Genomic DNA, 55,862 nt, shown 5'->3' with positions numbered 1-55,862 from the left:
CACCACCTCCCCCAGGACCGGGTGCGCGGCATCATCGGCCCCTGGTCCCACCAGTACCCGGACCGCGGTCTGCCGCCGGGGCCCGCCATCGGCTTCCTCCAGGAGACCCTGCGCTGGTGGGACCACCACCTCAAGGGCGCCGACAACGACGTGATGGCCGAACCGCTGCTCCGCTCCTGGATCAGCGACTCGCACCTGCCCGCGACCGTCTACGAGGAGCTGCCCGGCCGCTGGGTCACCGACCCCTCCTGGCCCTCCCCGAACGTCACCCCCGTCACGTACGCCTTCCAGGGCGCGCCCGTGGTCGTCGACTCGCCGCAGCAGACCGGGCTCGACGCCGGGCGCTTCTTCCCCTTCGGCAACGACGCCGACCTGCCGCCCGACCAGCGCGACGAGGACGCCCACTCGGCCTGCTTCGACTTCCCCGTGCCGGAGGACGGCGGTCCGGTCGAGATCCTGGGCCGTCCGTCGGTCAGCCTGGCGCTGCGCACGGCCGCGCCCACCGGGCAGGTCATCGCCCGGCTCTGCGACATCGCCCCGGACGGTTCCTCCACCCTGGTCACCCGGGGCGCGCTGAACTTCTCCGCCCGGTACGGCCGTGACCGGGCCGTGGAGGCACAGATCGGCGAGACGGAGAGCTTCGACTTCGAGCTGAACGGCATCGGGCACGCCTTCGCACCCGGCCACCGGGTGCGGCTCGCGGTCTCCTCGACGTACTGGCCGTGGATCTGGCCGCAGCCGGACGCGGCGGGCTTCACGCTCGACCCGGCGGGCTCCTCCCTGACCCTGCCCGTGCGCCGTCCCACCCAGGACGCCGTCACCTGGGAGGAGCCGGAGCAGTCCGAGCCGCTCGGGGTGGTCTACCCGCGCACGCTGGAGGAGCCGCGGCCCGAGCGGCTGGTGGTCAGGGACGTGGCGAAGGGCGAATGGACCCTGGAGGTCGACCCGAAGTACGGCGGTACGCGGGTGTACCCGGACGGCCTGGAGTTCACCGAGGACGCGGTGGAGACGTACACGATCGACGAGAGCGGCCCGCTGTCCGCCCGGACCCGCTCGGAGTGGTCGGTCCGGCTGCACCGGCCCGAGCTGGCCTGGGACGTCACCGTGGACACCCGCTCGGAGATCTCCTGCGACGCGGACGAGTTCCTCACCACGAACGAGGTGGTGTGCAAGGAGGGCGGCGAGGTCGTCTTCCACCGGACGTGGGAGAAGCGGATCCCCCGTACGGCGGGCTGAAGCTCGCTCGTACGGGGGATCCGGGGCCGGGTTACGCGCCGGCGCCGGCCTTGCGGCGGCGGGCGACGACCAGCGCGCCGGCGCCGAGGGCGACGGCCGCGGCGGCGGCGAAGCCGAGCGGGAGGGTGTCGTTCGCACCGGTGGCGGCGAGGGCGCCGTTGACCGGGGTGTTCGAGCTGCCGCCCTGGCCGGTGGTGTTGGTGTTGCCACCGGTGCTGCCGGTGCCGGTGGGCGCCGGCGTGGTGGTCGACGGGGACGGCTCCGGAGTGGGCTTGGTGCCCTTGGCCGCGAGGATGTCGAATTCGACGGTCGCGTACTCCTTGCTGCTGCCGCAGGTGCCGTCGTTCTTCTCGTACGCGCCGACGGCGAAGGCGACGCCCTTGCCGGCCGGGGTCTCGGCGTCGACGGTGAGGCGCAGCTTCACGTCGGCCTTGCCACCCTTGGCCAGTTCACCGATGGTGATGGCCTCCTCGGTCTCCGCGGAGAGCTTCGTCCACGCGGGGTGGGCGGCGGAGGACCACTCGAAGGTGAGGAGTTCGTCGAAGAACTCCCCCTCCTCCTCGTCGCTCTCGTCGTCGACACCCGTGATGTTCAGGGCGGCGGCGTAGGCCTGGACGGCCTTGAGGGTGTGGTCGGTGGTGTTGCTGACGCGCAGGGAGAACTGCGCGCTGGTGCCGGCGGTGACCGTCTTGGGGCCGGTCATGGAGACCTTGACGGAGCCGTCCTCGGGGCACTCGTCCGGGCCGCCCTGCTCGAACTCCTCCAGGGCGTCCTCGGCGTCGGAGAGCTCCGTCTCGGCCATCTTGATGGCGACGTCGAGCTTGCTGATCTTCCGGGCCAGCGCGACCCTCGCGTCGTCGTGGGCGGTGTCGGCCTTCTTCTCCCGGAGTTCGGCGGCGACCGTGGCGGCGACCGCTTCGTCGACCGCCGTCTTCGCGGCGGTGACGGCGGCGTCGGCGGCCGTCTTCTGCTCCTCGGTGGCGTCCTCGGGCAGGTCCTTCACGGCCTGCTCGGCCGTGGCCAGCGTCTCGTCGGCGGCGGTCTTCGCGGCCTTCGCGGCCTTGACGGCCTCCTGCGCGGCGGCCAGCTCGGTCTTCAGAGCCGGGTCGACGTTGTCGTCCTCGAGGTCCTTCACGACGGCCGTGCGCTCGGCCTTCAGCGCCTTGACCTTCGCCTCCGCCTTCTCGACGGCGGCGACCAGCTTCTCGTACTCGGCGAAGTCGTCGCCGTCGGGGTCGTCCTGCGTGGTGCCCTGGGTGTGGCCGGGCACGGCCGGGCCGGCCGCGAACGCGGGCGCGGCGGAGAGGAATACGACCGGGGTGGTGACCGCGGCTGCCACGGCGGTCGCGAGAATGCGGCGAATCTTCACAGTGCGGGACCTTTTTCCTGGTCAGGGAGGGGTGAGAGCAATGCGGGGCGCGCACTCGCGGTAGCTTCACGCGGCGCGACGCCACCCTGATCGTATGGCGGGGAACGCCCTTGCGGCAGGCCTGTCTTCCCAGTTCGGGACGGGGTCCGAGGACTACCGGGACCGAATACCGGATCAAGTCGGACAGTTGCCCACGGAGGCCGCACTTTCTGTGTGATCCATGTCATCCGCGCCCGGCGGCCCGCCCCGTAACGTGTCCCCCACACCCGTGGAAAGCGAGGCAAGCACCGATGTCCGAGCACAGCCCGCTCGACCTGGCCGAGGGCGATCCCTTCGGCCCGCACAACCTCCCGTACGGCGTCTTCTCCACCGCCGACGAGCCCGGCCGGCGCCGGCTCGGCGTCCGGATCGGCGGGCACGTGCTGGACGCGGGTGCCGCGGCGCACGCGCTCGGCTCCCCGTACGCGGCGCTGCTCGACCGGCCGAGCCTCAACCCGCTGCTCGCGGCCGGGCGGACCGCCTGGCGCGATGTGCGCAGGGCGCTCACGGCCTGGGTGACGGTGCCGGCCCACCGTGCGGACATCGAGCCGCTGCTGCACCCGCTGGACGCGGTGACGCTGCACCTGCCGTACGAGGTCGCGGACTACGTCGACTTCTACGCGAGCGAGCACCACGCGACGAACGTGGGGAAGATCTTCCGCCCCGACGGGGACGCGCTCACCCCCAACTGGAAGCACCTGCCGATCGGTTACCACGGTCGCGCGGGCACGGTCGTGGTCTCCGGCACCGATGTCGTACGGCCCTCGGGGCAGCGCAAGGCGCCCGCCGACGCGGCCCCGGTCTTCGGCCCCTCGGTCAAGCTGGACATCGAGGCGGAGGTCGGCTTCCTGGTCGGCGCCCCGTCGGAGCTGGGCGCGTCCGTGCCCCTCGCGGACTTCCGGGAGCACGTCTTCGGTCTGACGCTGCTCAACGACTGGTCGGCGCGTGATGTGCAGGCCTGGGAGTACGTGCCGCTCGGCCCGTTCCTCGGGAAGTCGTTCCAGACCTCGGTGTCGGCGTGGGTGACGCCCCTGGAGGCGCTGGACGCCGCCAGGACCGCGCCGCCCGCGCGGGACTTCCCGCTGCTTCCGTATCTGGACGACGCGGCCGAGGAGGAGCCGGGCGGCTTCGACCTGCGGATCACGGTGGAGATCAACGGCGAGGTGGTGGCGGAGCCGCCGTTCTCCACCATGTACTGGACGGCCGCGCAGCAGCTCGCGCACATGACGGTGAACGGCGCCTCGCTGCGCACCGGCGACCTCTACGGCTCCGGGACGGTGTCCGGGCCCGAGGTGGACCAGCGCGGTTCGCTGCTGGAGCTCACCTGGAACGGCCGGGACGCCCTCGACCTGGCCGGTGGCAAGCGGACGTTCCTGGAGGACGGCGACGAGGTCGTCCTGACGGCCTGGGCTCCGGGCCCGGACGGCACCCGGGTGGCGCTGGGCGAGGTCCGGGGCCGGATCGTTCCCCGCGCCTAGTTACAGCGCCCGCCAGAGGGCGGGTACGTGGGGCGGCTCCCAGCCGGTCTGGCCCGTGTGTGCCTGGAGGCACACATAGGCCGGGCCGCCGTAGGTGACCTGGTCGCCCGCCCGGTAGGCGGTCCCGGCGGCCCAGCTGCCGCCGGGCGGCTGGGTGGTCGTGGTGGCCGTGGGGGTGGGGCTGGGCCCGGGGTCCTGCGGCACGTTCAGGACGAAGTCGAAGGCCGCCTCCTTCGCGGCGCCCGCGTCCCGCACGTTCATGAGGAGCCGGGCGTCGAAGAGGCTGTCGGTGTTGTTGCGGGGTTCGCCGGGGAAGTACAGCTGGGTGGTGAGCACCGGGCGGCCGGGGGCCTGGATCTTGACGTGGAGATGCCGGGTGCGGCCGGGGTAGAGGCCGGGCACGATCGTGGTGAGCTTGAACGCTCCCTGCGCGTCGGTGAACTGGTGCCCGCGGAAACGGAATCCGGTGTTGTCGTAGCCGCCGTTGGTGTCGGCCTGCCAGAAGTCGAGCAGGACGCCGGATATCGGCCGGCAGGCGAGCCCGAAGACATAGCCGCTGAACGTCAGCCGGACGCCGGCCGTGCCGGACTCCAGCAGGCTGGTGCGCAGGGGTGAGTCGGGCTTGAAGTAGGGGCCCTCCATCTGCGGCGGGGTGGGGTCGTCGCCGTCGTCGCACTCGGGGGTGAGCGCGGGCGCCGCCTCGCCGGCGCTGAGGGTACGGGCGAGTGCCGGTACGCCCATGAGTACGACGGGGGCCGCCATGCCGGCCGCGAGGGCGGCCCGCAGCACCGCCTTGCGGCTGACGTGCCCGGTACTGGTCTCGCTGTCCATGCCTGCTCCTCGTATGGGGGTTGAGGGGGATCGGCAACGAACCTAGGCGGGCGGGGCGGCGGGTTCGAGGGACGGAGCGCGGCGGTCGTGGTGTTTCCGGAAGGCTCCGGGGCTGGTGCCGGTCTCGCGGCGGAAGAAGCGGCAGAAGTACGCGGGGTCGCTGAATCCGGTCCGGGCGGCGATCTGACGGATGGACAGTTCGGTACGGGCCAGCAGGCGTTGGGCCTCGCGGGTGCGGGCCTCGCGGAGCAGGGCGCCCGGGGTGCGGCCGGTGGCGGCGCGGACGGCCTCGGTGAGGTAGCCGGGGCTGACGCCGAGCCGGTCGGCGTACGCGCGGACGGGCAGGCCGTCGCTCCCGGTGCGGGCGAGGAGCCGGGCGAACTCCGCGGCGACGGCGTCCGCGGCGGTCCGGCCGGGCGGCGGCGCACCGGGGGCGGGAGCCGTGTCCGGGCCGGGCAGCCGGGCCGCCCGGACCAGGAGGACGTGCAGCAGGGAGCGCAGGACGGTCTCGAAGCCGTCGGCGCCGTGCCCGTACTCCTCGACGAGTTCGGCCATCAGACGGCCGGTGCGGGCGTGCGCGGGTCCGTCGAGGCTGAGCCAGGGGCGTTCGCCGAGGCGGCGCAGGAGGTCCCGGTCTCCGGGGTGGTCGAGGAGGAAGGCGTCGGTGAAGAGGACGACGCTGCCGTCGAGGCCGCGGGCGTCCTCCCAGTGGTGCAGCTGTCCGGGGAGGACGAGGCCGAGGTGGGGCGGGCGGATCTCCCAGCGGGCGAGGTCGACGACATGGGTGCCGGTGCCCGCGGTGACGTGGACGATCTCGTGGAAGGTGTGCCGGTGGGGGAAGGAGGCCCTGGCCAGCGGGCCGATGGTGTCGAAGGTCCCGGCGGCGAACGGCGTCCGGTCGGACACCCGGACCTCCAGCCGGTGCATGGGCGGGTCGCCCGCTCTCGGGACGGCGCAGGGGGTCCCCGGTAACGCGGTGCTGTCGCGCATCGTGCCGTTCTCCCTCGTGGGCGGACGGGCCAGGTGGTACAGACCATTGAGGCCCTTCCCACCATGGCACGGGCACCTCCCATGGGTCACCCCCGCGTGCGGTACCTCGGCCGGGCGGACCAGGCTCCTCACGCGGGCTCGGCCCCCCGGGCTCAGGGGAGGAGCGGGCACGCGGAAGGGCCCGGCTCGCCCCCGAGCCGGGCCCTTCGCGCGTGGCGTCTACCGGACGAAGACGCTCGCCTGGTTGGCCAGGTCCAGGAAGTACTGCGGCGCGAGGCCGAGCACCAGGGTGACCGCCACACCCGCCGTGATGGTGATCGTCGTCAGCGCCGACGGCACGGCGACCGTGGGGCCGTCCGCCTTCGGCTCGCTGAAGAACATCAGCACGATCACCCGGATGTAGAAGAACGCGGCGATGGCCGAGGAGATCACACCGACCACGACCAGCGCGCCGGCGCCGCCCTCCGCCGCCGCCTTGAAGACCGCGAACTTCCCGGCGAAGCCGGAGGTCAGCGGGATGCCGGCGAAGGCGAGCAGGAAGACCGCGAAGACCGCCGCGACGAGCGGCGAACGGCGCCCGAGCCCGGCCCACTTGGAGAGGTGGGTGGCCTCGCCGCCCGCGTCCCTGACCAGCGTGACGACGGCGAACGCGCCGATGGTCACGAAGGAGTAGGCGCCCAGGTAGAACAGGACCGACGAGATGCCGCTCGGGGTGGCCGCGATGACACCCGCGAGCAGGAAGCCCGCGTGCGCGATCGAGGAGTACGCGAGGAGCCGCTTGATGTCGGTCTGGGTGATGGCGACGATCGCGCCGCCCAGCATGGTGACGATCGCGACGCCCCACATGACCGGCCGCCAGTCCCAGGTGAGGCCGGGCAGCACCACGTACAGCAGGCGGAGCAGCGCGCCGAACGCGGCGACCTTGGTCGCGGCGGCCATGAAGCCGGTGACCGGGGTCGGGGCGCCCTGGTAGACGTCCGGGGTCCACATGTGGAACGGCACGGCGCCGACCTTGAAGAGGAGCCCCATGAGGACCATCGCGAAGCCGATGAGCAGCAGCACGTCGTTGCCCATGGTGTCGGCGAGCGCCGGGTTCACGGAGGCGATCGAGCCGTCGACGACCTGGGCGATGGTGGCGTACGAGACGGAGCCCGCGTAGCCGTAGAGCAGGGCGATCCCGAAGAGCAGGAAGGCCGAGGAGAAGGCGCCGAGCAGGAAGTACTTGACGGCCGCCTCCTGTGACATCAGCCGCCTGCGGCGGGCGACGGCGCAGAGCAGGTACAGCGGGAGGGAGAAGACCTCCAGGGCGACGAAGAGCGTCAGGAGGTCGTTGGCGGCCGGGAAGACCAGCATGCCGGCGATGGCGAAGAGGGCGAGCGGGAAGACCTCGGTGGTGGTGAACCCGGCCTCGGTCGCGGCCCGTTCGTGGTCGCTGCCGGGGACGGCGGCGGCATCGGCGGCGAAGGAGTCGATCCGGTGGCCGTGGTCGGCCGGGTCGAGCCTGCGCTCGGCGAAGGTGAAGATCGCGACGATCGAGGCGAGGAGAATGGTGCCCTGGAGGAAGAGGGCGGGCCCGTCGACGGCGATGGCGCCCATGGCCGCGATGTGGGCCTTGGTGGAGCCGTAGCCGCCGGCGGCCAGGGCGACGATCGCGGCGAACGCGGCGACGAGCGCCACGACGCTGAGGAAGACCTGGCTGTGATAGCGGCCCTTGCGGGGCACGAAGGCCTCGACGAGGACGCTGATGAGCGCGGCGCCGAGCACGATGAGTACGGGTGAGAGCTGGGTGTACTCGATGTGGGGTGCCGGGATCTTGTCCAGCGGCTCGGCTGCGGTCGTCCACAGGCTGTGGACAGAGGATGCGACGGCGGATGTGCTCACTTGGCCGCCTCCACCTTCTGAATAGGCACAGAAGGCTGGGGATCCTTCTGCTGGACGTCGGACATGGTGTGCTGCACGGCCGGGTTGACGACGTCCGTCAGCGGCTTCGGGAAGACCCCGAGGAAGATCAGGACGGCGATCAGCGGGACGACCACCGCCAGTTCACGCACCCGCAGGTCGGGCAGCTCCCGGACCTCCTCCTTCACCGGCCCGGTCATCGTCCGCTGGTAGAGGACGAGGGTGTAGAGGGCGGCCAGGACGATGCCGGTGGTGGCGATGACACCGGCCACCGGGTATCGGGCATATGTGCCGACCAGCACCAGGAACTCGCTGACGAACGGCGCGAGTCCGGGCAGCGACAGGGTCGCGAGCCCGCCGATCAGGAAGGTGCCGGCGAGCACCGGGGCGACCTTCTGCACCCCGCCGTAGTCGGCGATGAGCCGCGAGCCGCGCCGGGAGATCAGGAAGCCGGCGACGAGCATCAGGGCGGCGGTCGAGATGCCGTGGTTGACCATGTAGAGCGTGGCACCGGACTGGCCCTGGGTGGTCATCGCGAAGATGCCCAGGATGATGAAGCCGAAGTGCGAGATCGACGCGTAGGCGACCAGCCGCTTGATGTCCCGCTGGCCGACCGCGACCAGTGCCCCGTAGACGATGCTGATGAGGGCGAGGACGACGATCGCGGGCGTGGCCCACTTCGACGCCTCGGGGAAGAGCCCGAGGCAGAAGCGGAGCATCGCGAAGGTGCCGACCTTGTCGACGACGGCGGTGATGAGGACGGCGACCGGGGCGGTGGCCTCCCCCATCGCGTTCGGCAGCCAGGTGTGCAGCGGCCAGAGCGGCGCCTTCACCGCGAAGGCGAAGAAGAAGCCGAGGAACAGCCACCGCTCGGTGCTGGTCGCCATGTCGAGCGTGCCGTTGGCGCGGGCCTCGGCGATCTCGGTGAGCGAGAAGTTCCCCGCGACCACGTAGAGCCCGATGACGGCGGCCAGCATGATCAGGCCGCCGACCAGGTTGTAGAGGAGGAACTTGACGGCCGCGTAGGAGCGCTGGGCCGCCGCGTTCTCGTCGGAGCCCGTGTGGGCGCGGTCGCCGAAGCCGCCGATGAGGAAGTACATCGGGATGAGCATGGCTTCGAACAGGATGTAGAAGAGGAAGACGTCGGTGGCCTCGAAGGAGAGGATCACCATCGCCTCGACCATGAGGATCAGGGCGAAGAAGCCCTGCGTCGGCCGCCACCTCTTCGAGGAGGTCTCCAGGGGGTCGGCGTCGTGCCAGCCGGCCAGCACGATGAACGGGATCAGCAGCGCGGTGAGCGCGATGAGCGCCACCCCGATGCCGTCGACCCCGAGTTCGTACCGGACGCCGAAGTCCTTGATCCAGGAGTGCGACTCGACGAGCTGGTAGCGGTCGCCGCCGGGCTCGAACCGTACGAAGACGACGGCGGCGAGCACGAGCGTGGCGAGCGAGACCAGCAGCGCCAGCCACTTGGCGGCGGTGCGGCGGGCGGCGGGGACGGCGGCGGTGAGGATCGCACCGACCGCCGGAACCGCAGCCGTCACCGTCAGGAGCGGGAAGGACATCTGGGTTACACCGCCCTCATCAGCAGGGTCGCGGCGATCAGCACCGCCGTACCTCCGAACATGGAGACCGCGTACGAGCGGGCGTAGCCGTTCTGGAGCTTGCGCAGCCGGCCGGAGAGTCCGCCGACGCCGGCCGCGGTGCCGTTGACCACGCCGTCGACCAGGGAGTGGTCGACGTAGACCAGCGAGCGGGTCAGGTGGGTGCCGCCGGTGACGAAGACGGCGTGGTTGAAGTCGTCCTGGAGGAGGTCGCGGCGGGCGGCCCTGGTGAGGAGCGAGCCGCGCGGGGCGACCACCGGGACGGGCTTGCGTCCGTACTGGAGGTAGGCGAGGCCGACGCCGATCACCATGACGGCGACGGTGGCGGTGGTGACGGCGGCGGCGCTGAGCGGCGAGTGGCCGTGCGCGAAGCCGGTGACCGGCTCCAGCCATTCGACGAACCCGGCGAACTCGAAGAACGCGCCTCCGGCGACCGAGCCGACGGCCAGCAGGACCATCGGGATGACCATGGACCTGGGCGACTCGTGCGGGTGCGGCGGGTTGCCGTCGGCGTCCGGCTGCCAGCGCTTCTCGCCGAAGAAGGTCATCAGCATCACGCGGGTCATGTAGTACGCGGTGATGGCCGCGCCCAGCAGGGTGACCGAGCCGAGGATCCAGCCCTCGGCGCCGCCCTTGGCGAAGGCCGCCTCGATGATCTTGTCCTTGGAGAAGAAGCCGGACAGGCCGGGGAAGCCGATGATCGCGAGGTAGCCGAGGCCGAAGGTGACGAAGGTGACCGGCATGTACTTCCGCAGGCCGCCGTACTTCCGCATGTCGACCTCGTCGTTCATGCCGTGCATGACCGAACCGGCACCGAGGAAGAGCCCGGCCTTGAAGAAACCGTGGGTCACCAGGTGCATGATCGCGAAGACGTAGCCGATGGGGCCGAGGCCGGCCGCCAGGATCATGTAGCCGATCTGCGACATCGTCGAGCCGGCGAGGGCCTTCTTGATGTCGTCCTTCGCGCAACCGACGATCGCACCGAAGAGGAGCGTGACGGCGCCGACCACGGTGACGACGAGCTGGGCGTCGGGGGCCGCGTTGAAGATGTCGGCGGAGCGGACGATCAGATAGACACCGGCGGTCACCATGGTGGCCGCGTGGATGAGGGCCGAGACCGGGGTCGGGCCCTCCATCGCGTCCCCGAGCCAGGACTGCAGCGGCACCTGGGCCGACTTGCCGCAGGCGGCGAGGAGCAGCATCAGACCGATCGCGGTCATCTTGCCCTGGGAGGGCTCGTCGGCCGCTCCGAGCACCGGGCCGAAGGCGAAGGTGCCGAAGGTGGTGAACATGATCATGATGGCGATGGAGAGACCCATGTCGCCGACCCTGTTGACCAGGAAGGCCTTCTTCGCGGCGGTCGCCGCGGTGGGCTTGTGCTGCCAGAAGCCGATCAGGAGGTACGAGGCGAGGCCGACGCCCTCCCAGCCGAAGTACAGGAGCAGGTAGTTGTCGGCGAGGACGAGCAGGAGCATCGCCGCGACGAACAGGTTGAGGTAGCCGAAGAAGCGGCGGCGGCGCTCGTCGTGCTCCATGTAGCCGATGGAGTAGACGTGGATGAGCGTGCCGACCCCGCTGATCAGCAGGACGAAGGTCATCGACAGCTGGTCGAGCTGGAAGGCCATGTCCGCCTGGAAGCCCTCGACGGGGATCCAGGTGAAGAGCCGCTGGTGCAGGGCCCGGTCGTCGGCGGCCTTGCCGAGCATGTCGGCGAAGAGCGTCAGGCCGATCACGAAGGAGACGGCCGCGAACAGCGTGCCGATCCAGTGCCCGGACCTGTCGAGCCGCTTGCCGCCGCAGAGCAGGACGGCGGCGCCGAGCAGGGGTGCCCCGATGAGCAGCGCAATGAGATTTTCCACGGTCAGCCCCTCACAGCTTCATCAGGCTGGCGTCGTCGACCGAGGCCGAGTGGCGGGCACGGAAGACGGACACGATGATCGCGAGCCCGACGACGACCTCCGCGGCGGCGACGACCATCGTGAAGAACGCGATGATCTGGCCGTCGAGGTTTCCGTGCATGCGGGAGAAGGTGACGAACGCGAGGTTGCAGGCGTTGAGCATCAGCTCGACGCACATGAAGACCACGATCGCGTTGCGCCGGATCAGTACCCCGGTCGCACCGATGGTGAACAGCAGGGCGGCGAGGTACAGGTAGTTGACGGGGTTCACCGGGTGGCCTCCTCTTCGTCCCGGTCCCGGCCGAGCCGCTCCTCGGAGCGCTGCTCCAGGGCCTTGAGGTCGGCCATCGCCTCGGTGGACACGTCGCGGATCTGGCCCCGCTTGCGCAGGGTCTGCATGACGGTGAGCTCCGACGGGGTGCCGTCGGGCAGCAGACCGGCGATGTCCACGGCGTTGTGCCGGGCGTAGACGCCGGGGGCGGGCAGCGGCGGCACGTGGGTGCCCTCGCGTACGCGCTGCTCGGCGAGTTCGCGCTGGGTGCGCGCCTTCTCGGTGCGCTCGCGGTGGGTGAGCACCATCGCGCCGACGGCGGCGGTGATGAGCAGCGCGCCGGTGATCTCGAAGGCGAAGACGTACTTGGTGAAGATGAGGGCGGCGAGGCCCTCGACGTTTCCGCCGCGCGCGCTGTTGGCGGCGCCGAGTCCGGTGAACTCCGTCAGCGAGGCGTTGCCGATGCCGGCGGCGAGCAGGACGCCGAAGCCGAGTCCGCAGAGGACGGCCCACCAGCGCTGGCCCTTGATGGTCTCCTTCAGCGAGTCCGCGGCCGTGACACCGACCAGCATGACGACGAAGAGGAAGAGCATCATGATCGCGCCGGTGTAGACGACGATCTGGACGATGCCGAGGAAGTACGCCCCGTTGGCCAGGTAGAAGACCGCGAGGATGATCATGGTTCCGGCGAGGCAGAGCGCCGAGTGGACGGCCCGCCTCATCAGGATCGTGCAGAGGGCGCCGATGACGGCGACGGTGCCGAGGACCCAGAACTGGAAGGCCTCTCCCGAAGACGTCCCGGCAGAGAGTGTCACTGCGGCCGCGAGGTGGGCGCTCATGCGTCCACCTCTTCCGGCTCGCCCGTCTCTCCCTTGGACACGGCGACCTGGCGGACGGTGCCGGGAGCGGCCTCCTCGACCAGACCCCGGTAGTAGTCCGTCTCGGTCATGCCGGGGAAGATCGCGTGCGGGGTGTCGACCATGGTGTCCTCAAGGCCCGCGAGGAGCTGTTCCTTGGTGTAGATCAGGTTCTCGCGGGAGGAGTCGGCCAGTTCGAACTCGTTGGTCATCGTCAGCGCCCGGGTGGGGCAGGCCTCGATGCACAGCCCGCACAGGATGCAGCGGGCGTAGTTGATCTGGTAGACGCGGCCGTAGCGCTCGCCGGGCGAGTAGCGCTCCTCGTCGGTGTTGTCCGCGCCCTCCACGTAGATGGCGTCGGCGGGACAGGCCCAGGCGCACAGCTCGCAGCCGATGCACTTCTCCAGGCCGTCGGGGTGACGGTTGAGCTGGTGCCGGCCGTGGAAGCGGGGCGCCGTCGTCTTCTGCTGCTCCGGGTACTGCTCGGTCAGCCGCTTCTTGAACATGGCCTTGAAGGTCACGCCGAAGCCGGCCACCGGATTCTGGAAGTCAGACACCGTCCGTCTCCTTTCCCTCAGTCGCAGTGGCAGTGTCGGAGGCCCCGCTGGCCACGAGGTCCCGGTCGTGCCGCGGCCTGCGCCGGGGCACGGGCGGCAGGGACTGTCCGGGCTTGGGCGGTACGGGGAAGCCGCCGGCCATCGGGTCGAAGGCGCGCTCCTCGGCGGGCCGGGCGGTGGTCGCCTTCGCCTTCCGGTCGCGGAACACGTCGATCACGAAGGAGAGCAGCAGCAGTCCGAGGACGGCTCCGGCGACGTACAGGACGATGTTGGTGAAGGCGATGTTCTCGTTCCGCAGCGCCCGGACGGTGGCGACCAGCATCAGCCAGACCACGGAGACCGGGATGAGGACCTTCCAGCCGAGCTTCATCAGCTGGTCGTAGCGGACGCGGGGCAGGGTGCCGCGGAGCCAGATGAAGAAGAACAGCAGCAGCTGCACCTTGATGACGAACCAGAGCATCGGCCACCAGCCGTGGTTCGCGCCCTCCCAGAAGGTGGAGATCGGGTACGGGGCCCGCCAGCCGCCCAGGAAGAGGGTCACCGACACGGCCGAGACCGTCACCATGTTCACGTACTCGGCGAGCATGAACATCGCGAACTTGATGGAGGAGTACTCGGTGTTGAAGCCGCCGACGAGGTCGCCCTCGGACTCCGGCATGTCGAACGGGGCGCGGTTGGTCTCGCCGACCATCGTGACGATGTAGATGATGAACGAGACCGGCAGCAGGATGATGAACCAGCGGTCCGCCTGCGCCTCGACGATCTTCGAGGTCGACATCGACCCGGAGTAGAGGAAGACGGAGGCGAAGGCGGCGCCCATGGCGATCTCGTACGAGATCATCTGCGCGCAGGAGCGGAGGCCGCCGAGCAGCGGGTACGTGGATCCGGAGGACCAGCCGGCGAGGACGATGCCGTAGATGCCGACGGAGGCGATCGCGAGGACGTACAGCATCGCGATCGGCAGGTCGGTGAGCTGCATCGCGGTGCGGTGGCCGAAGATCGAGACCTCGTTGCCGGCCGGGCCGAAGGGGATCACGGCGATCGCCATGAACGCGGGGGCGGCGGCGATGATCGGCGCGAGGATGTAGACGACCTTGTCGGCCTTCTTGACGACCACGTCCTCCTTGAGCATCAGCTTGATGCCGTCCGCGAGGGACTGGAGGAGGCCCCAGGGGCCGTGCCGGTTGGGGCCGATGCGCAGCTGCATCCAGGCGACGACCTTGCGCTCCCACACGATGGAGAAGAGCACCGTGATCATCAGGAAGGCGAAGCAGAAGACGGCCTTGATCAGGACGAGCCACCAGGGGTCCGTACCGAACATGGACAGGTCTTCAGCGGCGAGCGGCGTGGTCATGCCTGCACCTCCGTGACATCGACGGGGCTCGGGGTCGCCGGGCCGATGCGGACCGGGTCGCCCGGGTGGGCGCCGGTGTCGGAGAGGACGCCCCGGCCGGCCGAGTTCAGCGGCACCCAGACGACCCGGTCGGGCATCTCGGTGACCTGGAGCGGGAAGGCAACGGAGCCCGCGGGGCCGGTGACTTCGAGGAGGTCGCCGTCCTTGACGCCGGTGTCGGCGGCGGTGGCGGCGGAGAGCCGGGCGACGGCCGGGTGCCGGGTTCCGGCGAGTGCGGTGTCGCCCTCCTGGAGCCGGCCGAGGTCGAGCAGCAACCGGTGTCCGGCGAGGACGGCCTCGCCGTCGCCGGGCCGGGCCGCGGCCTGGCCGGGCTCGCTGGGCTCGGAGGCCCGCTCGTCGGTCCAGCCGGCGAACCGGTCGAGTTCCCGGCGTACGGCCCTGAGGTCGGGCAGGCCCAGGTGGGCGTCGAGGGCGTCGGCGAGCATGTGGAGCACGCGGGTGTCGGTCGGCGCGAGCGGCCGGGTCATCTGCTCGGGCTTGAGCGCGGCTTCGAACATCCGTGCCCTGCCCTCCCAGTTGAGGAAGGTGCCGGGCTTCTCGGCGACGGCGGCGACCGGCAGGACGACGTCGGCGCGTGCGGTGACCTCGCTGGGGCGCAGCTCCAGGGAGACGACGAAGGCCGCGTCCAGGGCTTCGCGCGCGCGTGCCGGGTCGGGCAGGTCGGAGACTCCGACGGCGCCGACGAGCAGGGCGGCGAGTTCGCCGGTGGCGGCGGCCTCGACGATCTGGCCGGTGTCGCGGCCGTAGCCGTGCGGGAGTTCGCGGACGCCCCAGACGGCGGCGACCTCCTCCCGGGCGCGCGGGTGGGTCGCGGGCCGGCCGCCGGGGAGCAGCGCGGGGAGCGCTCCGGCCTCGACGGCTCCGCGTTCACCGGAGCGGCGCGGGATCCAGACGAGCCGGGCGCCGGTGGCGGCCGAGGCACGCAGGGCGGCGGTCAGCGCGCCGGGGACGCCGGCGAGGCGTTCGCCGACGGCGAGGACGGAGCCTTCCTGGCGGAGGGCCTCGGCGGCGGCGAGTCCGTCGCCTTCGAGGCCGACCCGGGAGGTGAGGGCGTCGAGCCATTCGGTCTCGGTGCCGGGGGCGGCGGGCAGCAGGGTGCCGCCGGCCTTCTCCAGGCCGCGGGTGGCGAAGGAGGCGACGGCGTACGTCTTCTGGCCGTGCTTGCGCCAGGCCTTGCGGAGCCGCAGGAAGACGCCGGGGGCCTCCTCCTCGGATTCCAGGCCGACGAGGAGGACGGCGGGGGCGGCTTCGAGCGAGGTGTACGTGACGCCCGTGCCGTCCAGGTCCCGGCCGCGTCCGGCGACGGCGGAGGCCAGGAAGTCGGCTTCCTCGCCGGAGTGGATCCGGGCCCGGAAGTCGATGTCGTGGGTGTCGAGGGCGACGCGGGCGAACTTGGCGTACGCGTAGGAGTCCTCGACGGTCAGCCTGCCGCCGGCGAGGACACCGGTGCGTCCCCGGACGAGGCCGCGGGCGGCGGCCTCCAGGGCCTCCGGCCAGGAGGCCGGCTCCAGTTCACCGGTGTCGGTGTTGCGGACCAGCGGGGTGGTGAGCCGGTCGCGCTGCTGGGCGTAGCGGAAGCCGAAGCGGCCCTTGTCGCAGATCCACTCCTCGTTGACCTCCGGGTCGTCGGCGGCGAGCCGCCGCATGACCTTGCCCCGGCGGTGGTCGGTGCGGGTGGCGCAGCCGCCGGCGCACTGCTCGCACACCGACGGCGAGGAGACCAGGTCGAAGGGGCGGGAGCGGAAGCGGTAGGCGGCCGAGGTGAGGGCGCCGACCGGGCAGATCTGGATCGTGTTGCCGGAGAAGTACGACTCGAAGGGGTCGCCCTCGCCGGTGCCGACCTGCTGGAGGGCGCCGCGCTCGATGAGTTCGATCATCGGGTCGCCGGCGACCTGGTTGGAGAAGCGGGTGCAGCGGGCGCAGAGCACGCAGCGTTCGCGGTCCAGCAGGACCTGGGTGGAGATCGGGATCGGCTTCTCGTAGGTGCGCTTGACGCCCTCGAAGCGGGACTCGGCCTGTCCGTGGGACATGGCCTGGTTCTGCAGGGGGCACTCGCCGCCCTTGTCGCAGACCGGGCAGTCCAGCGGGTGGTTGACGAGCAGCAGCTCCATCACGCCGTGCTGGGCCTTCTCGGCGACGGGGCTGGTCAGCTGTGACTTCACCACCATGCCGTCGGTGCAGGTGATGGTGCAGGAGGCCATCGGCTTGCGCTGGCCCTCGACCTCGACGATGCACTGGCGGCAGGCGCCCGCGGGGTCGAGGAGGGGGTGGTCGCAGAAGCGTGGGATCTCGATGCCGAGCTGTTCGGCGGCGCGGATGACCAGGGTCCCCTTGGGGACGGAGATCTCGATGCCGTCGATGGTCAGCGTGACCAGGTCCGCGGGCGGTACCGGTGCGCCGCCGCTGGGGGTGGACGCGATGACGGTCATGCGGTCACCTCCTTGTGGTTGTCCGCCCAGGCGGTCGACTTGGCCGGGTCGAAGGGGCAGCCCCGGCCGGTGATGTGCTGCTCGTACTCCTCGCGGAAGTACTTGAGCGAGGAGAAGATCGGCGAGGCGGCGCCGTCGCCGAGGGCGCAGAACGACTTGCCGTTGATGTTGTCGGCGATGTCGTTGAGCTTGTCGAGGTCGGACAGCTTGCCCTTGCCGGCCTCGATGTCGCGGAGCAACTGGACGAGCCAGTACGTGCCTTCGCGGCAGGGCGTGCACTTGCCGCAGGACTCGTGGGCGTAGAACTCGGTCCAGCGGGTGACGGCCCGGACGACGCAGGTGGTCTCGTCGAAGCACTGGAGCGCCTTGGTGCCGAGCATCGATCCGGCGGCGCCGACGCCCTCGTAGTCGAGGGGCACGTCGAGGTGCTCCTCGGTGAACATGGGGGTGGAGGAGCCGCCGGGGGTCCAGAACTTGAGGCGGTGGCCGGGGCGCATGCCGCCGCTCATGTCGAGGAGCTGGCGCAGGGTGATGCCGAGGGGGGCCTCGTACTGGCCGGGCGAGGAGACGTGCCCGGAGAGCGAGTACAGCGTGAAGCCCGGGGACTTCTCGCTGCCCATCGAGGTGAACCACTCCTTGCCCCGGTTGAGGATCGCGGGAACGGACGCGATGGACTCGACGTTGTTCACCACAGTGGGGCAGGCGTACAGACCGGCGACCGCGGGGAAGGGCGGGCGCAGCCGGGGCTGGCCGCGGCGCCCTTCGAGCGAGTCGAGGAGGGCGGTCTCCTCGCCGCAGATGTACGCGCCGGCGCCGGCGTGCACGGTGAGTTCGAGGTCGAGGCCGCTGCCGAGGATGTCCCGGCCGAGGTAGCCGGCGGCGTAGGCCTCGCGGACGGCCTCGTGGAGGCGGCGGAGCACGGGGACGACCTCGCCGCGCAGGTAGATGAACGCGTGCTCGGAGCGGATCGCGTAGCAGGCGATGATCATTCCCTCGATGAGGGAGTGCGGGTTGGCGAAGAGGAGGGGGATGTCCTTGCAGGTGCCGGGCTCGGACTCGTCGGCGTTGACGACGAGGTAGTGGGGCTTGCCGTCGCCCTGCGGGATGAACTGCCACTTCATGCCGGTGGGGAAGCCGGCGCCGCCGCGCCCGCGGAGGCCGGATTCCTTGACGTACGCGATGAGGTCGTCGGGGCTCATCGCGAGCGCGCGCCGGAGTCCCTGGTAGCCCTCGTGGCGCTCGTAGGTCTCCAGGGTCCAGGAGTCGGGCTGGTCCCAGAAGGCCGAGAGGACCGGGGCGAGGAGCTTCTCGGGGCTGCTGTTGTTGATCTCGGCGGCCAAGGTCATCACTCCCCCTCCTGACCGGAGGTCTCACCGCGCGGGTGGACGATTCGATGGTGCGGCTGCTCGCCCTTGGCGAGACGGAGTCCGACGAGGGAGGCGGGGCCCGCGCCGCCGGTGGCCTCGACGGCGCCGGGGCGCTCGTCGGGGAAGCCGGCGAGGATGCGGGCGGTCTCCTTGAAGGTGCAGAGCGGGGCGCCGCGGGTGGGTTCGACGGTCCGGCCGGCCCGCAGGTCGTCCACCATCTTCTTGGCGGACTCGGGGGTCTGGTTGTCGAAGAACTCCCAGTTGACCATCACCACGGGGGCGAAGTCGCAGGCGGCGTTGCACTCGATGTGTTCGAGGGTGATCTTGCCGTCTTCGGTCGTCTCGTCGTTGCCGACCGCGAGGTGCTGCTTGAGCTCCTCGAAGATGGCGTCGCCGCCCATGACCGCGCAGAGCGTGTTGGTGCAGACGCCGACCTGGTAGTCGCCGGAGGGCTTGCGCCGGTACATCGTGTAGAAGGTGGCGACGGCGGTGACCTCGGCGGTGGTGAGGCCGAGGGTCTCGGCGCAGAACGCCATGCCGGTACGGGTCACATGGCCCTCCTCCGACTGCACGAGGTGCAGCATCGGCAGGAGCGCGGAGCGGGAGTCCGGGTAGCGGTCGATGATCGCCCGCGCGTCCTCGTCCAGGCGGGCGCGGACCTCGGCCGGGTACGCGGGGGCGGGGAGCTGGGGCATGCCCAGGCTGATCTGGTCGGTCATCGGTCGACGCCTCCCATCACGGGGTCGATGGAGGCGACGGCGACGATGACATCGGCGACCTGGCCGCCCTCGCACATCGCGGCCATGGCCTGGAGGTTGGTGAAGGACGGATCACGGAAGTGGACCCGGAAGGGACGCGTGCCGCCGTCGGAGACGACGTGCACGCCGAGTTCGCCCTTGGGCGACTCGACGGCCGCGTAGGCCTGCCCGGCGGGGACCCGGAAGCCCTCGGTGACCAGCTTGAAGTGGTGGATCAGGGCTTCCATGGAGGTGCCCATGATCTTCTTGATGTGGTCCATGGAGTTGCCGAGGCCGTCGACGCCGAGGGCGAGCTGCGCGGGCCAGGCGATCTTCTTGTCGGCGACCATGACGTCGCCCGGCTCCAGGCGGTCGAGGCACTGCTCGACGATCCGGAGGGACTGGCGCATCTCCTCCAGGCGGACGAGGAAGCGTCCGTAGGAGTCGCAGCTGTCGGCGGTCGGGACCTCGAAGTCGTAGTTCTCGTAGCCGCAGTACGGGTCGGTCTTGCGCAGGTCGTGCGGGAGGCCCGCCGAGCGCAGGATCGGTCCGGTGGCGCCGAGGGCCATGCAGCCGGTGAGGTCGAGGTAGCCGACGTCCTGCATGCGGGCCTTGAAGATGGGGTTGCCGGTGGCGAGCTTGTCGTACTCCGGCAGGTTCTTCCTCATGGTCTTCACGAACTCGCGGACGGCGTCGACGGCACCGGGCGGGAGGTCCTGGGCGAGGCCGCCGGGGCGGATGAACGCGTGGTTCATGCGCAGCCCGGTGATCAGCTCGTACAGGTCCAGGATCATCTCGCGGTCCCGGAAGCCGTAGATCATGATCGTGGTGGCGCCCAGCTCCATGCCGCCGGTGGCGATGCACACCAGGTGGGAGGAGAGCCGGTTCAGTTCCATCAGCAGGACGCGGATGATGCTGGCGCGGTCCGGGATCTGGTCGGTGATGCCGAGCAGCTTCTCCACGCCGAGGCAGTACGCCGTCTCGTTGTAGAACGAGGTCAGGTAGTCCATGCGCGTGACGAAGGTGGTGCCCTGCGTCCAGGTCCGGTACTCGAGGTTCTTCTCGATGCCGGTGTGGAGGTAGCCGATGCCGCAGCGGGCCTCGGTGACGGTCTCGCCGTCGATCTCCAGGATGAGCCGGAGCACGCCGTGGGTGGACGGGTGCTGGGGGCCCATGTTGACGATGATGCGCTCGTCGTCGGCCTTGGCGGCGGACTGGACGACCTCTTCCCAGTCGCCGCCGGTCACCGTGTAGACGGCGCCTTCTGTCGTGTCTCGGGGAGACGCGTGGGACGTGGACATCAGCTGTACGACCTCCGCTGGTCCGGAGCCGGGATCTGGGCGCCCTTGTATTCGACGGCGATGCCGCCGAGGGGGTAGTCCTTGCGCTGCGGGTGCCCCTGCCAGTCGTCCGGCATCATGATCCGGGTGAGGGCGGGGTGGCCGTCGAAGACGATGCCGAAGAAGTCGTACGTCTCGCGCTCGTGCCAGTCGTTCGTCGGGTAGACGGCGACCAGGGACGGGATGTGCGGGTCGGCGTCGGGCGCCGAGACCTCCAGGCGCAGCAGCCGGCCGTGGGTGAGCGAACGCAGGTGGTAGACGGCGTGCAGCTCGCGGCCCTTGTCGTCCGGGTAGTGGACGCCGGAGACGCCGGTGCAGAGCTCGAAGCGGAGCGCCGGGTCGTCGCGGAGGGTACGGGCGACGCGGACGAGGTGCTCGCGCTCGATGTGGAAGGTGAGCTCGCCGCGGTCGACGACGGTCCGCTCGACGGCGTTGTCCGGGAGGAGTCCCTGCTCCTCCAGGGCGCCTTCGAGTTCGTCGGCGACCTCGTCGAACCAGCCGCCGTAGGGGCGGGAGGCCGGTCCGGGGAGCCGGATCGAGCGGACGAGGCCGCCGTAGCCGGTGGTGTCGCCGCCGTTGTTGGCGCCGAACATGCCGCGCTGGACGCGGACCTCCTCGCCGTGTTCCCCGCGCTGCCCCGGCAGGTTCTGCGCGCTGAGGTCCTTCTCGGGGTTGGGTGTCTCGTCGCTCACTGTGCTGAACCGTTCCCTTCTCCGCCCGCGCGGCGCAGAGGTGCCGGCTTCGTCGCTTGCTGCGGCCCGGCGGCCGCGCGTGCGCCGGTCACCTCAGCAGCCCCTTCAGTTCGATGGTCGGCAGCGCCTTGAGCGCCGCCTCCTCCGCCTCCCGGGCCGCCTCCTCGGCGTTCACACCGAGCTTGGAGGTCTGGATCTTCTGGTGGAGCTTGAGGATCGCGTCGAGCAGCATCTCCGGGCGCGGCGGGCAGCCGGGCAGGTAGATGTCGACCGGCACGATGTGGTCGACGCCCTGGACGATCGCGTAGTTGTTGAACATGCCGCCCGAGGAGGCGCAGACGCCCATGGAGATGACCCACTTGGGGTTGGGCATCTGGTCGTAGACCTGCCTCAGCACGGGCGCCATCTTCTGGCTGACCCGGCCGGCGACGATCATCAGGTCGGCCTGGCGCGGCGAGCCGCGGAAGACCTCCATGCCGAAGCGGGCCAGGTCGTACCGGCCGGCTCCGGTGGTCATCATCTCGATGGCGCAGCAGGCGAGGCCGAAGGTCGCGGGGAACACGGACGCCTTGCGCACCCAGCCCGCGGCCTGTTCGACCGTCGTCAGCAGAAAGCCGCTCGGGAGTTTCTCTTCGAGTCCCATAGGTGCCCCTCAGCCCCTCAGTCCCATTCCAGGCCGCCGCGACGCCACACGTAGGCGTAGGCGACGAAGACGGTGAGCACGAAGAGCAGCATCTCCACGAGCCCGAAAAGCCCCAGGGCGTCGAAGGTGACGGCCCAGGGGTAGAGGAAGACGATCTCGATGTCGAAGACGATGAAGAGCATCGCCGTCAGGTAGTACTTGATCGGGAAGCGTCCGCCTCCGGCGGGAGTGGGCGTCGGCTCGATGCCGCACTCGTACGCCTCAAGTTTTGCCCTGTTGTACCGCTTTGGCCCGATAAGCGTGGCCATGACCACGGAGAAGATCGCAAACCCCGCACCCAGGGCACCGAGCACGAGGACGGGCGCGTACGCATTCACGCTCCTCGCTCCTTCCAGTCGTCCTTGACCGTTGGACCGCACGGCCGGATGTGAAAGATCGCCCCCATGTGAGGCAGTTCACAAGCCCGGCTGCCCCGCATCTTATGCCCGCCCCTCTGTGATCTGCGACACGGGGTACACCAACGACTTTGTGATCTCCACCACCTGACGAAGGATCATGAAGTCGGATGAGCGGTGATCTTGTCGCGCGAAGCGCCCAGGTGATCACCAGATGTGACATCCGGACCGGAAATCGCTGATCGGAGGGGGTGTCGCTCTATCAAGTGATGGCCATTACAAGCAAATTGGCGATGGACGCGTACGGGTGATAGAGGAACGCCCGTCGCCCGGTCGGGGAGGGCGGCGTACGAGGGTGGACGCGTGCGCCCCTTCACGAGCGTTCGTGAGACGGGCGTGTGACCTGCACCACACCGCGAAGGTCGCGAAAAAAGCGGGGCTTGGCCATCGGCGTCAAGAGGTGGTAAGCGTCGGGCAATTCGGACTTTTCAATGAAAACCCGTGATCAAGGCCCGGATGGCTCGCGCCCGATTTGCCCGTTACGGCGTCAATAAGGGTGCCACGGAAGCGGATTCGCGGGTTCCAAACGTAACTGTGGCGCAACCCACGTTTCTTGAAGGGAACCCTGAAGCCCTGATAGCGGTTGTTCCCATGTCCCACACCGCTCACATACCCAGCCACCGGAAGCCCCGCCGCAGCGCCTCGAAGCTCGCGCTGCGAGCCGGAGTTGCCGGTGGCGTCCTCGGCACCATCGCGGTGGCCGGTGCTGCCGGGCCGGCCTCGGCCGAGCCGGTGACCGAGACCATCGAAATGCCCACCCTCGGCTCGCTCGACGCCGGCACGGGCCTCGCCAGTGCCGTCGCCGCCTCCGCCGAGGCCTCCCAGCAGGAGGCTCTGGACCAGAGCCTCGCCACGCAGGAGAACACCGCCCTCCTCAAGGCCTCCCAGGAGGCCAAGAAGGCCAAGGCCGAGGCCGACCGCAAGGCCGCCGCCGAGAAGGCCGAGAAGGCCCGCCTCAAGGCCGAGCAGGAGCGCCGCGAGGCCGCGGAGCGCGCCTCCCGCGACACCGCGCGCACCCAGCTCTCCACCACGAGCTCGTCGAACGACAACGGCTCGTCCTCGGACAGCGGCTCCTCGGCCGGCAGCAGCGAGACCACCACGCAGGCGCCCTCCGGCTCCGCCGCCGCGATCGTGGCCTTCGCCCGTGCCCAGATCGGCGACTCGTACGTCATGGGCGGCACCGGCCCCAACTCCTGGGACTGCTCCGGCCTCGTCCAGGCCGCCTACCGCGCGGCCGGCATCGACCTGCCCCGCATCTCCGGCGACCAGTCGAGCAGGGGCACCTCGGTCTCCCTGAGCAACCTCCAGCCGGGCGACGTCCTCTACTGGGGCAGCCGCAGCGGTTCGTACCACGTGGCCATCTACGTGGGCGGCGGCAAGTACGTCGGCGCGCAGAACCCCTCGACGGGCGTCGTCGAGCGCTCCCTGGACTGGGACACCCCCTCGGGCGCCGTCCGCATCCTCTGATCCACCCCTCTTCGCGCCGAAGGGCCGTCACTCCTCGGGGGAGCGACGGCCCTTCGGCGCGTCCGGAGGCGTTTCCGCGGAGCCGCGACCGCGGCGCCGTCGTCAGCGGCGCAGCGCCTCGGCCGGTTCGATCCGCGAGGCCCGCCAGGCCGGGTAGAGCCCGGCGACGACTCCCGTGACCAGGCCGACGGCCGGGGCCGCGATCACCGTCCCGGTGTGCATGACCGGGGTCCAGTCGCGCACCAGCGCCACCGCGATGACCGTGGACACCCCGAGCGCCGTGCCGACGAGACCGCCCATCGCTCCCAAAGCGCCTGATTCCGTGAGGAACTGGACGGTGATGTGCCGTCCTCTGGCGCCGAGGGCCCGCCGCAGGCCGATCTCCCCGGTCCGTTCGAGGACCGCGACGAGCGTGGTGTTGGCGATCCCGACGGCGCCGATCACCAGACAGATCGCCGCGAGCAGCAGGAAGAGCTGATCCAGGTCGTCGGTCACGCCCGCCCGCAGGGCCTTGGGGTCCGGCGGGGGGATCGCCTTGAGGTACTCCGGGTGGTCCGGGCGCAGGGCGACCGGCGCCTCCCGCGCGATCTGGCCGGCCGCGCCGGTCGCCGTCGTGATGAGCATCTTGGCGTCGCCCTGCTGCGGCGGTCCCCACAGCTTCTCGGCGGTCGTTCTCGGCACGGTCACCGACATCAGGACATCGGCCCTGCGCTGCACGTCGTCGATGATCCCGGCGACCGTGAAGGGCTCGTCGCCGATGAACACCGCGGGGCGGGTCTCCAGGGTGGTGATGCCGAGCCGGGCCGCGACCGATCTGCCGAGCACCGCGACAGGCTGCCCGGACCTGGAGGTGAACTCGTCGTACAGCCGGCCCTGGGCGAGGGTCGGCGCCGCCGCGCGCAGCGCTCCGGGGGACGCCGCGACGACCTCGATCCGCTCGCTGCCCCCACCGTCGCCGACCGGTGCGGAGCGGACGGCCGTGCCGGGTTCCAGGCGGACGGTCCAGTAGACACCGGCGTCCTCGACGCCGCCGAGCCGTTCGATGCGGGCGTCCGCGTCGGCCGGGAAGGCGGGATCGGCGAACTCGTTCTGCTCGCGGGCCACGTCCTCGACGGTCACCTCGGTGGCCGTCAGCAGGTTGAACCGCGCGTCGATCTGCGAGGAGGTGGTGGCGGTCAGCCCGAGGATCGCCACGAAGGTGCCGACGCCGAGTACGGTGCCGAGCGCGGTGAGCACCGAGCGGCCGGGGCGCTGGAGCATGCCGGCGACGGCCTCGGCGAGGACGTCACGGGCCGCCAGCCGGGAGGGTTCGACCACCCGGTTCCGCCTGCGGGGCCGTTCGCCCCGGGAGGATCGGCTCACGCTGTCGCCTCCGTCACGGGCTCGCTCAGCACCCCGTCGCGGATGGTCACCGTGCGCTGGCCGCGTTCGGCCACCTCCGCGTCGTGGGTGATCACGAGGATGGTCATCCCGGACGCGTGCAGTTCGCCGAGGAGGTCGAGGACCGATCCCGCGTTGTCGGAGTCGAGGTTGCCGGTCGGCTCGTCGCAGAGCAGCAGCGAGGGGCGGCCGGCCAGGGCGCGGGCGATGGCCACCCGCTGGCGTTCGCCGCCGGACAGCCGGCCGGGCAGCGCGTCGGCCCGGTGGCCGAGGCCCACCCGTTCGAGGGCGGTACGGGCACGGGCCCGGCGCTCGGCCCGGGGCACCGCCGAGTAGACCATCGAGAGCATGACGTTCTCGGTGGCGCTGCGGTGCGGCAGCAGGTGGAAGGACTGGAAGACGAAGCCGATCCGCCGCCCGCGCAGGGCCGTACGGTCCCCGTCGCGCAGCTCGGCCGTGTCGATGCCGTCCAGGAGGTAGGTGCCGCCGGTGGGGGCGTCGAGCAGTCCGGCGACGTTCAGGAAGGTCGACTTGCCCGATCCGGACGGCCCGACGACCGTGATGAACTCCCCTTTCCGTACGGTCAGTTCGCACGGCCTCAGGGCGGCGACGGGCGGCGGGCCCGGGTAGGTCAGGCTCACCGCGCGGAACTCGATGACCGGGACGTCCTGATCGCTCACGGCGACCCCTGGGACTTCCCCGACGCCACGCCCGGGTTCACCCCGGTGACCACCTCGTCGCCCTCCTTGAGCGCCCCGGAGGTGACGGGGACGACCTCGACGAATCCGTCGCCGGTCGTGCCGGTCCGCACCTCGACGCGCTCCTGTCGGCCGGTGCCGTCGACCGTGGTGACGACCGTCCGGCCGTCCACGCCCGCGGAGACGGCCGTGACCGGGACGACCAGGGCCTTGCCGTCGGTGGAGGCGGCCTCGATGGTGAGGCGCACCTCCTGGTCGGCGAGCCCGGAGGGGAGTTCGCGGGTGGGTTCGACGGTGAAGAGGTAGCCGACGGAGCCGTTGCCCTGGGCGCCGTCCCCTCCCCCGCCGTTGGTGTCGTTCCCGCCGGAGCCGGAGGCCCCCGAGCCGGAACCCGGCTGCTGGTCCTGCTCCCTGCTGGGGGTGCCGGCCACCGAGACCACCCGGCCCGTCGTCTCCTGCCCGGTCGTCTCGGCGAGGATCCGCACCCTCTGTCCGGCGCGGACCAGGCCCTTCTGGTGGTCCTGGAGATAGCCCTGGGCCATCAGCCTGCCGGAGGAGAGGGTCATCGCCGTGCCGGAGACCTGCGCCCCCGGCCGTGCGGTGACGGTGGCGACCCGCGCCGGGAAGGCCCGTACGAAGACGACCTCGGCCGCCGGGACCATCGGACCGGCGGCGGCCTCGGCCTTCTCCAGTGTCAGGCGGGCGGCGTCCAGGTCCTCGGCGGCCCGGTCGCGCGCCTTCTTGAGCTGCTTCCTCTGGGCGTCGTCGGTGTTGGCCGCGAGCGCGTCGCGGGCGTCGACGGCGGCCCGTTCGGCGCCGGTGACGGCGGCCTTGGCGCCGTCCACGGCCGCGCCGTCGTCGTCGACGGCGGGCCGGGGGTCGTAGCCGACGGAGGCGTAGAACTCCTCGACCGCGTCCTTGGTGCCGGGGCCGAAGGTGCCCTTGGCGTCGCCGCCGCGGCCGTGGCCGAGGGCGGCGAGCGCGGTCTGCAGCTGCTTCACGTCGTCGCCGGTGGCGCCGGGCTTGAGGTCCCGGTACACGGGCAGGGCGCCGGGCAGTACGAAGACGGGCCGGCCGGAGATCTCCAGGAGCACCTTGCCCGAGCGCACCGCGTCCCCGCTCTTGACGGAGACCTTGGTGATCACGGGGGCGGCGCCGCCCTCGCCGCCGGCGGAGACGGGGGCGACCTGGATGGTCTGGCCGGCCACGACGGTGCCGCGCAGGACGACGGTCTCCGCGAGGACCCGGTTCTCGACCCGGGCGATCAGTACGTCCTGCGGAGGCGGTTCGGCGTCGGCGGCGACCTGGGCGGGCGACCGGATCAGCGAGGTGGCCGCCACTCCGGCGCCGGTCAGGGCGACCGCGCCCGCGACGAGGGCGGCGACCCAGAAGCGGCGCCGGGACATCCGGACGGCCCCGGCGTCGCGGCCGGGGGTCCGGGTGTCCTTCGCGCTCACGGTGTCGCCGCCGGAGGCGCGGTGGTCGGCCGCGGTCTCGGCGTCAGCGGCCGGGGTGTCGTCAGCCACCGACGACCGTCCCGCCGTTGCCGCCTCCTGCCGTGGGCGCGCACGCCTTCAGAGCCGCGATCACCTTGGCGTCGCTCTTCATCCGGTCGGCGAGGGTGCCGGTCAGCGGTACGGAGCCGGTGGCGGGGTCGGGGTCGGGGTAGTCGGTGACGCCCTTCTCCCGCATGCAGGCGGACATCTTCTGGGCCACCGCGAGCCGGGCCGGGTCGGCCTTCGGCCTGGCGGGCACCTTCGGGGCGCACGCCTTCTCGGCCGCGGTGATCTGCTCGGCGGTGTTGGCGTCCTTGTCGACGCGCTTCTCCCCGCCCTCGCGGTCCTGGAGCTTGAGCCCCTGGGCGCCCAGGCAGTCGTAGTACGCGCCCCAGACTCCGGCGCCCTGCGAGGCCCCGGCGGAAGGACCGCCGGACGAAGGGGCGGAGGAGGGGGCGGACGAAGGGGCGGAGGTGGTGCCGGTGCTCGGACCGGACCGGGCTGCGCTGTCCCCGTCGCTTGAGCACCCCCCGAGCCCGAGGGCGAGGATCAGCACGGGAACGGCCATGAGGCGTCTCATCAGAACGGTCCTTCCGACGGGGAGTCCCCCGTCACGGGGCGTCTCTTGGGAACGCGCGTGAGGAGGCCGACGCGGCGTTGCGCTACGCCACGTGCAAGGCCTCCGCGCGGTGGGTCTCCGGCGCCCGGCGGGCACCTCGACAAGGCCGAGGATAGCCCGGCGGCGCCGCACCGGTAACTGTCTCAACGGACAGTGGACGCGGTGGAGTTGGCGATGTTCGTATGGAGACCGGCCCACTCCGGGCCACAACGAACCCCTCAGCAACAGCTATGTGAAAGGCATCGACATGCAGCGCACTGCACTCCGTCGCGTGGCCGCCACGGCCGTCGCACTCGTCGCCATCGGCGCCGGCGCGCTCGCCACCGCCGGCTCGGCCTCGGCCGCGACCGGCAAGAACGGCTACCTGGAGAGCGGCGAGTTCGGCCTGTTCTACAACTCGAACCAGGCCGGTGCCGTCTTCGACCTCTACGTCGCGGACGACAACTTCGACGACGACTGGTTCCCGGGCCCCGGCAACGGCGCCGGCCAGAAGGTGAACGACAACACCGCGTCGTACTACAACGCCGACTCCCTGACGTGGTGGGTCTACACCGACGCGTACGCGGGCGGCGTCGAGGGCAGCCTGCCCCCCGGCTACGTCGGCAACGCCTCCGCGACGTTCAAGAACCAGATCTCCTCCGCGTACCACTACAAGGCCCGTTGATCCCCAGGGTCCGCACCACCAGCTGAACCGCCGGTGTAGTTCTCCGACTCCGGCACGCACCACCAAGGCAGCCGTTGCTCCGCCCGAATGAGGCGGGCAGAGCAACGGCTGCTCCCATGGTAGACACGCACCCGCCCCTGGAGCAGCCCCATGCGTCCACTCGCCGCTCGCGCGACCGTCCTCCTGCTGAGCGCCGCGCTCCTCACCGCCTGTTCCTCCGAGTCCGGTGGTGGTGGCGGCGGTTCCGCGAAGGAGCCGGAGATCGGGACGGTCCCCCGGCTGCTGTCGACGACCGGGCTCTCCTTCCCGCTCGACGGCTACGCGACCACCGACGAGCAGCGCCGCACGCTGGAGCGGGCCCAGGCCCGGGTGACCAGCGACTGCATGACCCGCTTCGGATTCTCGTACGAGCTGCCCCTGTCGCCCTCCCCCGGCGGCCGGTCCGCCGACTCCCGGCGCTACGGCCTGACCGACGCCACCGTCGCCGCCCGCTACGGCTACACCCCGAACCGGGGCGCCGGGACACCCGCCAAGCCGGCCGTCCAGACGCTGAGCGAGAGCGGCCGGCTCGCGCTCAACGGCCCCGAGCACAAGGGCCCCCAGCCGATGAGCCTGGAGGAGTCCGCGACCGTGGACAGCGGCAAGACCCTCGCCGGGAAGAAGGTGCCCGTCGGCGGCTGTCTCCGCGAGGGCTACCTCACGGTCTACGCGCCGAAGAAGGGCACGATGGACAGCATGTTCGTCACCAACATGGTGATGGACGCCAACTCCCGCTCCCGTGAGGACTCCCGGGTCGTCGCCGCGGTGAAGGCCTGGTCCGCCTGCATGGCGGAGAAGGGCTACAAGGTGGACGAGCCCGTCAGCCCGCAGAGCGACCTGAAGCTCGACCCCAACAGCTACGGGAGTCCCCGGGCCGTCGCCGCCGCCAAGCAGGACGTCGCCTGTAAGGAAAAGGCCAACCTCGTCGGCATCTGGTTCACCGTCGAGAGCGCCTACCAGAAGCGGAGCATCGAGCAGAACGCCGAGGCGCTCAACCAGGCGAAGACCGAGCTCGACGAGCGGTTGCGGCTGGCAGCCGCCGCGGCCGGCTGACCCGCGCGGCACGACACCGAGAGGGCTCCCGCGCATTTCGCGACGGGAGCCCGACGGCGTTTTCCGGCCGCCGGGACGTCCCTGGGACGTCCCGTCCCGCCGCCGCGGGCAACCTTTCGTGAGGCGATCCGGTTACCGTTCCCGGGAGGAACCGAGGTCGGTTCCCTCGCACCACGTCCAACGAACGCCGTCTCTGGGGGGGACACATGCTTCGTCACTGCCCGTACTGCGGACCAGGATTAGGTGAGGGCGAGACACGGGCGGCCCGGATCAATCCGGTCACCACCGCCGTGCGCCATCTGGACCTGCTGACGGACCGCGAGATCGAGGTCCTGTCGGCGATGCCCGGTGGAGAGTCCAACACGGACCTCGCCGAGTACCTCGGCATCACCGAGCGCACCGTCAAGTTCCACGTCACCAACATGCGGGAGAAGCTGGGCGGCCTGTCGCGCGCCCAGCTCCATCTGCTCGCCCTGCTCACCGAGACGGTCTGGCCGTGCCGTCTCTGCCGTCACGACGGACCGGGCATCGGCGCGGAACCCCGCGCGATCGTCCCCCGGCCCTCCGTGACGCGGCGGTTCGCCGCCGTCAAGAGCTGCGCCTGACGGCGATCAGGCCTTCGGCGCCACCTTCGACAGACCGTTGATGATCCGGTCCATCGCGTCGCCGCCCGTCGGGTCGGTCAGGTTGGCCAGCATCTTCAGCGTGAACTTCATCAGGAGCGGGTGCGTCAGTCCGCGCTGGGTCGCGATCTTCATGACCTTCGGGTTGCCGATGAGCTTCACGAAGGCGCGGCCCAGCGTGTAGTACCCGCCGTAGGTGTCCTTGAGGACCTGCGGGTAGTTCCGCAGGGCCAGTTCGCGCTGGGCGGGGGTCGCACGCGCGTGCGCCTGGACGATGACGTCGGCCGCGATCTGGCCGGACTCCATGGCGTACGCGATGCCCTCGCCGTTGAAGGGGTTGACCAGGCCGCCCGCGTCACCGACGAGCAGCAGGCCCCGGGTGTAGTGCGGCTGGCGGTTGAAGGCCATCGGGAGGGCGGCGCCCCGGATCGGCATCGTCATGTTGTCCGGGGTGAAGCCCCAGTCCTCCGGCATCGAGGCGCACCAGGCCTTGAGGACCTCGCGCCAGTCCAGCTCGCGGAAGGCCTTCGAGGAGTTCAGGATGCCGAGGCCGACGTTGGACGTGCCGTCGCCCATGCCGAAGACCCAGCCGTAGCCGGGCAGCAGCCGGTCCTCCGCGCCGCGCCGGTCCCACAGCTCCAGCCACGACTCCAGGTAGTCGTCGTCGTGCCGGGGCGAGGTGAAGTACGTCCGGACGGCGACGCCCATCGGCCGGTCCTCGCGCCGGTGCAGGCCCATCGCGAGGGAGAGCCGGGTGGAGTTGCCGTCGGCGGCGACGACGAGCGGCGCGTGGAAGGTGACCTCGCGCTTCTCCTCGCCCAGCTTGGCGTGGACGCCGGTGATCCGGCCCGTACGATCGTCGATGACCGGCGCGCCGACGTTGCAGCGCTCGTACAGCCGGGCGCCGGCCTTCTGCGCCTGCCGGGCCAGCTGCTCGTCGAAGTCGTCGCGCTTGCGGACCAGACCGTAGTCCGGGTACGAGGCCAGCTCGGGCCAGTCGAGTTCGAGGCGCACCCCGCCGCCGATGATCCGCAGGCCCTTGTTCCGCAGCCAGCCGGCCTCTTCGGAGATGTCGATGCCCATGGAGACGAGCTGCTTGGTGGCGCGCGGGGTGAGCCCGTCGCCGCAGACCTTCTCGCGGGGGAACGCCGTCTTCTCCAGGAGGAGGACGTCGAGTCCGGCCTTCGCCAGGTAGTAGGCCGTGGTGGAGCCGGCCGGGCCCGCCCCGACGACGATCACATCAGCGCTGTGCTCGGAGAGGGGCTGCTCGGTCACGGCGGATCTCCCGAAGGGGTCGAGGAAAGGGGCTGGTCGAAGTCTATTGCGGGGGTTCGCGGGGGTGGGCTCAGGCCTTGAGACCGCGGTGCAGGGCGACGATGCCGCCCGTCAGGTTGCGGTACGCCACCTTCGACCAGCCGGCCTTGCGGAGCAGGCCGGCCAGGGCGGGCTGGTCCGGCCAGGTCTGGATGGACTCGGCGAGGTAGACGTACGCGTCGGGGTTGGAGGAGACGGCGCGGGCCACCGGCGGCAGCGCGCGCATCAGGTACTCCTCGTACACGGTCCTGAACGGCTTCCAGGTGGGGTGCGAGAACTCGCAGATGACGACCCGGCCGCCCGGCTTCGTCACCCGGTACAGCTCGCGCAGCGCCGCGTCGGTGTCCTGGATGTTCCGCAGCCCGAAGGAGATGGTGACGGCGTCGAAGACGTCGTCGCGGAACGGCAGCTTCGTGCCGTCGCCCGCCGTGAACGGCATCCACGGGTGGTTGCGCTTGCCGACCCGCAGCATGCCCAGGGAGAAGTCGCACGGGACGACGTACGCGCCGGCGCGCACGAAGGGCTGCGACGAGGTCGCCGTGCCCGCGGCCAGGTCGAGGACCTTCTGCGCGGGCCGCGCGTCGACGGCCTTCGCGACCTCCTTGCGCCAGCGCCGGTCCTGCCCGAGGGACAGGACGTCGTTGGTGACGTCGTAGTTCGCCGCCACGGCGTCGAACATCGAGGCGACTTCGTGCGGCTGCTTGTCCAGGGATGCTCGGCTCACCCGGCCATTGTGGCAGCCGCCCCCCTGGCGGGCGGGGACCGGCCCCGGCCCCCGGAGGATTTTCCCGGACCTGCTTCAACCTTTTCCCGGCGAGCGCGCTCAGGGAAGGGTGACAGTGCTGACGAAGGGAACGAGATGCCGTCACCGCTTGGCTCGGACATCGGGTTCGAGGAGTTCGCCCGGTCCGCGCAGACGCGGCTGTACCGCACCGCGTACCTGCTGTGCGGGGACGCGGAGACCGCCCGCGACCTCACACAGACCACCCTCGCCAAGCTCTTCCAGCACTGGCGGCGGGCAGGGGCGGCGGAGCATCCGCACGCCTACGCCAAGACCGTGCTCACCCGCACGTTCCTGGCCGAGCGGCGGCGCCGCCTGCGCGATCTGCTCGCCTTCACCAAGACCGGCGGGCTCGGCCCGGCGCGGACCACCGAGCAGCCCGACCTCAGGGTCACGCTGCTCGCCGCGCTCGCCGAGCTCCCGCCCAGAGCCCGCGCCATGGTCGTCCTGAGGTACTGGGAGGACCTGAGTGTGGAGACCGTCGCCTCGCTCCTGCGCTGCAGCGAGGCGACGGTCAAAAGCCAGTGCTCGCGCTCACTGGCCCGGCTCCGGGACCAGCTGGGCGACGCACACCTCTACGCCGCCGATCCCCACCTCCACCACTCCATCGGAAGCTGAGGCACCCCGAGTGGACGACGCAACCATGCTCCGCCGTGCCATGGACCGCACGGCCCAGGAGCTTCCCCCCCTTCCCGACCTCGTGCCCGTCGCCGTGCGGCAGGGCCGCAGACGCCGTGCGCGGGCCCGGCTCACCGTCGCCGGAGGTGTCTTCGGCACGGTCACCGCCGCCGCGCTCGGGCTGACCCTGCTGCCCGGTGCGGACCCCGGTGTCGCCATGCCGGCGGCGCCTCCGGCGGCCTTTCCCTCGGCGTACCACACGCCGGTGCGGGTCGAGCCGACTCCGGGGCAGACCCCGCCGGAGAAGGTCTCCACCGAGGAGGGCGCGCGCCGCGCCCAGTTCCAGCAGCAGGTGTCGGCGCTGCTCGACGAGCTGCTCCCGGCGTCCGTCGCGGACGTACGGCCGGTCGCGGACGAGGTGTCCTCGTACCGGATCACGGCCGGCGGCACGACCTTCCCGGTGAAGCTGTCGGTCCGTCCGGCGGAGGGCGAGCGCCTCCAGGAGTGCCGGAACGTCCCGTCGAAGCGGACGACCTGCGAGAAGGTCGCTCTGGACGGGGGCAGGACCGCCCAGGTGTACGGGATGGCCGTGAACCGGCCGGAGACCCTGGGGTCCATGGTCGTCACCCGGTACGGCGGGAGCAGCGTGCTGCTCTCCGTCGACCCCTCGGCCGGGGCGTCGGCGCCGGTGACGCCGGACCAGCTGCTGGCCGTGGTGCGCGACCCCCGCTTCACCGATCTGCTCAGGTACGCGGACGCGTACCCGGTGCAGAAGAAGGGCGCGCCGGTCAGGGGCGGCTGAGCCCGGACGGGGGGGTTACCGGCGGCGGAAGACCAGTCGGCCGCCGAGGACGGTCGCCACGCAGGTGGCGGGGCCCAGGCGGACCAGCGCCGCCCGGTCGGGGACGTCGAAGACGGCGAACCGTGCCGGGCCGCCGGGCGCCAGACGGGGCAGCAGGACGAGTGGCCTCGGCGCGAGGGAGGGCGGTCCGGGCATCGTGGCGGGGCGCCGCCCGATGACGAGTCCGGCCCTGCGCACCGCGTCCTGCGCGGCCCTGCTGCGCAGTTCTCCGCCGACGGCGACCATCCCGAGCGCGAGCAGCCGCTGCACTCCGCGCCGGGCGGAGGCGCCGGCCCTCACGGGGTAGGCGTCGAGGATCTCCCGGGCCCGCTCGCCGTGGATCGGCTGGGTGCCGAACTCCTCGGCCTCGCGGGGGTCCGGGTGGTAGGTGGCTTCGAGCAGTTCGGGCCCGTACGGGTTGAGCAGGCCGGGCGTGATGATGCCCGGCCACAGCCGCAGCCGCGCGTCCTCGTGGGCGGCGGCCAGTTCCTCGTACGGTCCGACGGCGGCGATGTACGCGCCGTCGACGAGGACGGCGGTCTCGGGTGACGCCTCTGCGGCGTGGAGGGTCAGCACCTTCGGCCTCAGTTGGCGTCGAGGAGCTTCAGCTCGGGGTGGGCCGTGCCGCCCTCGATCGCGACGGACGAGAGGTGCGAGACGACGCGCTCGTCGACCGGGTCGTTCGCCGGGTCGTCGTGGACGACCAGGTGTTCGTACGTGGTCGCGCGCTGCGCCGGGACGCGGCCCGCCTTGCGGATCAGGTCGATGATCTCCAGGCGGTTGGAGCGGTGCTTGGCTCCGGCGGAGGAGACGACGTTCTCCTCCAGCATGATCGAGCCCAGGTCGTCGGCGCCGTAGTGCAGGGAGAGCTGGCCGACCTCCTTGCCGGTGGTCAGCCAGGAGCCCTGGATGTGGGCGACGTTGTCGAGGAACAGCCGGGCGATGGCGATCATGCGCAGGTACTCGAAGAGGGTGGCCTGCGTCTGGCCCTTGAGGTGGTTGTTCTCGGGCTGGTACGTGTACGGGATGAAGGCCCGGAAGCCACCCGTCCGGTCCTGCGTGTCACGGATCATGCGCAGGTGCTCGATCCGCTCGGCGTTGGTCTCGCCGGTGCCCATCAGCATGGTGGAGGTGGACTCGACGCCCAGCTTGTGGGCGATCTCCATGATCTCCAGCCAGCGCTCGCCGCTCTCCTTGAGCGGGGCGATGGCCTTGCGGGGCCGCGCGGGCAGCAGCTCGGCGCCGGCGCCCGCGAAGGAGTCGAGGCCTGCGGCGTGGATCCGGGTGATGGCCTCCTCGACGGAGACCCCGCTGATCCGGGCCATGTGCTCGACCTCGGACGCGCCGAGGGAGTGGATGACCAGCTGCGGGTACGCGGCCTTGATGGCGGCGAAGTGCTGCTCGTAGTACTCGACGCCGAAGTCGGGGTGGTGGCCGCCCTGGAACATGATCTGGGTGCCGCCGAGCTCGACGGTCTCCGCGCAGCGGCGCAGGATGTCGTCGAGGTCGCGGGTCCAGCCCTTCTTCGTGTCCTTGGGGGCCGCGTAGAAGGCACAGAACTTGCACGCCGTCACACAGACGTTCGTGTAGTTGATGTTCCGCTCGATGATGTACGTCGCGATGTGCTCGGTTCCCGCGTACCGGCGGCGGCGGACCGCGTCGGCGGCGGCGCCCAGCGCGTGGAGCGGCGCCGAGCGGTAGAGGTCGAGCGCCTCCTCCGGGGTGATCCGGCCGCCCGCGGCAGCGCGGTCGAGAACGGCTGCGACATCAGTCGACGTGAGTTCGGCCTTCTCGGTCACCGGGTGTGTCCCTTTCGGAGGGGTTCTGAGGAGTCAGAACCAGCGTACGCCAGGGCAACCTTCCGGGCTCCGCGCCCCTCTCCTCCTTCGGAATCACCCGATCTGCCCTGAACGAACCGGAGTCGCCCGATGGCACGCACGCCCTGGAGGTCCCGCCCGTCCTGGAGGCCCCGCCCGGCCGCCGTCGTCCGCTCCCTCGCCGCGGGCCTGGCGCTCGCCGTCCCGCTCTCCCTGCTGGGCGGCTGCGACGACGGCAAGGACGAGCCGTTCATGTTCGGCGGGCCGACCTCGGGGCCGAAGGCGGCGCCGGGGCAGCCCGTGACGGTCTATCCGCGCGGCCCCCGGGCGCGGTTCGCGGTCGCCGGGGAGGTGGAGGACGGCACCCGTATCGGGGTGGCGACGCTGCGGGGCCGGAAGTCCGGTTTCACGGGCAAGGTGTGGGTGTGGGCGCCTCCGCAGTATTTCGACCCGGCGTACGCGCACAGCGGGTTCCCCGTCCTTGAGGCGCTGCCGGGCGGACACGGATATCCGGTGAATTACTGGATGGGTACGGATCTCGGACTCCAGTCGGGCATCTCGCGGTGGTCCCGGGAGGGAAAGAGCCTTCCGTTCATCGTCGTGATGCCGGTCCTCAACCCGGACTTCGACCACTACTACGACGGAAGCGATATTCCGGGGCAGCCGAGAATGGGGACCTGGGTCGCGGAGGACGTACCGGATTTCGTCCGGGCGAATTTCCGGACGTTCGCCTCGCGGGACGGCTGGGCGTTCATGGGCTCGTCCTCGGGCGGCTTCGTCGGGCTGAAGTCGGTGCTCCAGCATCCGGACCGGTTCAAGGCCGTCATCGCCTCGGGGCCGGACACGGTTCCGGACTCGCCGCTGTGGCGGGGGCACGAGGCGGCGCGGCGGGCGAACGACCCGGGGCGGCTCGCGAGTCGGCTCGTCCGGCGGCCGGACACGCCGGCGAACGACGTGTACCTGGCGTTCCAGCTGGGCTCGCGGGAGACCGGGATCGCGCCGGACGTACGGCGGTTCATCCACCGGTACACCAAGGGTCCGGTGAAGACCCGGCTCCAGGTGATACCGGACGGCGGGCACAACGCCCGGACCTACATCCGGGGGCTGGAGGCGGGCTCGATCGCCTGGATCAGCCACTGGCTCCAGCCCCCGGTGCCGGACCGGCGTGCGTCCTGGCGGCGCGAGTCCTGGCGGCGCGAGTCCTAGCGGCGCTCGGGCGGGAGGAGTTCGACGGTGACGTCCGCCGGGAAGCCGGTCGTGGGGCCGGTGCGGCGGGCGAACTCGCGGACTCCGGCGAGCTGCTCGGGACCGAAGCGGAAGTCGAGCGTCCGGAAGTACCGCTCCAGGAGTTCCGCGTCGAAGGTCTCCCAGCGGGCGGCCTGCTCCGCGACCTTGGCGACCTCCTCCAGGGAGAGGTCCCGCGAGGCCAGGAAGGCCTGGTGGACCTCGTGGACGGTCTCCGGCTCGCGCGCCAGGTAGTCCTTGCGGGCCGCCCAGACGGCGAAGACGAAGGGGAGGCCCGTCCACTCCTTCCACATCAGCCCCAGGTCGTGGACCTGGAGGCCGAGCCGGGGCGCGTCGTGCAGCGAGGCCCGGAGGGCGGCGTCGCCGATGAGGACGGCGGCGTCCGCCTCCTGCATCATCAGGCCGAGGTCCGGCGGGCACGTGTAGTAGTCGGGCGCCACCCCGTACCGCTCGGCGAGGAGCAGCTGCGCGAGGCGTACGGAGGTGCGGGAGGTCGAACCGAGCGCGACGCGCGCCCCGTCCAGGTCCTCCAGCGGCAGCTGGGAGACGATCACGCAGGACATGACGGGTCCGTCGCAGCCGACGGCGATGTCGGGGAGGGCGACGAGGTCGTCCGCGTTGCGGAGGTACTCGACGAGGGTGATGGGTCCGATGTCGAGGTCCCCGCGGACGAGCCGCTCGCTGAGCTTCTCCGGGGTGTCCTTCGTGAGCTCCAGATCGAGAAGCGTTCCGGTCCTGGCCAGACCCCAGTAGAGGGGGAGGCAGTTCAGGAACTGGATGTGCCCGACGCGGGGCCGGCTGCGCTGCTGGTCGTCGGTTGCATTGTCCACATCGCGAGGCTAGACCCGTCTCGTCCCGTGGGCATCGCCGGGGCACGCGCGTCAGCACGCGGAGCAAGATCAGACCATGCGGGTGACGTGATCTTTCCCTCTACCGTTCTGAGCTTCCTGCGTGCTACGCTCAACGCAAGTTGCAGTTTGGTTTCCCTTGCAGTACAGAGCCTGCGGAGCATGTGACCCGCAGGCTTTTGTAGTTTTCAGACTTGTTTGCAGGTTCTGGAGCAGGGCGACCCTTTGGCCCATAGGAGGGCTCATGGCTACCGGAACCGTGAAGTGGTTCAACGCTGAAAAGGGCTTCGGCTTCATCGCCCAGGACGGCGGCGGCCCGGATGTCTTCGTCCACTACTCCGCGATCAACGCGAACGGCTTCCGTTCGCTCGAGGAGAACCAGCTCGTGACCTTCGACGTCACGCAGGGCCCGAAGGGCCCGCAGGCGGAGAACGTCTCCCCGGCCTAAGGTGCCTGGGTCGGCGAACACGCACGACTAGAGCAGTACCCAAGGAGCCCCGCTCCGTGCCCTCGGGCACGAGCGGGGCTCCTGCCCTATTCCGGGCGGGGCGGGGCGGGCCGGTCGGCGGGCGGGGCGGGCCGGTCAGCAGTCGGGGATGACCGTGCCGTTGTTGTCGCGGGCCTCGTCGTTGCCCCAGCGGGACAGGTAGTACGCGGAGACGTACGCGCCGCGACCGTTCTTCCCGGCGTAGACGGTGTCCAGGTCGGTCCTCAGCCACCAGTGGTTGTAGCTGCCGGAGCCGCCGCGCACCTCCTCGCCCCAGACCTTGCAGGAGACGTAGTTCGTGCCCGCGTTCAGCACGCCCTGCGGGTCGTTCGTGTTCGCCTGGGCGTATCCGGTGGCGTTGGCGAAGGTGTCGACCCAGTACTTTCCGCCGCCCCCGCCCGAGCAGCCGTTGTCGCTGGTCAGAGACTTGGAGCCGTAGGAGCCGGGGTAGGGGGCGAGGGAGGCGCCGTTGATCGCGATGGGCTGGCCGACGCCGTTGTAGAGCTGCTCGTAGTGGATGTGGGCGCCGGAGCTGTTGCCCGTGCTGCCGGTGGTGCCGATCTGCTGGCCCTGGGAGACCGTGGCGCCGTTGGCCACCGAGTAGGCGTTGAGATGGAAGTAGTACGTCTTCCAGCCGCCGCCGTGCTCGATCGCGATGTAGTTGCCCGCGCCGTCCGGCTGGGAGTAGCGGTAGGCGGTGCCGGACGCCGAGGCGAGGACCGGGGTGCCGGCGGTGGTGCCGCCGTCGGAGCGGATGAAGTCGAGGGCCTGGCGGACCTCGGCGGAGTGGTGGCTGTAGGTCCAGGTCTGGCCGCAGGGGTAGGGCGCCTTGAAGAGGGGCGCGGCCTGGGCGGGGGTCGTGGTGACGAGCGCGGTGAGCAGGCCCGCGACGAGCGCGAGCAGAGTGCCGAGCGGGGTGATCCGGGCACGCATACGTCCTCCGGTACGGGGTGTGGGGCCCGGGAGTACAGGGCCGGGGAACGGGATCTCGACTGGGTCGACGCGCGTTGAACGGACCACAGCGTGCCGGAAGATCTCGTACCGCAGTAGTCGGCGAACACCACACCCGTTCCGAAGTGTTTACGTAGTCTGGACACATGACCGAACGCAAACCGCCGGGAGTGAGCTTCGAGTCGTTCGTGGACAAGCAGATCCGCGAGGCCTCGGAGCGGGGTGAGTTCAGCAGCCTGCCGGGATTCGGGAAGCCGCTCTCCGACGACCGGGCCCCGTACGACGAGCTGTGGTGGATCAAGGGCAAGATGCACCGCGAGGGCGGGGCCGTGCTGCCGCCCTCGCTGGCCCTGCGCAAGGCCGCCGAGGACGCGGAGGCGGCGGTGGCCGCGGCGGTCTCGGAGAGCCAGGTGCGCCGCATCCTCGGGGAGATCAACACGAAGATCGCCGAGGCCCTCGCGCGCCCGCCGGCCGGGCCTCCGCTGAACCTGCGGCCGTTCGACGTCGACGCGGCGGTCGAGCGGTGGCGGGCGGAGCGTTCCTGACCCCCGGCGGGCGGTCCTCGTGAGTCACCGGAAGGAGTCCCCATGAACAGCGCCGGTCTGCTGGCCGACTCGTTCGGACGGGTGCGGGAGGCCGTCCACGAGGCCGTGGACGGCCTCACCGACGACGAGCTCGCCGCCCGGATCGATCCGGACGCGAACTCGGTCGCCTGGCTCGTCTGGCACCTCACCCGGGTCCAGGACGATCACCTCGCGGACGCGTTCGGCCTGGAGCAGCTCTGGGACGCGGACGGCTGGCGGGACCGGTTCGGGCTGCCGTTCCCGAAGCGGGCGACCGGATACGGCCAGACGAGCGCCCAGGTCGGGGCGGTACGGGCCCCGGGCGAGCTGCTGCTCGGCTATCACGACGCGGTGCACGCGCGGACCGAGGAGCTGGTGCGGTCGCTGACGAACGCCGATCTGGACCGGATCGTCGACACCGCCTGGGATCCGCCGGTCACCCTGGGTGTCCGGCTGGTCTCGGTGATCGCGGACGATCTCCAGCACGCGGGGCAGGCGGCGTACGTACGGGGTGTGGTGGAGCGGCGGGAACGATCGTGACGAGTGCCGGGAGCGGCTGGTAGCGCCCGCCTCGATCGCCCTGCGCGCCGGAAGCTCGGCACCGGCTGGGGGACCTACACCCCGGATCACCGCCGTCGGCGACCTCGCCGGGGACCTCGTGGGCCGTGACCGGGCCGGGGTGCTCCGGCTCCACCTCGGCAAGGGCGACGGCACCTTCGCCCCGCGCATCCGGATCGGCGGCGGCTGGGGCGGCTTCTCGCAGCTCGTCGGCATGGGCGACGCGAACAACGACGGCCGGGGCGATCTCCTCGCCTACGGCCCGGCCGGCACGTACGTCTATGTGAGTACGGGCTCGGTGTCCGCGCCCTTCAGCCGGACACTGACGAACCTGTACGCGGGCGAGGGCGGCAAGTTCAACTCGCTGTCGTGACCCTGTTCCGCCCGGTCAGCGGGACGGTCGCCCAGACCGTCTTGCCGACGCGCCTGTCCCTCACCCCCCACGCCGACGCCAGCGCGGTGACGAGCAGCAGCCCGTAGCCGCCCTCGTCGGGGTTCTCGCGGGGTGAGGGCAGGCGCTCGCCCCGCGCGTCCGACACCTCGACCCGCACATGGTCGTCTCCCCGCCACATCCGCACCTCGAAGTCCCTCCCGGGCACCCGCCCGTGGGACGCCGCGTTGCTGGCGAGTTCGGCGACGACCAGCTCGGCGGCCTCACCGGCGGACCCGGTGAGGCCCCAGTCATGGAGCTGGTGCACGGCCAGCAACCGGGCCAGCCGGGCACCACGACGAGTGGCCGACAAGCGTAGGACGAACTCACCGGTTGGAGTGGAGGTTTCGGACTTCATGTTCCGGAGCCTGGCCCGCTGGCCGTACGCTGACCAGCAGCGACGCCACGACGCTGAGTAACTGTACGAGTACGCCAAGAAGGCGGTACGGATGTCGGGGAACGAGTCGGACCGGCCGGAACGGCCCTCCGAGGTGGACGGTACAGCGCACCTTTTCCGGGCGCTGGGGAAAATCATCAAGGTGCTGCGGAGAAACGCGGGCCTGAGCCAGGCGGAGCTGGCCGCCGTCACGCATTGCAGCGAAGATCTGATCTCCTCGATCGAGAGGGGCGTACGGGTCCCCCAGCCGGACTTCCTGCTCCAGGTCGACCCGGTGATCGGGGCGGGTGGGGTGCTGGCGGCGGCGGCGGAAGATGTGCGGGAGGCGGTTTCCCGGGCGCGGGTGCGGCACCCGGACTGGTTCCGGAGCTTCGCCAAGACGGAGGCGGAGGCGGTGGCCTTGCACTATTACGAGGTGCAGGCGGTGCCGGGGCTGTTGCAGACGCCCTCGTACGCACGCTCCTTGTTCGAGCACCGCCGACCCATGCTCGATGAGGCAACGGTCGAGAAACGGGTGGCGGACCGGATCTCGCGACAGACGCTGCTCGACACGTGGCCCCTTCCGACGATCAGCTTCGTCCTGGAGGAGGCCGTCCTGCTGCGCCCGTTCGGCGGCCCGAAGGTGCACCGCGAGCAGCTGCTGCGCATTCTGGATGTGGCCCGGCGGCGAACGATCGACCTCCAGGTCATGCCCCAGGACAAGAGCGAACACCCGTACCTGGGAGGCACCTTCACCCTGCTCACCCCGAAGGGAAGGCGCGAGGTGGCCTACACCGAGGTCTACGGTCATCCCCGGCTGATCACCGACCCCGAGGAGGTCCGTCAATATGTTGAGCGCTATGGGATCCTGCGGGCGCAGGCACTCACCAAGCGCGAGTCCCTGGATCGGATCGAGAAACTGCTGGGAGAGCAATGAACACCGCGGATCTGGCCTGGTTCAAGAGCAGCTACAGCAGCTCCGAGGGCGGCAACTGCATCGAAGTCGCCTACAACTGGCGGAAGTCCAGCTACAGCGACTCCGAAGGCGGCAACTGCATCGAAGTCGCCTACGACTGGCACAAGTCCAGCTACAGCAGCGGCGAAGGCGGGGAGTGCGTCGAAGTAGCCGCCCACCCCACCCTCGTCCACGTCCGTGACTCCAAGAACCCCCACGGCCCTCAGCTCGCCGTCGCCCCGGCCGCCTGGGCCGCGTTCCTGGACGGGGCGGTCGAATAATGCCCCGACAACCCCTCACGCCCTGCCCTATCGTCGCCCGCGATGAACAACCAACCTTCCCTCCCCCGCCGCGTCCGCTTCGTCGAGCTGAACGCTAAGGCCCTTCGGGCGCTGTCCGAGGGCGACCTCGCCGGAGGCAGCGCCGAGGCCGGGGTCGCCCTCGACCCGCACTTCGTCGGCGACCGGGCCCGCTGGATCTTCGGCTACCGCGCCGACCAGCTCGAAAGGGACCCGTCCGCCGCGCCCTGGATCACGCGCGCGGCGGTGTCCGAGCCGGACGGGACCGTCATCGGTGACGCCGGGTTCCACGGTCCGCCGGACGAGTCGGGTGTGATCGAGATCGGCTACACCGTCGTGCCGGAGCAGCGCCGCCGGGGCTACGGCCGCGCGATGGTGCGGGCGCTGCTCGCGAGGGCCGCCGCCGAGCCCGGGGTCAGGACCGTGCGGGCCACGATCGCCTCCGACAACCTGGCCTCCCTGGCCACCCTCGCGGGCTTCGGCTTCGTCCGGGCCGGGCAGCGGGAGAACGACAAGGGCGAGATCGCGTACGTCTTCGAGTTGCCCGCCGACCGCCAGTGAAGACGCCCGTGACCTGCGCCGCAGCGAGTTCAACCACAGTATGGAAACAAGCACTTGACGTGCGTTCAGATCGCAAACGGCCTCCGCTACTCTGAGGCCCATGCAGGGGGAAATGGAAACCAGTTCTAGTTCGGACAGTTTGGGCGGCAGCGGGGCCATACCGCTGGAACCGGGGGATCCACGACAGATCGGCGCCTTCCGGCTGCTCGGTGTCCTCGGGTCCGGAGGCATGGGACGGGTCTATCTCGGTGCCGTGCCCGGGAAGTTCGCGGCAGTGAAGCGGGTACTTCCCGTGCTCGCCGAGGACACCGACTTCCTGAACCACTTCGGCCACGAACTCGACAACCTCGCCCGGCTGCCCGCCGGCGCCAACACCAAGCTGCTGGCGAGCGACCGCACGGCCAAGCCGCCGTGGTTCGCGACCGAGTTCATCCCCGGCATCACCCTCAACGAGGCGATCCGGCTGAACGGCGGCCCGCTCCCGGCCGAGGCCCTCTGGCGGCTGCTGCACCACGCGGCGGCCGGGCTCGGCGTCGTCCACGGCGCCGACATGGTGCACCGCGACCTCAAGCCGTCCAACGTCATGCTCACCGGCCCGGGTCTCTCCCTCATCGACTTCGGGGTGGCCCGCGCCGCCGACCAGAGCCGTCTGACGAAGACCGGCATGGTCATCGGCACCCCCGCCTACATGGCGCCCGAGCAGGCGGTCGCGGACCGGCGGCTGACCGGCGCCGCCGATGTCTTCGCCCTCGGCAGCCTCCTCCTCTACGCGGCCAACGGCCGCCCGCCGTTCGGTGACGGCTCCGGCCCCGACCTGCTCTACCGCGTCGTGCACGGCGAGCCCGAGTTCGGGAAGCTCACGGAGACCGATCCCGAGCTGGCCGAGCTCATCAAGACCTGCCTGGAGAAGGATCCGGCGGACCGGCCCACCGCCGCCGAACTCGTCGAGCGGACGGCCGGGCGGGCCGAGGGCGTGGCGTGGCCCGCCGCCGTCGGCGAGCGGATCGCCGAGCGGGCCGTGTTCGCCGCCGAGACGCCCACGGCCGAGCACCTGGCGGAGCTGGCGAAGGCCGAGCCCGCCGAGGACGTGGCCACGGCCTCCCTCACCCCGCAGGCGGGCTCGAAGGAGCCCGCCACCGCGTCGCCCGACCAGATCGGCGTCCTCACCGGCACCGTCGGCTCCGGGCGGCGGGAGAACAAGCGGCGCAACCGGCTCATCATGCTGGCCGTGCCGGTGGTCCTGGCGACCGGCACGACGCTGACGGTGGCCCTCGGCCCGTACCAGATCGGCCGGCTCGGCGCGGCGGGGCCCGCCACCACGCCGCCGTCCACGGTGGCCTCGCAGCCCGCGAACGTACCGCCGTCGTCCGCTCCCGGCTCGCCCTCGGCGAAGACCCCGGGCGCCAAGCCCTCCTCGCAGCCCCCGGGTACCACCCCCGGCGCACCGCCCCCGGCCAACGCGGCGGGTGGCGGTGCGGGCGGCACGGGCACCCTGCCCGGCGGCGGAGGAGGCGCGGCGGGCGGCGGCTCCGGTTCGGGTTCGGGTTCCGGCAGCGGGTCCGGTTCGGGCAGCGGCTCGGGCAGTGGCAGCGGTTCGGGCGGCGGGGGCACGACCGCCCCGGCCGGCGGCGGTTCGGCGCCCAAGCCCACCACCCGGCCGCCCGCGCCGAAGCCGACGACCCAGCGGCCCACGCCCCCGCCGTCGACCGGCGGCTCGACGCCCTCGGGGACGTACTCCATCAAGAGCGTCTCCAACGGGGAGTGCCTGGCCGAGACCAACCCCGGATACGCGATCCTGGCCTACACCGCGCCGTGCGGTGAGCCGGCCACCAGCGGCACGATCTCCTACGCCTGGATCTACCGGGCCCAGGCGAACGGCACCTTCCGGCTGGTCAACCAGCAGTCCGGCCACTGCCTCCAGCCGGGCGGCACGCCCGGCTTCACGGCCAAGACCTGCAACGGCTCCAGCCTCCAGTCCTGGAAGATCAACAGCAAGTCGTCCGCCGGCATGACCATCAAGAACATGAGCAGCGGCCAGTGCATGGTCGCCGGACCGCCGTTCATGATGCAGTACACCTGCGACCCGAGCAGCAGCACCCAGCTCTGGAAGAACGTCTCCCCGGTCTAGGCACTGTCCGATGATTGGTCTCGTGGTTGGTCCCGGTGGGACGGCGGATGCGGCATGGGGCCGCCACGAGGTCAAACGGTCAGCGTTTCGGGCAGCGCGCCGGGAGCGTACGGAACCACCTGGATGTCCTCCGGCAGTCGCGCGGCGATCCTCTCCACGACCTTGCGCGTCTCCTCCGGCCACAGCCGGGGAGAGAAGCGCAGCTCCACGTGCAGTCGGGGGCCGTCCTTCTCCGCCGAGATCCGGAAGCGCGGGCTGCCGATCTCGTGGCTGCGTTCACGCAGCACGGTGATGGCGTGCCCTTCGTGGCCGACGGCGACTTCTGGAAGGTCGCAGACCGCTGCGAAGCAGTCGGCCGGCGTGAGGACGTGGGAAGTGCCGTCCCGAGGTACGCAGTCCTGTTCGCGCCCCAGAGGGCGAAACCCGGACTCACCCCGCAGCGGGCACGGTTCCCCAGCCAGTTCCACCAGGTCGCCAGGGCGATAGCGGATTCTCGGTTCCCACTGGACATAGGGGTGGAAGGCCGTGACGGCCAGAGTGCCGCGCTCGCCCGGCGCGACGTGTCGCCACGGGCTGCCCGGAGTCAGCACCTCGCCCACGCAGGAGGGCGGCAGGTGATGGTACGTGCAGGTCGCACACCAGGCGGCGTTACACATCCGCATCTCCGAGAAGCCGTACACGGGGCGGATCTCGGCCCCCCACCATGCCTCCAGGCGCTCCTTCCAGCGAGGCGACAGTATGTGCTTGCCGACCTCGACGGTCTCGACGCCGAAGCGGTTCAAGCTGCCGTAGCGGTCGAGCATCATGACGGTGAGGTCCTTGATGTTCCTCAGGGTCCCGGAGAGCAGTCGCACGGGAGCACCTGTGAACTCCGGCCCCTCCTGCGCGAGGATGCGCGCGGCGAGTTCGAGGCGGTCCGGGCCGACGACTGGTACGACGGTCGCGTCGGGGCCGTAGCCGAGACCCGCGACGACCCCGTGGCTGATGCCGATCAGGTGCAGGGACCGCGGACCGCCGCGGACGGCTCCGGAGTCGCGAAGGAGGGCTTCCCGCTCACCGGGCGTGGAGTAGAAGGTCTTCGGGGTCCCGGTCGTCCCGTTGGTGAAGCCCAGGTCGGCCTCACGGGGCAGACCGGTACGCAGCTCGGGACGTGCGCGCAGCCATGAATCGGCGTCCATGACGGGGAGCGCCGTCAGGAGCTCGGCGGCCGAGTCCGGCCCGATGCCCCGGGAAGGAAGCAACTGTCGGTAGAACGGGCTGTGTTCGCGGAGATGAGTCAGCGTCTTCGCCAGCATGGCGAGACGGTGTGCGGTGATGCTCATGAAGGCCCCTCCGGGCGGTGGACCGACGCGGATACCGGAGCGGGCCGCGCCGGGCGGCCCCGAACTCACGGATCGCACCTGCCCGGCGGGGCGGTCCCCGTCAGTAGCAGTTGGGGGTGACCGACCACAGCTGCTGGGCGTCCGTCTGCACCGTCGGAGACACGGTCATCCAGCAGCGGGCTTCGACCTGCGTGTCCGTGTTTCCTGTCGCGGCGACCGCTCCGAGGGCCGCGCTGGCCCCGAGGCCGGCGGCGGCGAGGGCGACGGGAACCTTGCGACGCAGCGAGTCGTTGAGCACGGATCACTCCAAGTGTCTTGTAAAACACGGGAGATCACTACTCGTGATCTTGATGGATCGCGCCGAATATATAGTCGGCCGCCATCTCGGTAAAGGGGTCGGATCGACCCTGTGGCGCCGCAGCCACGGGATGCTAGGCGACCGCTTCCCGGGCCGGCCCGCTCGATCCGGCGGCAGCGGCCGTGAAGACCGGCACCGTCACCACGCCCGCCGAGCCCTCCGCCCCCTCCCTCCGGAACGCCACCCGCAGTTGCATCCCGATGCGGAGGTCGTCCTCCGCCACGTCGACGACCTCCGTCATCATGCGCGGCCCCTCCGCGAGGTCGACCACGGCGGCGACGTACGGGACGCGCTCACCGAAGGGCGGGAGGTCGTTCCGGTGGACGACCGACCAGGTGTAGAGGGTGGCCCGGCCGCTCGCCTCCTCCCAGCGGGCGTCCTCGCTCCAGCAGTGGGGGCAGAACTCGCGCGGGTAGTGGTGGACGCGGTCGCAGGCGGCGCACCGGCGCAGCAGCAGCCGGCCCTCGGCGGCGGCGTCCCAGTAGGGGCGGGTGAAGGCGTCGATGTCCGGGAGGTTCGCCGGGGTTGCCGTCATCAGAAGAGTCCGATCGCGGAGTCGAGGGACCAGGTCTGCCAGGACATGGCGAGGAGCGCGACGAGCGAGATCAGCGCCATCATCGCGTTCTGCCCCTGCTCGGCCCAGTCGTGGATCATCAGGACGAGGTAGAGGAGGTTGAGGAGGAGGCCGCCGACGAGGGCGACGGGGGTGAGGAACCCGACGACGAGGCCGAGTCCCAGGGCGAGTTCGGCGTAGACGACGACGTACGCCATGAGCTTGGGGCGCGGGGCGACGACGGCCTCGAAGCCCTTCTTGACCTGCGGCCACTTGTGGTTGCCCGCGACGTCGGCGGCCCAGGCGATCCCGGTGCCGCGCTCGAACCAGCCCTTCTTGTCCTTGTGGCGCCAGCTCTCCAGCCACCACAGGCCGAGGCCGATGCGGAGGACGGCGAGCCATTCGGCGCCGGTGAGCCAGACGGTCTGCATGCGCGCGTCCTCTCGACAAGCCTTATCTGACGGTACGTCAGTTCAGCGCAGGGCGGGCGGGGAGCGCAAGAGGTGGGACGCCGGGGCGGGGTCCGCGTGCGACCGGGCGGGGACGCGGAGCGTGGGACGCGGGCGCGCGTGACCCATTCGCAACCGAAATCCCTCTCGGCCGAGACCCACAACGTGTACACGTCATTACGCTCAGCATTCATGGCCACCACCCCCTCGCCCTCCTCCGCCCACCCCGTCTACGTCATCGGAGGCGGCCCCGGCGGACTCGCGGTCGCCGCCTCGCTGCGCGAGCGGGGCGTCCGGGCCGTCGTCCTGGAGAAGTCCGACGCGGTCGGCGCCTCCTGGCGCACCCACTACGACCGGCTGCGGCTGCACACCACCCGGCGCCTCTCCGCCCTCCCCGGACTGCGCATCCCCCGCTCCTTCGGGCGCTGGGTCGCCCGCGCGGACGTGGTGCGCTACCTGGAGAAGTACGCCGAGAAGCACGAGCTGGAGGTCGTGACGGGCGTCGAGGTCCTCCGCGTCGACCGGGCCGGCGGGGACTGGATCCTGCACGCGACGGGCGGGCGGCGGCTCACCGCGAGCGCGGTCGTCGTGGCCACCGGCCACAACCACACCCCGATCCTGCCCGAGTGGCCCGGCCTCACCGCGTACGAGGGCGAGCTGAGCCACGCCCGGACCTACCGCAACCCGGAGCCGTACGCCGGGAAGGACGTCCTCGTCGTCGGCATCGGCAACACCGGCGCGGAGATCGCCGCCGACCTCGCCGGGGGCGGGGCGAAGCGCGTCCGGCTGGCCGTGCGGACCGTCCCGCACCTCGTGCGCCGGACGACGGCCGGCTGGCCCGCCCAGCGCTCCGGCATCCTCGTCCGGCGGCTTCCGGTGGCGCTGGTGGACCTTCTGGGCGGGCTGGTGGCCCGGTTCGCGTCGCCGGACCTCCGGGCGTACGGGCTGCCCCGGCCGGACACCGGCCTCGCCACCCGGCAGCGCGAAGGCGCGATCCCGGTGCAGGACGTGGGCCTGATCGCCGCCGTACGGGCGGGCCAGGTCGAGATCGTGGCGGCCGTGGAGGACCTGGACGGCCCGGACGTGGTCCTCGCGGACGGCACCCGGATCACCCCGGAGGCCGTCATAGCGGCGACCGGCTACCGGCGCGCCCTGGAACCGCTCCTGGGCCACCTGGACGTCCTCGACGACCGGGGCAGACCGCTGGCGCACGGGGCCCGCTGCCCGCGCGAGGCGCCGGGGCTGTACTTCACGGGCTTCACCAACCCGATCAGCGGGATGTTCAGGGAGCTGGGGATCGACGCGGAGAAGATCGCCCGGCGGATCGCGCGGCGGGCGGGGCGGCCGGAGCGGTCACGGCGGTCGCGGGCCGCGTGAGGTGCGTACGACGGTGAAGGCGGTGCCCCGCCCCCCGGGGGAACGGGGGCGGGGCACCGGCTGATCCCGGGGGGAACGGGATCAGAACGTGGTGAGGCCCTTCCAGCCCCAGCCGATCTTGACGCGCGGCGAGAGCTCACCCGCGCCGTCGCCCGCGTACCGCCACAGGTCGCCGGCGGCATCGAGGGCGATCACGTCGGAGACGCCGTCGCCGGTGAGGTCCCCGACGCCGGTCAGCCGCAGGCCCTTCCAGCCCCAGCCGATCTTCGACCTGGCGCCCATCTGCATCGCGTAGGAGTACAGGTCGCCGTTGCCGGAGACGGCGAGGACGTACCGGTCGCCGGACTTCCCGATCGGGCCGACACCGGTCAGGCGGTAGGAGCCGAAGTCCCAGCCGACGCTCTTGGCCGCCTGGAAGCCGCCGCGCCCGTCACCTTCGTACTGCAGCAGCTTGCCCGCCGGGTCGACGGCCAGGAGGTCCGGGAAGCCGTCGCCGGACATGTCGCCGGCCCCGGTGATCCGGAGGTTCTGCCAGCCCCAGCCGATCTTCACCTTCGGCTGCGCGTTGGGAAACCTGTCGCAGTGCATGGCGACGCGCCAGAGCCCGCCGGAGGGGTCCTGGGCCACCACGTCGTCACGGCCGTCGGCGTCGATGTCGCCGACGGCCGTGAAGCGGTAGCCCTTCCAGCCCGAGTCGAACTGCGCGCCGGCCCTCAGGCCCCCCGCGCCGTTGCCCGGGTAGCACCGGAGCCGCCCTGCGGTGTCCACCGCGAACACGTCGGGGATGCCGTCCCAGTCGTAGTCGTGACCGGTGGCGCCGTAGGGGGTCGAGCCGGGCGCCGGGGCCCAGGAGATCCCGGACGCCGTCGCGTCGGGGCCGGAGACCACCTTGTCTATGACGACACCGTTCAGGGACCTGACGGTGGCCTGCTGCCGGGCGCCGCCGGCGAGGTAGACGAGGTTCCGGCCGTCCGGGGACCAGTCGGGCGACGTGACGTCCTGACCGTTGGTGCGCGTGTACTCGTGGCCGCTGCTGAGGGTGCGGACGTGGACGTCGGAGGTGCCGTCCTCGGCGTTGGTGAACGCGAGCTCCCATGCCTCGGGCGAGAACGCCGGGTGCTGCCCCCGGGTGACGGGCTTCGGCTCGCCGCCCTTCTCCGGGTCCCAGAAGTGGATGGTGTCGCCGCGCACGAAGGCCACGCGGCCGTCCCAGGCCACGTCGACCTGCCCCTCCAGGGTGTTCGCCGGGGTGGGGAAGAGGTACTGGAGCGGACCGTTGGAGCCGAGCGTCATCCGCATGACGCGGGTGCGGTCGTGGCCCGGCTTGGCCCGGAAGCCCAGGTAGAGGCTCTTGCCGTCGGCGGACCAGTCGAGTTCGTCGAGCACGCCGTCCGGCTCGTCGACGTCCTTGCGGACCATGCGGGCGTCGCTGCCGTCGGCGTTCGCCGTCCAGATGTCGGCGAGGCCGTCGTTGCTGATGAAGGCCATCCGCAGGCCGTTCGGCGCGTACGCGACACCGGTGATCTCCGCCGCGGGCACCCGCGGGCCGGGCACCAGCTCGCGCCGGTCCGTGCCGTCGGAGTTGACCGAGACCAGGGTGCTGGTGCGGACTCCGTTCACGTCCTTGTGCTCGGTGAAGACCACGCGGGGCTTCGGGGGCGCCGGGGCGGCGGCCCGGGCGGGCGCCGCCGTGACCGCGGCGAGCGCGGCGGAGGAGGCGAGGACGGCCAGGGCGGTACCGAGGGCGCGGCGGCGGCCCGGGGTGCGGGTGGTGGTGCCGGTCCGGGTGCGGGTGGTGGTGCCGGTCCGGGTGCGGGTGGTGTGGGTGGTGCGGTTCAAGAAGCCCCCCCAGGGCCGAGCCGTCGGACACGAGGAAGTTCATGTCCTCGGACGCTGTTCGTTCCTTGTCGGACGCCGTGCGTTCGTCGTCGTCCAGAAGGTGAGACCGCCCGAGCCTCCGTACGGTTGTACGGAATCTCCCGGCCGGATCCCGCCGGGGTTCTCCGGCCGGATCCGGCTTCCCCGCGCACACCCATTCCTGACTGAGCGTCAGTTCTGTAATCTGACTAAGTGTCAGCTTCAACGGATGATGGGTGAAGGGCGGGCGGAACATTGCTTGGATCGACACACGGCACCTTCACGACCGATCTCCGCGCCCGCGTGGTCGCCTGCGGAGAACCGGACCGCGCCACCGTGCACGGCGTCACCGCCGTCCCCGGCGACCTGGACGTCAGCGGGCGCCCGCTGCACGCGGCCGTACCCGACCTCGACCGGTTCTTCCGGCCCGAGTCCGTCGCCGTCGTCGGCGCCTCGGACACCGAGGGCCGGCCCAACACCGGGATCACCCGGCAGCTGCTCGCCTGGGCCGAACGCGTCGGCGCCCGGCTCGTACCCGTGCACCCGACCCGTACCAGCGTCTTCGGGATCGACTGCGTACCCTCCGTCGGCGACCTCACCGAACCCGTCGACCTCGCCGTCCTCCTCGTCGCCGACCCGCTGCCCGTCATCGAGCAGCTCGCCGAGACCAAGGTGAGGTTCGCGGTCGCGTTCGCCTCCGGCTTCGCCGAGACCGGAGAGGCCGGCGCCGCCGCACAGGAACGCCTCGCCGCCGCCGTACGCCGCTCCGGCATCCGCCTCCTCGGCCCCAATACCAACCTCAACGCCTTCGAACGCTTCCGCGACGACCTCGAAGGCCCCGCCATCGCCCTCATCACCCAGTCCGGCCACCAGGGGCGGCCCGTCTTCACCCTCCAGGAGCTGGGCGTCCGCCTCTCCCACTGGGCGCCCACCGGCAACGAAGCCGACCTGGAGACCGCCGACTTCCTCTCGTACTTCGCCGGACGGCCCGAGGTCGGCGCCATCGCCTGCTACGTCGAAGGACTCAAGGACGGCCGCTCCTTCCTCCTCGCCGCCGACCAGGCCGCCCGCCAGGGCGTCCCCGTCGTCGCCGTCAAGGTCGGCCGCACCGAGACCGGAGCCCGTACCGCCGCCTCCCACACCGGCAAGCTCACCGGCGCGGACCGGGTCGTCGACGCCGCCATGCGGCAGTTCGGGGTGATCCGGGTCGACGGGCTCGACCAGCTCCAGGACACCGCGACCCTGCTCGCCCGCGCCCGCGCGCCGCTCGCCGACGGCGTCGTCGTCTACTCCATCTCCGGCGGCACCGGCGCCCACTTCGCCGACCTCGCCACGGCGGCGGGACTCGACATCCCCACCCTCCCGCAGGCCAAGCAGGACGAGCTCCACCAGTGGATCCCGGAGTACCTCAACGTCTCCAACCCGGTCGACAACGGCGGCCACCCGGTGGGCGACTGGCGCGGCCGGAAGATCATCGACGCGATCCTCGCGGACCCCTCCGTCGGCGTCCTGATCTGTCCCATCACCGGTCCCTTCCCGCCCATGAGCGACAAGCTCGCCCAGGACCTCGTCGACGCCGCCGAGGCGACCGACAAACTGGTGTGCGTGGTCTGGGGCTCCCCCGTCGGTACGGAGGAGGCCTACCGCACGACCCTCCTCGGCTCCTCGCGCGTCGCCACCTTCCGTACCTTCGCCAACTGCATCGGGGCCGTGAAGGCCTATCTCGACCACCACCGCTTCACCGCCGCCTACCGCTCCCCCTTCGACGAGGCCCCCCGCACCCCCTCCCCCTCCCTCCGCAAGGCCCAGGCCCTCATGCGGCCCGGCCGGCGGCTCAGCGAGCACGCCGCGAAGCAGCTCCTGCGGGCGTACGGGATACGGGTGCCGCGCGAGCAGCTCGTCACCAGCGCGGCGGCGGCCGTCCGGGCCGCCGGGCTCGTCGGCTACCCGGTCGTCATGAAGGCCTCGGGCGCACAGCTCGCCCACAAGACGGAACTGGGCCTGGTCAAGGTCGGGCTCACCTCGGCCAGCCAGGTACGGGACGCCTACCGCGAACTCACCGACATCGCCCGCTACGAGGAGATCGACCTCGACGGCATCCTGGTCTGCCAGATGGTCGGGCGCGGGGTCGAGATGGTGGTGGGCGTGACCCGCGACGAACTCTTCGGCCCGACCGTCACCGTCGGCCTCGGCGGCGTCCTGGTGGAGGTCCTCAACGACACGGCCGTACGGGTCCCGCCCTTCGGGGAACGCGAGGCCCGCTCGATGCTCGACGAACTGCGCGGCCGGGCCCTGCTCGACGGCGTACGGGGAGCCCCGCCCGCCGACATCGACGCGCTCGTCGAAGTCGTCCTGCGGGTGCAGCGGATGGCCCTCGAACTCGACGGCGACCTCACCGAACTCGACATCAACCCGCTGATGGTGCTGCCGCGCGGCCAGGGCGCGGTGGCCCTGGACGCGCTGGCGGTCTGCCGATAGGAGCCCCTGCGATGTCCGACGTACTCCACACCGTCGAGAACGGCGTCTCGTGGATCACCCTCAACCGCCCCGAGGCGATGAACGCGGTCACCTGGGACCAGCGGGAACGGATCATCGCCCTGCTCGCCGAGGCCTCCGCCGACCCGGACGTCCGGGCCGTGGTGGTGACGGCGACCGGGCGCGGCTTCTGCGCGGGCGCGGACCTGCGGGGCACGCCGGCCACTCCCGATGAACGTGTGGTGGGGGACGTGGGCCGGATGATCCGGCAGGGCGCCCAGCGGTTCATCGCTGCCGTCATGGACTGCGAGAAACCGGTGATCGCGGCGGTGAACGGGACGGCGGCGGGCATCGGCGCGCACCTGGCGTTCGCGTGCGACCTGGTGATCGCGGCGGAACCGGCGCGGTTCATCGAGGTGTTCGCACGGCGGGGGCTGGTCCCGGACGGCGGCGGGGCGTATCTGCTGCCCCGGCTGATCGGGCCCCAGCGGGCGAAGGAGCTGCTGTTCTTCGGGGACGCGGTGACGGCGGCGGAGGCGCGGGAACTGGGCCTGGTGAACCGGGTGGTCCCCGCGGAGGAACTGCCGAAGACGGCCCGGGAGTGGGCCGAACGCCTCGCCCAGGGCCCGACGCGGGCACTCGTCCTCACGAAACAGCTGGTGAACGCGTCCCTGGACACGGACAGGACGGCGGCCTTCGCGGCGGAGTCGACGGCGCAGGAACTGAACATGACGACGAGGGACGCGCAGGAGGGGGTGGCGAGCTTCGTGGAACGGAGGGAGGCGCGGTACGAGGGGCGGTAGGCGCCTCGGCCGGGGTGGTAGCGGAGGCTGTCGTACCGGGGCCCTATGGTGTGTCGCGCATATGCCACACACTTGCCGCTCCGGGGGGAACGGAATGCCCAACTCCGCGCGCTCGCGCGAAAAGTCCCGAAGATCTCGAAGATCCAGAAGATCGCTTCTTCTGGTTCCCGCCCTGCTGACGGCCCTGATCGGGCCGATGCTCCCGACGGGGACGGCACTGGCGGCGACGCCGCCGGTAGCCGTGCCTCCGGCGAGCGCGGCACCCGCGCCGGACGCGACGGCGCCCCCGCCCGAGCCGTCCGAGACGACGGACCCGACGCCCACACCGCCGCCGACCGCCGAGCCGACGCCGAACCCGACGGACCCCACGGCGGCCCCCTGCCCCGTGCTGCCCCTGGCGCCGTTCGGCGACCCGGGCGACGCGGTCGGCCAGGTGAAGCTGGGCCTGCTCGACACCGCCTGCTTCACGCTCACCGTGGAGAAGTCCGGTCGGCACTGGCTGGTCATCGACGGCGGTCACCCGTCGTCGATGACGCTCTCCTCCGGCGGCACGCCGGTCGCGTGCCCGGGTCTCGGCTCGGTCCCCTGCGAGCTGGCCGCCGGCACGTACACGCTCGACCTCGCCGGCGGTGACCACGCCTCCACCGAGGCGCGGATCGCCTTCGTCCCGCTGATGGCCGGCCCCGGCTGCACAGGCCCCGTCGGCACCGCCTTCGGCACGGCCCCGACGACCGGCACGTCCGCCGGCGGGGCCGGCATCGTCTGCCACTCCTTCACGGCCGCGCCGGGCGAGCTGATCACCTCCACCCTCCGGAACCACGCCTCCGCCAACGTCGAGGCGTGGATCACCGACAGCACGGGCAAGCACCTCTGCAGCGTCGGCTACGCCTGTGTGACGCCCGCCGGGGGCGGCGACTTCCGCGTCCTCGCGCGCTTCGAGCCCAATTCCGGTGGCACGTACCCCGTCCCGTACACGCTGACGCTCCGGCAGGTCACCCACCCCGTGGGCTGCTCGGTCGTCGACGTGACCGCGTACGGCCCGGTGCCCGCGCAGGACCCGGCTCCGGCCGAGTGCAAGACGTTCACCCCGGCCCGAAGCGGCCTGTACAGGGTGCAGGCCGTCACGGCGTCCGGCGGCACGGGCCCGATCGCGATCTACGTGCCGAACGGAAGGGTCTGCGAGTACGGGGGCGCCTGCCCGCTCACCGCGGGCGTGACGTACACCCTGGTCGCCGACGACGCCGTACGGATCCTCGACCTCACCTCCGCCGCGGAGGGCTGCGAGGACGTATCCCTGGGGCAGCCGTACCGGGGCTCCCTCGCCGTCGCCCACGAGGTCGACTGCCTGAACCTGCCCGTCCCGCAGGGCGCCAAGGTGGCCATCACGGGCGGGCCCGCCGACGGCGGGGTGACACCGAACATCACGGTGCTCGACGCGACCGGCACCACCCTCTGCTGGAGGGAGGAGTCCCTGTCCTCGGGCGCCTGCTCCCTCGGCGGCACCGCCCCCTACCGCGCGATCGTCGAGCGCGCGGGATCGGGCGCGGACACCGGCTCCTACGGCCTCGTCGTGCGCCGCACGGACGTGGCGAGCGACTGCCGGACCTTCCCCGCCGGTGACTTCGGCCCGAACCCCGCCGTGGCGACCGTGGTTACCGGCGACGGAGCCTTCGGCGACTGCCTGACGATCCCGGCGGGCGACCACTCCGCCCGCGAGCTGATCAGGATCGAGGACGGCTCCACGGAGGGCC

The 55,862-nt window shown here is 71.3% G+C and carries 54 protein-coding genes (2 of these 54 only partly in view); 21 read left to right on the top strand and 33 right to left on the bottom strand.

The window, feature by feature from the left end; all coding sequences use genetic code 11:
* A protein-coding gene (locus tag ABT154_RS19090; RefSeq protein ID WP_351857996.1) for a CocE/NonD family hydrolase crosses the window boundary here: on the top strand, positions 1 to 1,236 show its 3' portion. 762 nt of this gene lie to the left of the window's left edge; only the last 1,236 of its 1,998 coding nucleotides appear in the window; its start codon lies off the left edge, out of view; it ends in the stop codon at positions 1,234 to 1,236.
* Positions 1,237 to 1,267: 31 nt separating this feature from the next.
* Here ABT154_RS19090 and ABT154_RS19085 read toward each other — a convergent pair whose 3' ends face one another.
* Entirely contained in the window at positions 1,268 to 2,605 is a 1,338-nt protein-coding gene (locus ABT154_RS19085) for a peptidase (protein WP_351857995.1), read from the bottom strand.
* Between the two features lie 290 nt (positions 2,606 to 2,895).
* Between ABT154_RS19085 and fahA the strand changes: the two genes are divergently transcribed.
* Positions 2,896 to 4,122 (top strand): fumarylacetoacetase, encoded by a 1,227-nt coding sequence (gene fahA, locus ABT154_RS19080; RefSeq protein WP_351857994.1) that lies wholly within the window; start codon positions 2,896 to 2,898, stop codon positions 4,120 to 4,122.
* Here the strand turns inward: fahA and ABT154_RS19075 are convergent, their stop codons facing one another.
* The 16 genes from ABT154_RS19075 to ABT154_RS19000 form a co-directional block, all read right to left on the bottom strand.
* Positions 4,123 to 4,953 carry a dioxygenase family protein gene (locus ABT154_RS19075; protein WP_351857993.1) on the bottom strand — a complete coding sequence of 277 codons (831 nt, stop codon included), beginning with the start codon at positions 4,951 to 4,953 and terminating at the stop codon, positions 4,123 to 4,125.
* 42 nt (positions 4,954 to 4,995) lie between these two features.
* On the bottom strand, positions 4,996 to 5,943 hold the full coding sequence (locus ABT154_RS19070) for a helix-turn-helix transcriptional regulator (protein ID WP_351857992.1): 948 nt from the start codon (positions 5,941 to 5,943) through the stop codon (positions 4,996 to 4,998).
* A 219-nt stretch (positions 5,944 to 6,162) separates the two neighbouring features.
* Positions 6,163 to 7,824 carry an NADH-quinone oxidoreductase subunit NuoN gene (gene nuoN / locus ABT154_RS19065; RefSeq protein ID WP_351857991.1) on the bottom strand — a complete coding sequence of 554 codons (1,662 nt, stop codon included), beginning with the start codon at positions 7,822 to 7,824 and terminating at the stop codon, positions 6,163 to 6,165.
* Positions 7,821 to 9,407 (bottom strand): NADH-quinone oxidoreductase subunit M, encoded by a 1,587-nt coding sequence (locus ABT154_RS19060; RefSeq protein WP_351857990.1) that lies wholly within the window; start codon positions 9,405 to 9,407, stop codon positions 7,821 to 7,823. The genes nuoN and ABT154_RS19060 overlap by 4 nt, the downstream gene beginning before the upstream one ends.
* A gap of 5 nt (positions 9,408 to 9,412) precedes the next feature.
* Positions 9,413 to 11,305, bottom strand: coding sequence for an NADH-quinone oxidoreductase subunit L (gene nuoL / locus ABT154_RS19055; protein ID WP_351857989.1), 1,893 nt, complete (start codon positions 11,303 to 11,305; stop codon positions 9,413 to 9,415).
* A gap of 10 nt (positions 11,306 to 11,315) precedes the next feature.
* Positions 11,316 to 11,615: an NADH-quinone oxidoreductase subunit NuoK gene (nuoK, locus tag ABT154_RS19050; protein ID WP_137302926.1), complete on the bottom strand. Its 300-nt coding sequence runs from the start codon at positions 11,613 to 11,615 to the stop codon at positions 11,316 to 11,318.
* A complete protein-coding gene (locus tag ABT154_RS19045) occupies positions 11,612 to 12,454 on the bottom strand; it encodes an NADH-quinone oxidoreductase subunit J (protein ID WP_351857988.1) in 843 nt (280 codons plus the stop codon). The genes nuoK and ABT154_RS19045 overlap by 4 nt, the downstream gene beginning before the upstream one ends.
* A complete protein-coding gene (gene nuoI, locus ABT154_RS19040; protein ID WP_317873595.1) occupies positions 12,451 to 13,029 on the bottom strand; it encodes an NADH-quinone oxidoreductase subunit NuoI in 579 nt (192 codons plus the stop codon). The genes ABT154_RS19045 and nuoI overlap by 4 nt, the downstream gene beginning before the upstream one ends.
* Positions 13,022 to 14,383, bottom strand: coding sequence for an NADH-quinone oxidoreductase subunit NuoH (nuoH, locus tag ABT154_RS19035; protein WP_351857987.1), 1,362 nt, complete (start codon positions 14,381 to 14,383; stop codon positions 13,022 to 13,024). Before nuoH ends, nuoI begins: the two co-directional genes overlap by 8 nt.
* Complete coding sequence (locus tag ABT154_RS19030; protein WP_351857986.1) at positions 14,380 to 16,872, bottom strand: NADH-quinone oxidoreductase subunit G; 2,493 nt, start codon at positions 16,870 to 16,872, stop codon at positions 14,380 to 14,382. Before ABT154_RS19030 ends, nuoH begins: the two co-directional genes overlap by 4 nt.
* Positions 16,869 to 18,221: an NADH-quinone oxidoreductase subunit NuoF gene (nuoF, locus tag ABT154_RS19025; protein WP_351857985.1), complete on the bottom strand. Its 1,353-nt coding sequence runs from the start codon at positions 18,219 to 18,221 to the stop codon at positions 16,869 to 16,871. Before nuoF ends, ABT154_RS19030 begins: the two co-directional genes overlap by 4 nt.
* Positions 18,218 to 18,958 carry an NADH-quinone oxidoreductase subunit NuoE gene (nuoE, locus tag ABT154_RS19020; RefSeq protein ID WP_351857984.1) on the bottom strand — a complete coding sequence of 247 codons (741 nt, stop codon included), beginning with the start codon at positions 18,956 to 18,958 and terminating at the stop codon, positions 18,218 to 18,220. The genes nuoF and nuoE overlap by 4 nt, the downstream gene beginning before the upstream one ends.
* Complete coding sequence (locus tag ABT154_RS19015) at positions 18,955 to 20,277, bottom strand: NADH-quinone oxidoreductase subunit D (protein WP_351857983.1); 1,323 nt, start codon at positions 20,275 to 20,277, stop codon at positions 18,955 to 18,957. Before ABT154_RS19015 ends, nuoE begins: the two co-directional genes overlap by 4 nt.
* Positions 20,277 to 21,008 carry an NADH-quinone oxidoreductase subunit C gene (locus tag ABT154_RS19010; protein WP_351857982.1) on the bottom strand — a complete coding sequence of 244 codons (732 nt, stop codon included), beginning with the start codon at positions 21,006 to 21,008 and terminating at the stop codon, positions 20,277 to 20,279. Before ABT154_RS19010 ends, ABT154_RS19015 begins: the two co-directional genes overlap by 1 nt.
* A gap of 88 nt (positions 21,009 to 21,096) precedes the next feature.
* Positions 21,097 to 21,651 (bottom strand): NuoB/complex I 20 kDa subunit family protein, encoded by a 555-nt coding sequence (locus ABT154_RS19005; protein ID WP_024756031.1) that lies wholly within the window; start codon positions 21,649 to 21,651, stop codon positions 21,097 to 21,099.
* A 17-nt stretch (positions 21,652 to 21,668) separates the two neighbouring features.
* Positions 21,669 to 22,028, bottom strand: a complete 360-nt coding sequence (locus ABT154_RS19000; protein ID WP_019888619.1) for an NADH-quinone oxidoreductase subunit A — start codon at positions 22,026 to 22,028, stop codon at positions 21,669 to 21,671.
* A gap of 669 nt (positions 22,029 to 22,697) precedes the next feature.
* Between ABT154_RS19000 and ABT154_RS18995 the strand changes: the two genes are divergently transcribed.
* Positions 22,698 to 23,573, top strand: coding sequence for a C40 family peptidase (locus ABT154_RS18995; RefSeq protein WP_351857981.1), 876 nt, complete (start codon positions 22,698 to 22,700; stop codon positions 23,571 to 23,573).
* Positions 23,574 to 23,675: 102 nt separating this feature from the next.
* Here ABT154_RS18995 and ABT154_RS18990 read toward each other — a convergent pair whose 3' ends face one another.
* Genes ABT154_RS18990 through ABT154_RS18975 form a run of 4 tightly spaced genes read right to left on the bottom strand, consistent with a single transcriptional unit; the run spans position 23,676 to position 27,727 of the window.
* Positions 23,676 to 24,935 (bottom strand): ABC transporter permease, encoded by a 1,260-nt coding sequence (locus ABT154_RS18990; protein ID WP_351857980.1) that lies wholly within the window; start codon positions 24,933 to 24,935, stop codon positions 23,676 to 23,678.
* Entirely contained in the window at positions 24,932 to 25,633 is a 702-nt protein-coding gene (locus tag ABT154_RS18985) for an ABC transporter ATP-binding protein (protein WP_351857979.1), read from the bottom strand. Before ABT154_RS18985 ends, ABT154_RS18990 begins: the two co-directional genes overlap by 4 nt.
* Positions 25,630 to 27,177 carry a peptidoglycan-binding protein gene (locus tag ABT154_RS18980; RefSeq protein WP_351857978.1) on the bottom strand — a complete coding sequence of 516 codons (1,548 nt, stop codon included), beginning with the start codon at positions 27,175 to 27,177 and terminating at the stop codon, positions 25,630 to 25,632. Before ABT154_RS18980 ends, ABT154_RS18985 begins: the two co-directional genes overlap by 4 nt.
* Complete coding sequence (locus tag ABT154_RS18975) at positions 27,170 to 27,727, bottom strand: hypothetical protein (RefSeq protein ID WP_351857977.1); 558 nt, start codon at positions 27,725 to 27,727, stop codon at positions 27,170 to 27,172. The genes ABT154_RS18980 and ABT154_RS18975 overlap by 8 nt, the downstream gene beginning before the upstream one ends.
* 286 nt (positions 27,728 to 28,013) lie before the next feature.
* Between ABT154_RS18975 and ABT154_RS18970 the strand changes: the two genes are divergently transcribed.
* The 3 genes from ABT154_RS18970 to ABT154_RS18960 all read left to right on the top strand — a co-directional run bounded on the left by ABT154_RS18970 (position 28,014) and on the right by ABT154_RS18960 (position 30,127).
* Positions 28,014 to 28,430 (top strand): peptidase inhibitor family I36 protein, encoded by a 417-nt coding sequence (locus ABT154_RS18970; RefSeq protein WP_351857976.1) that lies wholly within the window; start codon positions 28,014 to 28,016, stop codon positions 28,428 to 28,430.
* A gap of 150 nt (positions 28,431 to 28,580) precedes the next feature.
* Entirely contained in the window at positions 28,581 to 29,522 is a 942-nt protein-coding gene (locus ABT154_RS18965; protein WP_351857975.1) for a hypothetical protein, read from the top strand.
* A gap of 206 nt (positions 29,523 to 29,728) precedes the next feature.
* Positions 29,729 to 30,127, top strand: a complete 399-nt coding sequence (locus ABT154_RS18960; RefSeq protein WP_317875154.1) for a response regulator transcription factor — start codon at positions 29,729 to 29,731, stop codon at positions 30,125 to 30,127.
* 6 nt (positions 30,128 to 30,133) lie between these two features.
* Here the strand turns inward: ABT154_RS18960 and ABT154_RS18955 are convergent, their stop codons facing one another.
* On the bottom strand, positions 30,134 to 31,420 hold the full coding sequence (locus ABT154_RS18955; RefSeq protein WP_351857974.1) for a geranylgeranyl reductase family protein: 1,287 nt from the start codon (positions 31,418 to 31,420) through the stop codon (positions 30,134 to 30,136).
* 70 nt (positions 31,421 to 31,490) lie between these two features.
* Positions 31,491 to 32,183, bottom strand: coding sequence for a demethylmenaquinone methyltransferase (locus ABT154_RS18950; protein ID WP_351857973.1), 693 nt, complete (start codon positions 32,181 to 32,183; stop codon positions 31,491 to 31,493).
* A gap of 135 nt (positions 32,184 to 32,318) precedes the next feature.
* Here ABT154_RS18950 and ABT154_RS18945 point away from each other — a divergent pair, with 135 nt between their 5' ends.
* Together ABT154_RS18945 and ABT154_RS18940 are read left to right on the top strand one after the other, a co-directional pair.
* The gene (locus ABT154_RS18945) at positions 32,319 to 32,858 is read left to right on the top strand and encodes a SigE family RNA polymerase sigma factor (protein ID WP_351857972.1); all 540 of its coding nucleotides are present in this window, start codon (positions 32,319 to 32,321) and stop codon (positions 32,856 to 32,858) included.
* Positions 32,859 to 32,868: 10 nt separating this feature from the next.
* A complete protein-coding gene (locus tag ABT154_RS18940) occupies positions 32,869 to 33,660 on the top strand; it encodes a hypothetical protein (RefSeq protein ID WP_351857971.1) in 792 nt (263 codons plus the stop codon).
* A gap of 15 nt (positions 33,661 to 33,675) precedes the next feature.
* Here the strand turns inward: ABT154_RS18940 and ABT154_RS18935 are convergent, their stop codons facing one another.
* Together ABT154_RS18935 and mqnC are read right to left on the bottom strand one after the other, a co-directional pair.
* Positions 33,676 to 34,275, bottom strand: a complete 600-nt coding sequence (locus ABT154_RS18935; RefSeq protein WP_351857970.1) for an imidazolonepropionase-like domain-containing protein — start codon at positions 34,273 to 34,275, stop codon at positions 33,676 to 33,678.
* A gap of 8 nt (positions 34,276 to 34,283) precedes the next feature.
* The gene (gene mqnC, locus ABT154_RS18930) at positions 34,284 to 35,498 is read right to left on the bottom strand and encodes a cyclic dehypoxanthinyl futalosine synthase (RefSeq protein WP_351857969.1); all 1,215 of its coding nucleotides are present in this window, start codon (positions 35,496 to 35,498) and stop codon (positions 34,284 to 34,286) included.
* Between the two features lie 129 nt (positions 35,499 to 35,627).
* Here mqnC and ABT154_RS18925 point away from each other — a divergent pair, with 129 nt between their 5' ends.
* A complete protein-coding gene (locus ABT154_RS18925; protein ID WP_351857968.1) occupies positions 35,628 to 36,722 on the top strand; it encodes an alpha/beta hydrolase in 1,095 nt (364 codons plus the stop codon).
* Here the strand turns inward: ABT154_RS18925 and ABT154_RS18920 are convergent.
* The gene (locus ABT154_RS18920) at positions 36,719 to 37,591 is read right to left on the bottom strand and encodes a menaquinone biosynthetic enzyme MqnA/MqnD family protein (RefSeq protein WP_317877090.1); all 873 of its coding nucleotides are present in this window, start codon (positions 37,589 to 37,591) and stop codon (positions 36,719 to 36,721) included. The two genes, ABT154_RS18925 and ABT154_RS18920, sit on opposite strands and share 4 nt — an antisense overlap.
* A 262-nt stretch (positions 37,592 to 37,853) precedes the next feature.
* Here ABT154_RS18920 and ABT154_RS18915 point away from each other — a divergent pair, with 262 nt between their 5' ends.
* A complete protein-coding gene (locus ABT154_RS18915; protein WP_015035453.1) occupies positions 37,854 to 38,057 on the top strand; it encodes a cold-shock protein in 204 nt (67 codons plus the stop codon).
* 135 nt (positions 38,058 to 38,192) lie between these two features.
* Here the strand turns inward: ABT154_RS18915 and ABT154_RS18910 are convergent, their stop codons facing one another.
* On the bottom strand, positions 38,193 to 39,029 hold the full coding sequence (locus tag ABT154_RS18910; RefSeq protein ID WP_351857967.1) for a M23 family metallopeptidase: 837 nt from the start codon (positions 39,027 to 39,029) through the stop codon (positions 38,193 to 38,195).
* Between the two features lie 164 nt (positions 39,030 to 39,193).
* On the opposite strand from ABT154_RS18910, the gene ABT154_RS18905 reads away from it, so the two are divergent.
* The 3 genes from ABT154_RS18905 (at position 39,194) to ABT154_RS18895 (ending at position 40,541) form a co-directional block, all read left to right on the top strand.
* Positions 39,194 to 39,592, top strand: a complete 399-nt coding sequence (locus ABT154_RS18905) for a DnaJ family domain-containing protein (protein WP_351857966.1) — start codon at positions 39,194 to 39,196, stop codon at positions 39,590 to 39,592.
* 42 nt (positions 39,593 to 39,634) lie between these two features.
* A complete protein-coding gene (locus ABT154_RS18900; RefSeq protein ID WP_351857965.1) occupies positions 39,635 to 40,150 on the top strand; it encodes a mycothiol transferase in 516 nt (171 codons plus the stop codon).
* A 118-nt stretch (positions 40,151 to 40,268) separates the two neighbouring features.
* The gene (locus tag ABT154_RS18895) at positions 40,269 to 40,541 is read left to right on the top strand and encodes an FG-GAP repeat domain-containing protein (protein WP_351857964.1); all 273 of its coding nucleotides are present in this window, start codon (positions 40,269 to 40,271) and stop codon (positions 40,539 to 40,541) included.
* Here the strand turns inward: ABT154_RS18895 and ABT154_RS18890 are convergent.
* The gene (locus ABT154_RS18890) at positions 40,525 to 40,956 is read right to left on the bottom strand and encodes an ATP-binding protein (protein WP_351857963.1); all 432 of its coding nucleotides are present in this window, start codon (positions 40,954 to 40,956) and stop codon (positions 40,525 to 40,527) included. The genes ABT154_RS18895 and ABT154_RS18890 overlap by 17 nt on opposite strands.
* 91 nt (positions 40,957 to 41,047) lie before the next feature.
* On the opposite strand from ABT154_RS18890, the gene ABT154_RS18885 reads away from it, so the two are divergent.
* The 4 genes from ABT154_RS18885 (at position 41,048) to ABT154_RS18870 (ending at position 44,917) form a co-directional block, all read left to right on the top strand.
* Complete coding sequence (locus ABT154_RS18885; protein WP_351857962.1) at positions 41,048 to 41,911, top strand: helix-turn-helix domain-containing protein; 864 nt, start codon at positions 41,048 to 41,050, stop codon at positions 41,909 to 41,911.
* A complete protein-coding gene (locus ABT154_RS18880) occupies positions 41,908 to 42,210 on the top strand; it encodes a DUF397 domain-containing protein (protein WP_351857961.1) in 303 nt (100 codons plus the stop codon). Before ABT154_RS18885 ends, ABT154_RS18880 begins: the two co-directional genes overlap by 4 nt.
* A gap of 42 nt (positions 42,211 to 42,252) precedes the next feature.
* Positions 42,253 to 42,789: a GNAT family N-acetyltransferase gene (locus ABT154_RS18875; RefSeq protein WP_351857960.1), complete on the top strand. Its 537-nt coding sequence runs from the start codon at positions 42,253 to 42,255 to the stop codon at positions 42,787 to 42,789.
* Between the two features lie 100 nt (positions 42,790 to 42,889).
* Complete coding sequence (locus ABT154_RS18870) at positions 42,890 to 44,917, top strand: serine/threonine-protein kinase (RefSeq protein WP_351857959.1); 2,028 nt, start codon at positions 42,890 to 42,892, stop codon at positions 44,915 to 44,917.
* A 71-nt stretch (positions 44,918 to 44,988) separates the two neighbouring features.
* On the opposite strand, the gene ABT154_RS18865 is transcribed toward ABT154_RS18870, so the two are convergent.
* The 4 genes from ABT154_RS18865 to ABT154_RS18850 all read right to left on the bottom strand — a co-directional run bounded on the left by ABT154_RS18865 (position 44,989) and on the right by ABT154_RS18850 (position 47,581).
* On the bottom strand, positions 44,989 to 46,239 hold the full coding sequence (locus ABT154_RS18865) for a phenylacetate--CoA ligase family protein (protein WP_351857958.1): 1,251 nt from the start codon (positions 46,237 to 46,239) through the stop codon (positions 44,989 to 44,991).
* A gap of 100 nt (positions 46,240 to 46,339) precedes the next feature.
* Positions 46,340 to 46,537 carry a hypothetical protein gene (locus ABT154_RS18860; RefSeq protein WP_351857957.1) on the bottom strand — a complete coding sequence of 66 codons (198 nt, stop codon included), beginning with the start codon at positions 46,535 to 46,537 and terminating at the stop codon, positions 46,340 to 46,342.
* Positions 46,538 to 46,670: 133 nt separating this feature from the next.
* A complete protein-coding gene (locus ABT154_RS18855) occupies positions 46,671 to 47,132 on the bottom strand; it encodes a Zn-ribbon domain-containing OB-fold protein (RefSeq protein ID WP_351857956.1) in 462 nt (153 codons plus the stop codon).
* A complete protein-coding gene (locus ABT154_RS18850; RefSeq protein ID WP_351857955.1) occupies positions 47,132 to 47,581 on the bottom strand; it encodes a DoxX family membrane protein in 450 nt (149 codons plus the stop codon). The genes ABT154_RS18855 and ABT154_RS18850 overlap by 1 nt, the downstream gene beginning before the upstream one ends.
* Before the next feature lie 210 nt (positions 47,582 to 47,791).
* On the opposite strand from ABT154_RS18850, the gene ABT154_RS18845 reads away from it, so the two are divergent.
* Positions 47,792 to 48,976 (top strand): flavin-containing monooxygenase, encoded by a 1,185-nt coding sequence (locus tag ABT154_RS18845; RefSeq protein ID WP_351857954.1) that lies wholly within the window; start codon positions 47,792 to 47,794, stop codon positions 48,974 to 48,976.
* A gap of 81 nt (positions 48,977 to 49,057) precedes the next feature.
* Here the strand turns inward: ABT154_RS18845 and ABT154_RS18840 are convergent, their stop codons facing one another.
* Positions 49,058 to 50,815, bottom strand: a complete 1,758-nt coding sequence (locus ABT154_RS18840; protein WP_351857953.1) for an FG-GAP-like repeat-containing protein — start codon at positions 50,813 to 50,815, stop codon at positions 49,058 to 49,060.
* A 273-nt stretch (positions 50,816 to 51,088) separates the two neighbouring features.
* On the opposite strand from ABT154_RS18840, the gene ABT154_RS18835 reads away from it, so the two are divergent.
* The 3 genes from ABT154_RS18835 to ABT154_RS18825 all read left to right on the top strand — a co-directional run.
* On the top strand, positions 51,089 to 53,311 hold the full coding sequence (locus ABT154_RS18835; protein WP_351857952.1) for an acetate--CoA ligase family protein: 2,223 nt from the start codon (positions 51,089 to 51,091) through the stop codon (positions 53,309 to 53,311).
* An 11-nt stretch (positions 53,312 to 53,322) separates the two neighbouring features.
* Positions 53,323 to 54,111 (top strand): enoyl-CoA hydratase/isomerase family protein, encoded by a 789-nt coding sequence (locus ABT154_RS18830; protein WP_351857951.1) that lies wholly within the window; start codon positions 53,323 to 53,325, stop codon positions 54,109 to 54,111.
* 196 nt (positions 54,112 to 54,307) lie between these two features.
* Positions 54,308 to 55,862: the beginning of a hypothetical protein gene (locus ABT154_RS18825; RefSeq protein ID WP_351857950.1), read on the top strand. Its footprint extends 1,952 nt past the window's final position; 1,555 of the gene's 3,507 nt are visible here — the first part of the coding sequence; the start codon lies at positions 54,308 to 54,310; the stop codon falls past the right edge of the window.

It is taken from the genome of Streptomyces sp. NPDC001728 (assembly GCF_040297565.1).
Classification (GTDB): Bacteria; Actinomycetota; Actinomycetes; order Streptomycetales; family Streptomycetaceae; genus Streptomyces.
This window is presented reverse-complemented; position numbering and strand designations above follow the sequence as displayed.

Excerpts from the sequence above, each read along its gene's own strand:
- fahA (WP_351857994.1), top strand. The coding sequence starts at position 2,896 with ATGTCCGAGCACAGCCCGCTCGACCTGGCCGAGGGCGATCCCTTCGGC.
- ABT154_RS19075 (WP_351857993.1), bottom strand. The coding sequence starts at position 4,953 with ATGGACAGCGAGACCAGTACCGGGCACGTCAGCCGCAAGGCGGTGCTG.
- ABT154_RS19070 (WP_351857992.1), bottom strand. The coding sequence starts at position 5,943 with ATGCGCGACAGCACCGCGTTACCGGGGACCCCCTGCGCCGTCCCGAGA.
- ABT154_RS19060 (WP_351857990.1), bottom strand. The coding sequence starts at position 9,407 with ATGTCCTTCCCGCTCCTGACGGTGACGGCTGCGGTTCCGGCGGTCGGT.
- ABT154_RS19045 (WP_351857988.1), bottom strand. The coding sequence starts at position 12,454 with ATGAGCGCCCACCTCGCGGCCGCAGTGACACTCTCTGCCGGGACGTCT.
- nuoH (WP_351857987.1), bottom strand. The coding sequence starts at position 14,383 with ATGACCACGCCGCTCGCCGCTGAAGACCTGTCCATGTTCGGTACGGAC.
- ABT154_RS19030 (WP_351857986.1), bottom strand. The coding sequence starts at position 16,872 with ATGACCGTCATCGCGTCCACCCCCAGCGGCGGCGCACCGGTACCGCCC.
- nuoE (WP_351857984.1), bottom strand. The coding sequence starts at position 18,958 with ATGACCGACCAGATCAGCCTGGGCATGCCCCAGCTCCCCGCCCCCGCG.
- ABT154_RS19015 (WP_351857983.1), bottom strand. The coding sequence starts at position 20,277 with ATGTCCACGTCCCACGCGTCTCCCCGAGACACGACAGAAGGCGCCGTC.
- ABT154_RS19005 (WP_024756031.1), bottom strand. The coding sequence starts at position 21,651 with ATGGGACTCGAAGAGAAACTCCCGAGCGGCTTTCTGCTGACGACGGTC.
- ABT154_RS18995 (WP_351857981.1), top strand. The coding sequence starts at position 22,698 with ATGTCCCACACCGCTCACATACCCAGCCACCGGAAGCCCCGCCGCAGC.
- ABT154_RS18975 (WP_351857977.1), bottom strand. The coding sequence starts at position 27,727 with ATGAGACGCCTCATGGCCGTTCCCGTGCTGATCCTCGCCCTCGGGCTC.
- ABT154_RS18970 (WP_351857976.1), top strand. The coding sequence starts at position 28,014 with ATGCAGCGCACTGCACTCCGTCGCGTGGCCGCCACGGCCGTCGCACTC.
- ABT154_RS18965 (WP_351857975.1), top strand. The coding sequence starts at position 28,581 with ATGCGTCCACTCGCCGCTCGCGCGACCGTCCTCCTGCTGAGCGCCGCG.
- ABT154_RS18960 (WP_317875154.1), top strand. The coding sequence starts at position 29,729 with ATGCTTCGTCACTGCCCGTACTGCGGACCAGGATTAGGTGAGGGCGAG.
- ABT154_RS18945 (WP_351857972.1), top strand. The coding sequence starts at position 32,319 with ATGCCGTCACCGCTTGGCTCGGACATCGGGTTCGAGGAGTTCGCCCGG.
- ABT154_RS18925 (WP_351857968.1), top strand. The coding sequence starts at position 35,628 with ATGGCACGCACGCCCTGGAGGTCCCGCCCGTCCTGGAGGCCCCGCCCG.
- ABT154_RS18915 (WP_015035453.1), top strand. The coding sequence starts at position 37,854 with ATGGCTACCGGAACCGTGAAGTGGTTCAACGCTGAAAAGGGCTTCGGC.
- ABT154_RS18910 (WP_351857967.1), bottom strand. The coding sequence starts at position 39,029 with ATGCGTGCCCGGATCACCCCGCTCGGCACTCTGCTCGCGCTCGTCGCG.
- ABT154_RS18905 (WP_351857966.1), top strand. The coding sequence starts at position 39,194 with ATGACCGAACGCAAACCGCCGGGAGTGAGCTTCGAGTCGTTCGTGGAC.
- ABT154_RS18900 (WP_351857965.1), top strand. The coding sequence starts at position 39,635 with ATGAACAGCGCCGGTCTGCTGGCCGACTCGTTCGGACGGGTGCGGGAG.
- ABT154_RS18890 (WP_351857963.1), bottom strand. The coding sequence starts at position 40,956 with ATGAAGTCCGAAACCTCCACTCCAACCGGTGAGTTCGTCCTACGCTTG.
- ABT154_RS18885 (WP_351857962.1), top strand. The coding sequence starts at position 41,048 with ATGTCGGGGAACGAGTCGGACCGGCCGGAACGGCCCTCCGAGGTGGAC.
- ABT154_RS18880 (WP_351857961.1), top strand. The coding sequence starts at position 41,908 with ATGAACACCGCGGATCTGGCCTGGTTCAAGAGCAGCTACAGCAGCTCC.
- ABT154_RS18875 (WP_351857960.1), top strand. The coding sequence starts at position 42,253 with ATGAACAACCAACCTTCCCTCCCCCGCCGCGTCCGCTTCGTCGAGCTG.
- ABT154_RS18870 (WP_351857959.1), top strand. The coding sequence starts at position 42,890 with ATGCAGGGGGAAATGGAAACCAGTTCTAGTTCGGACAGTTTGGGCGGC.
- ABT154_RS18865 (WP_351857958.1), bottom strand. The coding sequence starts at position 46,239 with ATGAGCATCACCGCACACCGTCTCGCCATGCTGGCGAAGACGCTGACT.
- ABT154_RS18855 (WP_351857956.1), bottom strand. The coding sequence starts at position 47,132 with ATGACGGCAACCCCGGCGAACCTCCCGGACATCGACGCCTTCACCCGC.
- ABT154_RS18850 (WP_351857955.1), bottom strand. The coding sequence starts at position 47,581 with ATGCAGACCGTCTGGCTCACCGGCGCCGAATGGCTCGCCGTCCTCCGC.
- ABT154_RS18845 (WP_351857954.1), top strand. The coding sequence starts at position 47,792 with ATGGCCACCACCCCCTCGCCCTCCTCCGCCCACCCCGTCTACGTCATC.
- ABT154_RS18830 (WP_351857951.1), top strand. The coding sequence starts at position 53,323 with ATGTCCGACGTACTCCACACCGTCGAGAACGGCGTCTCGTGGATCACC.